The organism is Streptomyces sp. NPDC044061, from assembly GCF_056434305.1.
The window spans coordinates 66573-115195 of record NZ_JBWKFL010000029.1 but is presented as its reverse complement, the minus strand read 5'-3'; the positions used below and the strand labels follow the sequence as shown (position 1 = coordinate 115195).

Genomic DNA, 48623 nt, shown 5'->3' with positions numbered 1-48623 from the left:
AGAACTCCCGTTGATAGCAATGCATCAACGACACAGAACGCTCACGGTGACGCTCGTCGAAGACATAGAAGAGAGAGACTCAAGCCCCGTTGATAACGGGCGGCCCCAGGAAGATCACATTCTCCTTGCCGACCACGAAGTCCAGCGTCCCTAGATGAGCGATGACCTCGCGTTTCACGGACCGCTGGTGGTCGAAGTCGAAGTCCTCCAGCGACTTGCGGGAGGGGAAGCGGGCGGCCCGGATGCGTCCCTCGGCGCCGTGGGAGTCGCGGGCGGCGACCTCTCGCTGCAGGCAGGCGGCGAGATACTCCTCGTGGCTCCAGCCCTCGTCGCGGGCCCGCTCGGCGAGCCGGGCGGCCGCGTCCCGCAGGGCCGGAGCCTTCAACGCCTTGGTCAGATAGACGAGTTCGGAGCCGACGTCGCGGGCGGTCCTGGTCTGGTTCGTGCTGTTCTTCGTGCTCATCACGCTGCCCCTTCGCCCGTGCTCAGACCGCCGTCGATGACGCCGAAGATCCGGTCGTAGGTCTCCAGCGACCGCTCCTCAACCTCGGTCACCTCCGGTGCCGGCTTCTTGGCGGCGGCCGTCTTGCGGGTGGCCGCGGCAGCCGCCGCGTGGTCGGGGTCGGTGATGGTCTGGTGGCGGGCCCAGCTGCGGGCATGGCGGGCGACCTCGACGCCGTCGCAGGTCACCAGGACTTGGTCCAGGTCGGCGGCGACCTCGATGCGGCGGCCGACGGCCAGCGGATGCACCGAGTAGTCGCAGGTGTCCAGACGGACGTAGTGATCCCTGGGCAGCCGCAAAGATGCCTTCCACCAGCCCGGCGGGGCGATCGGCGGCAGGGCCAGCATCCGCGAGCGGTCCGCCTCCAGCCGGTCCGACGGGCGGGCCTGCAGAGTGCGGTGGATGCGCCGGTTGGCCCTGGTCAGCCAGTCGGCGAGCTGGATGTTGAAGTCGGCTGGCGAGGTGAACACCCGGCCGGGCAGGAACGACGTCTCCAGATAGCCGTTGGCCCGCTCGACCAGGCCCTTGGCCTCCGGGTCCCGCGGCTTGCAGAGCAGGAACTTGATGCCCAGCAGTCCGGCGAACGCGGCGAATTCATCGGTGAGTTGGGGCCCGCCGGACCGCCAGGAGCCGACGGCGCCTTCGTTGTCCCAGACCAGCACCCGGGGGACGGCGCCCAGTTCGGTCAGCAGCCGCCAGTGCCCGGCGATGAGGTCGGCGGCCGAGCGGGAGGGCAGCATCCGTGCAGTGATCCACCGTGAGTAGCCCGCGACCATGACCAGAACCGGCGGCCGCCCGACCTGGCCGAAGCCGAGCGGGATGTCCGCGGGCGGGAACCACAGGTCGCACTGGCCGATCTCGCCCGGCTCATAGACCGTCCGCGAAGCCGGATCCGCAGGCCGAAAAGCTGGCCGCAACTCACGGATCCGGTCCTTGAGCACGGTCAGTCCACGGTCCCAGCCGATCCGCTCGGCGATCACCGTCGCGGGCATCTCCGGCCACTGCTCGAGCAGTTCACGGATCTGCGGCTCGGCCGCATCCACGATCGATCCCTTCGGTGCCCGCTGGTACTTCGGCGGCGCGTCGTCCGCGATCGCCCTGCGGACGGTGTTCCTCGAGATCCCCAGCTTCCTCGCGATCGCCCGCACCGGCATCTGCTCGGCCCGGTGAAGCCGGCGGATCTCCGCCCAGTCCTCCACGCTGATCACCACTCCTCCTGGCCTGGCTCAACGAGCCAGACCCCCTGGAGGGGGTCAACTTTCAAGCGTCGCTACTGGTCCACTTTTCAGCCGTCGCCGACACAACGCACCCTCCAGGTCACCGCCGGCGGGCCGTGCCTCTGCCAGACGGCTGGACCGTACTGCCTTGTCCCGAGGTGCGGCTCTCGTCACGGAGGTCTCCAAGGAGCTGGTCGCGCGTTCCACCTGCCCCGAGCGCAAGAGGACTTTCCCCTCGGTTGACCTCAGTTGTGCCTCACCGAACCACTCCAGCCAGTCAGGCTTCTCCTCGGCCTCGTGGCGCTCCCACAGGGAGGTGGCACGGTTGAGTGCCGTGCCTGCCTCGCGGTGGTCACCGTTGCGTGAGAGGGCCTCTGCCTTGTGCAGGAACAGGAACGACTGGGTGCAGGGCGACAGAAGGCGTGGCGCGTTGTCGATGGCTGTCGAGATCAGGTCGACGCGCTCGGCTGTGCGTCCGGCCTCGGAGACGTGCACTCCCATCTCTGCAAGGATGAACGAGCCGAAGGCGTCGTCGCCGGCGGTACGGGCGCTGCGCAGGGCACCGACGTAGTAGCGCTGCCCCGCAGACCGCAGACCGGCGTCGTAGGCCATCCATCCAGTCAGGTGCGACACGCGGGCAGCCAGCGCGTACAGCCGGAGGCAGACCTTTTCGGTACAGCGGCCACCGCTGAGGAGACCGGTGACCAGGGACAGGTCGCCTCGCGCTTGCTCCAGTAGTAGAGCGCCGCCGAGTTGGTCGTCGAGCGTGCGGAGGGTACTGATGCGCTGCTCGATCGTCGAGACCATCGTGTCCGTGACCCGATCGCCATTTAGCGCCGCGGCTACGGCGGAGGGGGCGTCCACCCAGCTCGCCGCGAGACCCGTCAGCGCGGCGCCCGTAATGGTGAGGAAGCCCCTGCGATCCATGCGACCACGTCCGACCAGATCGGGCAACGCCTCGACGGTACCGGCCTCGGTCCACGGCGCGGTGAGCTCCGCCACCTCCCAGACGGGGAGCCATCGAGGCCATCCCTCCGCGCGCGCCTGCTCGTACCGGACGCCCAGAAGGATGGACGACCCCACCCTCGTCTTCCGCCTCCTGACCCCCAACCGCCTGCTCGACATCGCGATGCGCAGGAGTCTGAACCGCCCGCAGTTCAGGTGCTTTCAGAAAGGCGAAGAGGTACACCCGGCCATCTACTACACCGACATCGTCAGTCCTCGGGGGCAGAGCATCCCCATGGTCAACATCCGCAGCCTAGGGAAGCTCCTGCGAGAAGGCGCGACGCTCATCCTTGACCAGGCCAACGTCTTCGATCCGACGATGGAGGTCGCGTGCCGGGCGCTGCAGTGGTGGTCTCATGAGCGAGTGCAGGTCAACGCCTACCTGACGACGAACGATGCCGCTGGCTTCCCCCTGCACTGGGACGATCACGACGTCGTGATCGTGCAGCTCACGGGCGAGAAGGAGTGGGAGGTGCGTGCGGCTTCCCGCAACGTCCCCATGTACCGGGACTCCGACCCCAACTACACCCCGAGCGACGAGATCATCTGGTCCGGCGCTATGAAGACGGGCGACGTCATGCACATACCCCGAGGACACTGGCACCAGGCGACCCGGACCGGCAGCGGTTCGGGAAAGAGTCTTCACGTCACGTTCGGCATTACCAAACGCACCGCCGCCAGCTGGCTCGCCTGGCTTGCCGACTGGTACCGCGAGCGCGAGGTCTTCAGGCACGATCTGGACCGCTGGCACGGCCCCGACAATGCGGCCCTGATGGAGGCAGCCACGGCACTGCTCGGCGAGCGTTCCCCAGACGACTACCTGGGCGCGTACGAGCAGGAGACGGCGCTGCCTCGGCATGTGCCGTTCCTCGACATCCTCGGGCCGCTCGACGCCGTGGTGTGCACCACCCACTTCCCTCCCCGACTCCAGGACAGCGGGGCGACCGTCGACGTCTTGGCCTCGGGGAAGAAGCTCACCCTCGAGGCCAAGGCCCTGCCTGCGCTGCGTCTGCTGCTGAGCGGCAGGCCCGTCGTGCTGGAGCAGGCCGCTGCCGTCGTCGGGGCGGAAGTGGTGGAGGTCGCCGAGATCCTGGTGGAGGAGGAGCTGTGCGCGGTGCTGACCCCCGAGTTGTCCTTGGGCTACACCGGTCTCGTCACGAACGCCGTCTCCTGACTGGCGCGCTGGACCTGGGCGTCACCGCGGTCGACACCAGCGCCAACTATCTTGGCTTCCGCTCGCACCAGGTCCTGGCGCGGACAGCCAGCGATCTGCTGCCGAAGTTCATGGTCTCCACCAAGGTCGGCTACTTCCCAGGGCCCGACGGGGCAGAGCACTCCCTGGACCCTGTGCGACTGACCACGGCCCTGAGACAGGCGGCCGAGGACCTCGGACGCGAGCCGGATCTGGTGTTCCTGCACAACCCGGAGCATTCCCTCCACGAAGCCGCCCCGCACAACAAGCACCTGTTCGCAGGGGCGTGTACCGCCCTGGATGACGCCACAGCGAGGGGGCTGTGCGCCGCCTGGGGCGTCGCGTCCTGGGACCCGTCACCGCTGCTGAGCCTGGTCGACGCAACTGTGCCGCGGCCATCGGTTCTCATGGCCCGCGCCGGCTTGCTCGTCGGAGCCAGAACCCTGGACGCGACAGACGCTCTCGTCAAGGCGTGGGATCTGCGTCGAGGCGAGGTGTGGGGGATGAGCCCTTTCGGAGGCAGCACCAGTGCCCCGGTGTGGGACAGATTCGACCCACGCGTCTTCCTGCGGGCCGGTCATGGGTTCTCCCGCGCGCAGGCGGCGTTCAGAGTCGCCTATCACCTCCCAGGGGTCGACTCCATCGCTGTGAGCACCGACGAACCGGGCCATTTGGGCGAGCTTGTCGGCGCCTTGGCCGGTGAGGCCGAGGAGCGGACCGTCCAGGAGTACCGGAAGCTCCTCCGGGATCGCTCGCGTGATCAGCTCGTGTGAAGCTCCTCGATGACCTGTTCGGCCGTGCGCCGCGCGGGTTCGAGCCGAGGGTCCTTCGGGTGCGCGTGCGGGCCGAGAATCCTCGAGCAGACGAACAACGTCATCAGCTTGCCGTCCCGACTCTCGAAGTCGCGCCGACGTTCCTGCCATACGCGGTCGGCCAGAGCCGGGACGGCAAGCGAGCTTGCCCACAGCGAAGCGGAGTCCAGCCCCTGAGGGGCGTTCCCCCAGTCCTCCCAGTCGAAGAGGCTGAATACTGGAGCGGTCACGTTGGCCCAGTTCAGGTCGGCGTGAGCCGGCACCCAGCGCTGGACGATCGTATCGAAGTCGCCGGAGAAGACGCCGCGGACGGACTCGGTGACCAATTCCTGCGTGATGGTGTCGGTGTCAGGCGTGGCGACCCGCTTGGTCGTGTGAGCTGCCAGCGCGTCCAGCGAGGCGTTGAAGCCCTTCCACCACTCGTCGGGAAGTTCCGGGGCATCACTCAAGATGGCGTTTCCGACCGGAGTTCCAGGCAGAAGGTCCGTCTCATCGGCCCGCCACGTCACCGGCTCGTCCGTGTCCCGCCAGACCACGCATCCGTGCCATGCCGGCTGGGCCACGCCCTCCAGACGGGCGGCACACTCGATGCCGTTCCACCCCTGATCAGTGATCTTGACGAGCGAGCGCCGCTCGACGCGGACCCAGGTATCGCGGTTTGTCCGGGCTCCTACTGACCGGCGCTTGCGCACCACCGTTTCCTGGGGGAAACGCACCTGGAGAGACCGCGCGACGCGATCAAGAACCTCATCAACCGGCTGCACTCGTAGATCAACAGTCTGACCCATGGAGACCGAGAGCGTCATACCCGCGACCGTAGCAGCGGTGCGGCATAAAGGAGTCCGACACAAGAATCCGGCGGCAACCACCGAGCGTCCCCACCCTCGAAATCAAATGGTTCACATTCGCAGCTGCAGGCCGAGTCAGCCAAGCTCCATGGGCGCTGGTCTCGTCCCCAGTGCGAGATTGTTCAGGGGGTCCCGGCACGCTTGTAGCCAGCCCACAACCGGCCGCCGGCCTGCCCGAGCACCTCGTCCACGATGGCCACGAGGGGCTCTACTCGCCCGTCCAAAACCTCACGCAGACCATGGCGCAGGTGCATGCCGAGCCCTGGTGCGGTCGTCTCGAGGCGGCGTGCCAGCCACTTCCCGCCGCCGCTCCAAGACGCGGCAATGGCGAGCGCCAATGCACCAGTTCGCCGCACCAGTTCGGTGGCAATGAACAACCGCTCGCTCTCATCGTTGCTTCCCACCAGGTCATCGAGGAGATCGGTGATCGCGTAGCGCTGATCATCGATCTCTTCAGCCGACATCGTGGGTGGCCCTGCGGCGGTCAGCTTCCGGGCCTCTGCGGCGAGGCGCGCCCCGAGTCCGTCGGTGTCGAAGAGCAGCAGCCCGTCGGCGCACATCCACAGCAGCGGTGACCGGCGCTTGCGCAGTTCCCGTGCGACGTAGGCGTGCCACGTCGCTTCGGTATGCACGAACATCTCCACTGGCCACTCGGCGTACTGGAGGCTTGCGCGGTATGGGGCTGGGGCTCCGTGGAGCAGTACCACGATGTCGAGGTCCGACGTCGCTGTGCGGCGGCCTGTCACGGCGCTGCCTCCCAGGAACGCGGCTCTCGCGTCCGGGTGATATTCATCTACAACGGCGCGTGCGGCCTCGATCGCAACCATGCGGCAACTATCAGTGCTCTGCCACCGCGGCGCACGGGATTTCTTTGGCTACGACAGCGCTGTCTCGTGATCTTTTCCCCTGAGGTCGGCGGCTCCGCGTATGGCTTTGGCTCTGAATCGGACGGTGGCTGTCCGGACCGGTTCAGGGAGTGGCCGACGACGATGTCTTCCTCCTCGTGTGTGGGCGCAGGCCTTGCGCGGATGCTTCACAGCCGCCGGACGCGCAGCACGCCGGTCAGCATCGGGAGAGCGAACTCGCCGCGGGCGGTCTCCGGTCTGCTCGCGAGGAAAGCGCGGATCCGGCTCAGCGTGGCCTCTCGTTCCTGATCCGGCATGACCAGCACCCCCGCCCGCGTCCCGATGGTCGCGACGAGCGAGTCGGCGGTGCGGCGCTGCCCGTGCGGGAACTCGGCCTGCTCCGGCGAGCCGAACCGGGCGGCCCCGCCGGTCTTGGGAAGGTGCATGTCGGCGGTCTCGGCGCGCCAGGCGGTGGGCGTGTCACGCGGGCCGACGGCCGCGCTCCCGCTGACCCGCGCGAGCCCGGCGACCCACTCGACCTGGTCGTCCATGAGGTTCCACAGGCCGGCCAGGATGCCGCCGGGCGCGAGGACCCTGGCGATCTCGGGTCCCGCGACTTCCATGTCGAACCAGTGCATGGCATTGCCGGCCACCACGGCATCGACGGCAGCGTCCGGCAGCGGTATCGACTCGGCACTACCCGACAGGGCACGGACATCCGGCAGTGAGCGGCGCAGCTCGGTCAGCATCCCCTCGGCGGGCTCGACCGCGACGACCTCGCCGCCCAGTGCGACCAGCGTGGCGGTCAGCTTGCCGGTTCCGGCGCCCAGGTCGAGCACGCGCGGGCCCGGCGCGGGTTCGAGCGCCCAGCCCACCGCGGCCTGCGCGTAGTCCGGACGGTGTTCGGCGTATGCGACAGCCGCCACGCCGAACGACGAGGCGTGAAGGAGCCGTTCATCCTGATCCACGCGGTGACGCTACCGGTGCGGCCGGCGGTCGGCCCCCCCGCCTCACCGCTTCGGCGACGGCGACCCGACAGCGCTACCGGCCTCGGCGCCCGGCGAGGGCGCGGTGGTACGTGCCGGGGGGCGGCTCGGCGTGCGCGACGGGCTGCTCACCCGCGACGCCCGATCCCGTCGGAGGAGGTGCTCACCGGGCGCCGTGGCGCCCGCGGCGCGCCGATGACATCGTTTACCGCAACAGCGTCGGACTCGGCATCCAGGACGCGGCGGCGGCCCGGGCCGTGGTCCGTACGGCGAAGGAGGCGGTCGCGTGAATCTTCGGGCCAGGGTGGTCATCGTCGGCGGCGGGGTGATGGGCACGAGCATCGCCTACCACCTGGCGCGTGCCGGAGTGCGTGACGTCGTCCTGGTCGAACGCGACGAACTCGCCGCCGGCTCCACCTCCAAGGCCGCGGGAGGCGTGCGGGCCCAGTTCTCCGACGAGCTGAACATCCAGCTCGGCGCCCGCAGCCTGGAGGCCTTCGGCCGGTTCGAGGAGGAGATCGGCCGGGACATCGGGCTGCACCGGGTCGGCTATCTGTTCCTGCTGTCCACGCCCGAGCAGGTCGCCTCCTTCGAAGCGGGCGTACGACTGCAGAACTCCCTCGGTGTGCCCAGCCGGATGCTCACCCCCGGGGAGGCCCGCCGGCTCTCGCCGCTGATCACCACCGACGGACTGCTGGCCGCCGCCCACTCCCCGGACGACGGCCACTGCACGCCCGAGGCGGTCGTCCACGGCTACGCGGCCGCCGCCCGCGCCCACGGCGCCCGCGTCCTGCGCCACACCGAGGTGACCGGCATCGAACGGCAGGGCGCCACCATCACCGCCGTCACCACCACCCTCGGCCGTATCGACACGGACACGGTGATCTGCGCGGCCGGCGCCTGGTCGCGGGCGGTCGGGGCCATGGTCGACGTGGATCTGCCGGTACGACCGCTGCGCCGCCAGATCGCCGTCACCGAACCGGTGCCGGGCCTGCCTCACACGCTGCCCATGACCATCGACTTCACCACCAGCCTCTACTTCCACGCCGAGGGCCCCGGCCTGCTGCTCGGCATGTCCGACCCGGACGAGCGGCCCGGCTTCGCCACCGACACCCACGACCGCTGGATCCCCCGGCTGTGCGAGGCGATGCAGCGGCGCGCCCCCGCCCTGCTGGAGCTGCGCCGCACCGGCGGCTGGGCCGGGCTGTACGAGAACACGCCCGACCACAACGCCCTGATCGGTGAGGCGCCCTCGGTCTCCCGCTTCCTGTATGCGACCGGCTTCTCGGGCCACGGCTTACTGCAGGGACCCGCCGTGGGCGAGATCGTCCGCGACCTGTACTTGGGCCGCGTACCCTTCCTGGACGTCAGCCCCCTGAGCGCCGGCCGGTTCGCGGCCGACGCCCCGCGCCCGGAGGCCAACCTGGTATGAGCGAGCTCCACCTGTGGCTGCGCCACGAGGCCCGTACGACCGAGCGGCGCACGCCGGTCGTCCCCGCCGGCGCCCGCCGCCTGATCGAGAACGGCGTACGCCTGACCGTGGAGGAGTCCCCGCAGCGGGTCTTCCCCCTCGAGGAGTACGAGGCGGCCGGCTGCCGTACCGCCCCCGCGGGCTCCTGGGTGACGGCGCCGCCGGACGCCGTCATCCTCGGTCTGAAGGAACTCCCGGACAAGCCAGCGGTCTTGACACACCGGCACATCTCCTTCGGGCACGCCTACAAACAGCAGCCGGGCGCGGCGGCGCTGCTGCGCCGGTTCGCGGCCGGGGGAGGAGCGCTGCTGGACCTGGAGTACCTGGTGGACGAGCACGGCCGCAGGCTGGCCGCCTTCGGCTTCTGGGCGGGCTACCTGGGTGCCGCCCTCGCCGTGCTCCAGCACCGGGGCAGGCTGCGGGCCCCGCTGCGGCCCACCACGAAGGAGGAGCTGGACGCCACCCTCGAACCGCTCGCCGACGACCCCGAGTTCACGGCCCTGGTGATCGGCGCGCTCGGCCGCAGCGGCCGGGGCGCCTCGGCCGCCTTCGACACCGCCGGGGTGGCCCCGACCCGCTGGGACCTCGCCGAGACCCGCGACCTGGACCGCCCGGCCCTGCTCGGCCACGACGTGATGGTCAACTGCGTGCTCGCCCTCACCCCCGGCCCGCCCTTCCTGCGCGAGCCAGACCTGGACGACCCCGCCCGCCGGCTGCGCACCCTGTGCGACGTCACCTGCGACGTCGGCTCCCCGCTGAACGTCCTCCCCGTCTACGACCGCACCACCGACTGGACGGACCCGGCGCGCCGCCTGCGCAAGGAGCCGCCGCTGGACCTCATCGCCATCGACAACCTGCCCTCGCTGCTGCCCCGCGAGTCCAGCACCGACTTCTCCGCGGCCCTGCTTCTCCAGTTGCTCGACTTCGGCACCTCGGGTGCGTGGAGGCGCTGCCTCGACCGGTTCCACCAGGCCTGCCGTGAACTCGGCATCGCAGAAGGGGAGTTCCGCCATGACTGAGCGCGTACCGGCGAGCGGCACCGTCCACTGGGTGGGTGCCGGACTGTCCACCGGCAGCGGGCCGGCCGTGCTGTGCGAGCGGGCCGAGCGGGTACGGCTGTGGCACCGCACCGAGGAACGCGCGGCCGACGCCCTCGCCCACCTGGGCCTGACCGGGAGGGCCGAGCCCCGCGCGTTCACCCTGCCCGCGCTCGCCGCCGAACTGGCGCCCGGGGACGTGGTGGTGTCGATGCTGCCCGCGCCCGAACACGCCGGTGTGCTGGCCGCCTGCGTGCGGACGCGAGCGCACTTCGCCTGCTCCAGCTACGTGTCCCCCGAAGTGCTCGACCAGGTGCCGGCGGCGGAGGCGGCCGGGCTGGTGGTGCTCACCGAGGCGGGCCTCGACCCGGGCATCGACCACCTCTTCGCGCACAGCCTCGTCGGCAGGGCGCGCACGGAGATCGGCGCGGACACCCCGGCGACCTACCGCCTCACCTCGTACTGCGGTGGTGTCCCGGCGGTCCCGAACGACTTCCGCTACCGCTTCAGCTGGGCCCCCCTCGGCGTCCTCAACGCCCTGCGCTCGCCCGCCCGTTACCTGGAGAACGGCACCGAGACGACCGCCGACCGCCCCTGGGAGGCGACCCGGCCGCACGTCCTCGACGGGGAGACCTTCGAGGCCTACCCCAACCGGGACAGCGTTCCCTTCATCGAGCAGTACGGGCTTCCGGCCGCCTGGACCCCGCGCACCTTCGTGCGCGGCACCCTGCGCCTGGACGGCTGGCTGAAGGCGTGGGCACCCGTCTTCGAGGAGCTGAGGACGGGCGACGACGAGCGCATCGCCGCCCTGGCCAGGGAGCTGGCGGCCGCGTACCCGACGACGGACGCGGACCGCGACCGCGTGGTGCTGTCGGTGACCCTGGAGGTCGAGACCGGCACGGGCCGCACCTGGACGGGCGGTTACCTGATCGACCTCGTGGGCGACGCGGAGGAGTCGGCGATGGCCCGCTGCGTCTCCCGCCCCCTCGCCCTCGGCGTCCACCACATCCTCGACGGCAGCCTGCCGGCGGGCCTGAACCGGGCGGCGGAGACGACGGAACGGTCGAACCGCTGGCTTGCCGAACTCGCCGAAGAAGGACTGAGGTTCAGTTTTCGGGAGGAGGTCCCGGGCGCTGGCTGATCTCCCTGTGGTCGGGAACTTCGACACGTCTTCGACGCGGCCACCCGCGAAAACCCGGTGACAGCCGGACAGCCCCGGAGTCCGCCCTTGATCGTCAAGAGGCCGTCCGGGGCTTCGTCGCGTCGGCTGATATGGGCTCTGACCAGCAAAAAGCCCTCCCGATGGGAAGGCTGGGCGTGGGCGCCCCCGGCAGGACTCGAACCTGCGGCCAAGCGCTTAGAAGATGCGGGCACGTGATGGTGGGGCGGTCAGCCAACACGCCGCCTGTACCGTGGCGGGCTGCTGAGTGCCGCTGGCGTCCACCGTCGTTGCCGTCAGCATTGCCGTCACTGCCGTCGGTGGCGACGGCGTCTGACCATCACGTTAGGAGTTCGATTCAAGCCAGCTGCGGCTGCGGCCGCCGTCTGGCGCCACGGTCGAGCAGAGCCGCCGGTGTGCGCTTTCGTTCGGTGCCGTTGATGCACTCGTGGATGTCAGAAGCCTTCTGGTCCGTAGCTCTACGGAGATTGATAAGCGGAGGTCATACAGGCTGATCCCGAGGCCTGCTATGAGGCCTCGCTGTGGGGGCGCAGCGTTTCGCTGCTGTACAGCACCGTCCGATCTTGTCGTACGGGTCATGGAGCAGGGGTGCCGACAAGAGGACAGCATTCACTGATGTCGCTTACACCCCAATGGGCTGGGCATCTGAATCTCGCCTCTTGGTGGAGAGCCCTTTCCTCCGGGACACTCCTTCGAGGGAGGAGCTCGATATGTACAACGCCTTGTCACTCGCAATTTCGCTTGTAGCATTAGGGCTCTCGGGATTCACCGCGCTTTGGCAGCTACGCCAGGCACGTTCAACCAGCCACATGGCCATGCTCCTTGATGTGGCCCTGAATAACATTCGGGACAGAGATTTCCAACGAGACCAGCATTACGTTCTGACGCGGCTTGCACAGGAACATGAGCCTGGGGTTGGCATGGATGCTCTGCCCGAGCCGGTGCGTACGATGACACGCAACGTTGCCTTCAGCTACGAGTATATTGGGGCAATGGTTGCCCTTGGCCTGGTCGATTCAGGTCTGGCGCTTAGCGTTTTACACTTCCGCGTCAGGCAAGTTTGGACAGCACTGGAACCGTATGCCCGCGCGGAGAGGGAAATAAGGAATGCTCCCTTCCTCCCCTTCTTCGAGAATCTCTATCTGGTGTCATGTGCGAACCCCACTGCCGATTTCTTGCGCTCTCTCAATTTGCGCACTTCTGACGAGCATTCACCCTCCTAATAAGGGCGTCCGCGAAGTATCGCGTTTTGTACACCTGTACCTGCACCTGCATTGGCGGCGGGCTGGCATTAATTATCCGAGATTTACCGGTGTTAGGGGCGCTCTGGCCAACGCTCCCGGACGTGCGCAACCTTGGGGCGACGCCACAAGGCTCCGACTGGTATCTGTGGCCGGTGCCTTCGGACTGCCGGAGGCGGCTACTCCGCCCTGCGCGGGCAGTCATCGCCATAGGATACCTACCTTGAGGGGGAAGCATGCAGAATTTTAGGATCCACCGCTCGCTGCCCTGGATTCTTGTGTCTGCTGCTCTGATCGCACTTGTGATCTTGACACCATTCGTCATCAAGTGGTGGGCGCCGGGCAATTTAAATTGGGACCAACTCAGCGCGATTAGTCAGACATGCAGCGATGTCTCTATCCCGCTGTCCGGGCGGCACTACTCGTGTCGCTGGGTCGCTCGTGTTACAGGCGCGCCAGATGAAGGCGACTCTCGCCAACGAGCATCGTGCCTCACGCAGTGATCTCGCGATGCGAGTCCTGGACGACCTGCGCCTGAGGTGTGTTGGGAGCCCCCGCTTGAACCCATGAGTCGAGAGCGACGACGCCTGCACATTTACACCAACATGATCATCATGAACTGGCGGGCGGAGTATCTCAATGGCTGGCTGGACGATGAGGGCCTCTTGAGCAATGCCACGCTGGTTATGCGAGGCGAGATCATGTGGGAATTCTGGCGGATGAACTCGCAGTGGTGGCACGAGAACACGAAATATAAAAACGGGCGGCAGCAACGCTTCATCGCACTCCTCGACGACGCACTGTTGCGCGCTGAGGCGGCTGGGCCTGCCGTAAGCCCCGATGACTACTTTCTTCCGGAGCCAACCTGACCTTAAACGAGCTGGTTGCGTGCTTCCGCGCAGTACAGGGGTCTGCTGCAGGTTCGGGTGACAGGTTGACCTGCCCCACCTCTCAGGTTCCAGTTCTGCTGGCTAACTGACGGCCTTCACGAAAGGCTGCCGGACATGCCCCGCGCCTACCCCGCTGAGTTCCGCGCCCGCGCCGTCGCGTTGGTGCGGGCAGGAAAAGAACAGAAGCAGACCGCCGTTGACCTCGGCGTCCATCCGGTCACGTTGTCGAAGTGGTTGCGCCAGGACGACATCGACAACGGACGGCGCCCTGGCAGGGTCTCGGAGGAGTTCGCAGAGCTGCGTGCAGCGCGGCGACGAACGCGAGCTGGAAACCGAGCTCGAGATCGTCCGCAAGGCCGCCAAGTTCCTCGGCGAGGACAAGCCGGCCCCAAAAGGCTCTACCCGGTGATCGACCGTCTCGTCGATGCCGGGGCACCGGTCGACCGATGCTGCCGGATCCTCGGGGTCGCCCGGCAGAACTACTACAAACACAAGCGCACCCCGACCACACCGCGGCAGCTGCGACGGGAGTGGCTGACCGGGCTGATCCGGGAGGTCCACGTCGCTTCACGCGGCACCTACGGCTACCGCCGCGTCCACGCCGAGCTCACCCTGGGCATGGGCATCCCGGTGTGCTCGAGGACCGTGTCGGTGCTGATGACACAGGCCGGGATCCACGGACTGCCCGGACCGGTGCGGATCAAGCGCCTGCGGGGTGTCGTCACCGCCGATGACCTGGTCAACCGGGAGTTCCATCGGCTGCGTCCCAACGAGCTGTGGGTCACCGACATCACGCAACACCGCACCAGAGAAGGGTGGGTGTACTGCGCGGCGGTCCTGGACGCGTTCAGCCGCAAGATCGTGGGCTGGTCGATCGACTCCAGACAGGACTCCACCCTCAGGCGGGATAGTGCACGCCGATCACGGCACCCAGTTCACCTCCTGGGTCTTCGGGGAAAGGATCCGCTCCGCCGGGCTCCTGCCATCGTTCGGCACGGTCGGAGACGGCCTGGACAACGCGATGATGGAGTCGTTCTGGTCCTCGATGCAGATCGAGCTGTTGAACCGCAAACGGTGGAAGGCCCGGGTCGAGTTGGCGAACGCGATCTTCGAGTACATCGAGATCTTCCACAACCGACAGCGGCGCCACTCAGCACTGGGCTACCGCACCCCGATCGAGTACGAGCTACTCTCCGAACAAGACACCATCCCCGCCGCCAGTTAGCCACCGCAACTGGAACCCAAACCGTGGGGCAGGTCAAGATGTCACCCGATCGTGCATCAGACCCGGACGCGCTCTGCGGCTGTCACCTGACAGACGGCCTCGAAGCCGGCGGCCATAGGGGTCGGCCTTCGGTGGCTTCGGTCGTCTGGGCGGCGGCCCCGTCCAGTGCCTCATGCCCGCATCCGACTGAGACGGAAGATCGCGGAAGCCCAGGCTGCTGAGTAGCCTGGGCTTCCGTGTGCCCAGGTCGGCGATGCGGCAGATACGAGATTCGAACTGGTGAGAGGTTGTCCTCAACATGCTTTCCAAGTCTTCGCATGGGGGTCCGTAGAGAGACGGGGAAGTCCTGACCTGCGGTAGAGAAGGTGCTGGTAGGGGTCTCGGACGCTGCTGGACGCGGGTGAATGAGACCAAAACTGAGACCAGAGACGCCCCTGTTCCCCCCGTCACAGACGGCGTGGAGGGTGCATGGTCATCGGCTCCCGGGGTGTTGTCAGTGCCTCCCCATAGCATGCGCCGCCATGAGCATGAGTAGGCGCAGGAAGTGCGAGTTTGCCGGATGCGGCCGGGAGGCAAACCGCGGGGTGCTCTGCCAGAGCCACTACAACCAGAAGCGCCAGGGCAAGCAACTGACCCCCCTCCAAACTCGCAACGCCTGGAGGGGGTGCGACTTCGAGGGGTGCGAGCGTCCACACCTCGCGAAGGGCTACTGCAAGGGGCACTACGACCAGATTCGGAGAGGGCGCGACCTGCGTCCGCTGGTGAACAAGGGCATGAGTGGGACCTGCGGGTTCACCGGCTGTGACAGGCCGCACCAGGCTTGGGGGCTCTGCACCGCGCACTACCAGCAGTTCAGGAAGGGTGCAGTACTCACACCCCTGTACGACTGGGTGATCAAGCCCGAGGCCAAGTGCGTGGCGATGACGGGGTGCGAGCGCGCCGTGTACAGCGGTGGCCTGTGCAGGACACACAGTGATCAGAGGCGCCGCGGGGTGCCGTTTGCCGTTCTTCCTGCCCCTGTTCGAAGGGAATACCAGTGCCGAGGTCCGGAGTGTGCAAGGGCGCGTGAAGATGTGGAAGGACTATGCCGATCGCATGCACTGATGCAGAGACGAGGTCAGCCGCTCACCCCCCTTGCGCTCAGGACTCCGCCCGACGTGGGTCGACAGCTCATAGATCGAGGCGTCTACTGGTGTACTTCGTGTCAGCAGGAGCTCCCGCTTACTCATTTCGGAACCGATGCCGGGCGAGGTGGCCTGCCCCGGGGTAACTGCAAGCTGTGTCAGGGGATCGTGACCCGAGCCAGTAAGCACAAGCGATCGTTCTTGGATGTGCATCTCCTTTTCGAGCATCAGGGGTATAAATGCGCCATTTGCCCGGTTGTGCATGCAGACGGAGATGGCCTGCACCTTGATCACGACCATGAGTGTTGCCCCAACAAGGGTGGGTCCTGTGGCCAATGCATCAGGGGATTGCTGTGCTGGGGATGCAACGGGGGTGTACTTCCGTGGTACGAGCGCATCCGCGGTCAAGCGCCCCCGTATCCGCCGCTGGAGTCGTACCTGAGTGATCCTCCAGCAGCAGCACTTGGGCTAACGACGGCCCCGCCCGGGAGCGAGTAAGGCCGAAAACATCGGTGCGGGGGTAGGGCGAGTGGTCCGAGGCGTAGGTCCAGCGTCGGTACCCTGGAGCGCATGTCTACTGCCCCGGTTCGCGTTCGTTTCGCCCCGTCCCCGACCGGCATGTTCCATGTCGGTGGCGCGCGGTCCGCTCTCTACAACTGGGCGGTGGCACGACAGTCCGGCGGCAGGTTCGTCCTGCGGATCGAGGACACCGACGCGGCCCGGAACAAGCCGGAGTGGACCGAGGGCATCATCAGCGCGCTCGCGGCGATCGACATCCATGGCGAGGACCCGGCCTTCGAGGGGCCGTACTTCCAGTCGCACAACGCCGACCGGCACCGGGAAGCGGCTCAGCAGCTCTTCGCGGCCGACCGGGCGTACTACTGCGACTGCACGCGGGAGCAGCTGAAGGAGCGCACGGGGTCGGAGCACCTCGGGTACGACGGGTTCTGCCGGGACCGGGGGCTGGCCTTCGAGGAGGGGCGGGCGCTGCGGTTCCGGACGCCGGACGAGGGTGAGACCGTCGTGGTCGACCTGGTCCGCGGGGAGCCGGCGTTCCCGAACAGCGCGATCGAGGACTTCGTGATCGCCCGTGGCGACGGGTCCCCGGTCTTTCTGATCGCTAACGTCGTGGATGACCTGGATGAGGGAATCACGCAGGTCATCCGAGGCGAGGAGCACCTGTCGAACACGCCGAAGCAGCAGCTGCTCTGGGAGGCGCTCGGTGCGCAGCCGCCCGTGTGGGCGCATCTGCCGGTGATCGTGAACGAGAAGCGGCAGAAGCTGTCCAAGCGTCGGGACAAGGTGGCGCTGGAGGACTACCTCGCGGAGGGGTTCCTGCCCGAGGCGATGGTGAACTACCTCATGCTTCTCGGCTGGGGCCCGGGTGACGACCGGGAGATCAGGCCGTACGAGGAGCTGGAGCAGCTCTTCCGGATCGAGGACGTCAACACCGCGCCGGCCTTCTTCGACGTGAAGAAGCTGACGGCGTTCAACGGCGAGTACGTCCGCGCCCTGTTGCCGGAGCAGTTCGCCGCCGCCTGCGCTCCGTGGCTCGTCGCCCCGTACGCGCCGTGGCGGCCGGAGGCGTTCGACAAGGACGTCTTCGAGGCGGCGGCTTCGCTGGCCCAGACCCGGCTGGCGTTGCTTTCCGAGATCACCAGCTATGTGGACTTCCTGTTCCTCGACGAGCCGGTCGAGGACGAGGCGTCGTGGAACAAGGCGATGAAGGCAGGCGCCGGCGACATTCTGTCGGACGCCCGCGCCGAACTGGCCAGCGTCGCGGACTGGAAGGCGGACGACCTGAAGGCCGTCCTGCTCGCCGTCGGCGAGAAGCACGGGCTGAAGCTGGGCAAGGCTCAGGCGCCCATCCGGGTCGCGGTCACCGGCCGGACGATCGGACTCCCGCTGTTCGAGTCCATGGAGCAGCTCGGCCGGGACCGCGTGCTGGCCCGTCTGGACGCCGCCAGCAAGAAGCTGGCCGCGCAGGCTTAGCCGCTGGTCAGGCGACCTGCGCCAGGAGGTTGCTCCAGGCATCGCCGAAGTAGTTCAGGTCGAACCGGACCAGGGCTTCGTACGCCGCCTTGGCCTCGGTGTGGCGTGTCGCCGCGCGCTGCCGGACCTGTGCAGGGAGGCGGCGGAGGTCCGGGGCCGGCTGGCGAGCCAGTGCGGCGAGGTCGCCCAGGCCGGCCACCGGGCGGATGAGGCAGGGCAGGCCGAGGAGTAAAGCCTCGGCGGCGCAGCGGCTCCAGCCCTCCCGCATGCGGGGGATGAAGACGCCGACGTCGCAGGCGCGCAGCAGACGCAGGTACCGCTCGCGCTCGACGTCGTAGTGCGCGCTGTCGAGTCCGATGGTGTTGCTGCCGCTGGTGATCACCCGCAGTCCGGGAACGCTGGCGAGGGCTGCGGAGACCTCCTCGGTCCCTTTCCAGTGCACGGCCTTGCCCGCGTAGACGACGATCACGTCGGGTGGCAGGCCGAACTCGGCGCGGCACTCGGCCCGGTGGTAGCCGCGTGCTTGCTCTACTTCGGCCATGTCGAAGGCGTTGTAGATCACCCGTACGTTACGGACGCCTCGGGCGCGGAGCTGGTCGGCCCAGTACGGGGCGACGCACACGACGGCTGCGCACTGCGTCAGAACGCGGAACAGCTGCTCCCAGAGCATGGCCTCGATGGGGGCGGAGTCATGTTGGAGCGGCTCGTAGTGGTGTAGGAGGAACACCGTGCGGGCGCGCATGTCGGGTGTGAACAGCAGCAGGCTCAGGTCGTCCCACACGAAGGTGCCGGTGGTGCCGTGCAGCGCCCGTATGGAAGGGGCCAGGCGGGCGAGGTGGCGGAGCTTGCGCCAGCGGCGGACCCCGTAGGTCCGCTTGTGGTCGGGGACGGTGCGCCATTCCACGTCGTCGGCCGTCACCTCGTGGAGCATTCGTAGGTAGACCCGGCCGCCGGTCCGGCCGACCGGCTCCATCGAGTAGACGACCCGTTTCACGGATGTACCTCCTGTGTGTGGTGGACGTACTCGGCGTGCAGGCGCGCGTGCATGGTCTCCAGATGGGGGCCGAGGTCGCGGGTGGCGTCGGCGAGGGGGAGGTGGAAATCGCCCAGGGTCTGGAGGAACCGTCGGCGCCGGTCGAGGTTCGGGGACGTGGCGAGGTCGCGCAGGTTGTGCAGGCGGTCGGCGAGCCGGACGAGGAGGTCCTCAGGCGGGAGCGCGGCCTGCTTCGCGCGCCAGCGGGTCTCGTCGCTTACGGATTTCGTGCGCTGTTCGAGGCGGTGGTCGGCCGTCATGGCACGCAGGCGGGCGGTGAACGGGCCGCCGAGGTGGTGGACGAGCAGTGCTTCCGACTCGGGCGCTACCTCCAAGGTGTCATGGAGGAGGGCGAGGAGGAGGGTCTCGGGGCGTCGGACGCCGATCTCCGTTCGCAAGAGCCTGACGACGGCCAGCGGGTGCTCCAGGTATGGGGTGCCCTGGTCGCGGGTGTGGCCGTCGTAGACCGTGAGCGCGAGGCCGGCGGCCACGCGGGCGCGGGACTGCTCGTCCGGGCTCCACGCGGCGGCACCGAGCACGGTCAGGACGTGGTCGAGATCGATGGGGTTCATCCGCCTCACCTCGTATGAAGGGACGCGGCATGGGGATCGGGGATGTGATCGGCGAGCAGCAGGGTGTCCCCGACGGCGAGGGCGTCGAGGCGCAGGTCCACCGCTGCTGCCACGGCTTGCTCAGCGGTCCGCAGGATCGGGGTGCCTTTGCGGTTTAAGGATGTGTTCAGCAGCAGCGGCAGTCCGGTGAGGTCGCGGAACTGCTCAAGGAGATCGCGCAGGGCCTGGTGGTCGGCGGCGACGGACTGGACGCGGGCGGTGCCGTCGTGGTGGGTGACGGCGGCGACGCGGTCGGCTCGGCACCGGCGGACGGTGGCGACGCGGTTCATGAAGGGGTCGCCCGCCGACATGAACCATTCCGTGGCGTGCTCGGCGAGGACGGCTGGCGCGAACGGGCGGTACGCGGCTCGCTTCTTGATCGCGTTGAGTCGGTCCCTCGTGGCGGCGTGACTGGGGTGGGCGAGGATCGAGCGATGGCCGAGGGCACGCGGCCCGAATTCGAGTTGTCCTCGCACCCAGCCGACGATGCGGTGCTCGGCGAGCAGTGCCGCCACTGTGGGTGCCAGGCCGAGCCCGAGGTGCGGCAAGGCGTAGTAGCCGGTCGGCACCGTTGTCGCCGGCAGCGCGCCCGGGTCGGGGCCCCAGGCCGCGTCGGTCGGCACCGGCAGGCGCTCCTGCCCCAGTTGGTAGTGCCAGCCGTAGAGCGCGGCGCCCACAGCTGTGCCGGCGTCGTGCGGGGCCGGTGCGACGAAGAGGGTGTCGAAGCCGCTGTCGGCGGCCAGTTGGCCGTTGAGGTGGGAGTTCAGGGCGCATCCGCCCGAGAACACCAACGCTGAGGCCCGAGTGAGTCGTTGCAGGTGGCGGGCGATGTGGACGACCGATCCGGCGAAGACCTCCTGGACGGCGGCGGCCAGGTCGGCGCGCTTGTGTTCCGGCTGTTCCGCGACGTTGTCGGCGGTCCAAGCCCGGCCATCGAGCAGCAGCGGTGTGCTGCTGTCCGCAGAACCCCACGGGTGGTCGATGCGGACCTCGCCCTCGTCGCCGAGCCGGACCAGTTCGCGGATGTGTGCTCCGTAGCGCTGGGGATCGCCGTAGGCCGCGAGTGCCATCATGCTGCCTTCGGGCTCGTCGCCGGGTGGGATCACCCGCCGGGCGAGGTTCCGGTAGAAGTGCCCGAGGGAGGAGTGGACGCGCCGGGGCCCGACCGGGCCCGGCACGGCGGCGGGCATGCCCTGGTAGAGGCGGTCGATGCGATCGGGCCACAGGTCGTACCCCGTGATGCGCTCCCGGCCAGGGCCGAAGTCGGAGCCCAGTGAGGAGCCGCCAGCGTCGATGACGAGGCCCGCGGCGTGCTCGTGCCCGGAGAGCAGGTAGCCGGAGAGCACGTGGGCCGTGTGGTGGGAGAGGAGGCGGAGGTGTTCGCCGAGCGGGGCGGGCAGGAGGGCGGCGAGTTCCTCCCGCTCCTCGGCCAGCCACCAGCCGGCCGCGGGGTTGGGACGCATGGAGGCCGCCCAGACGGCGTCCACATCCTCCGTTGCAATGCCGGCGGCCTCCAGGCACCACTGGAGTGCGCGGGTCGGGGCGGTGAGCGTGCCCTTGCGGGTGGGGTGGTTGTGCTTGACGCCGCTCCAGCGCTCCTCTTCGGCGGCGTAGATACGGCCGTCGACGACTAACGCGGCGGCCGTGTCGTGGTGGAAGTTCAGTCCGAGGACTGCGGGCATGGTGGTGTACCTCCCGGTCAGACGGTTAGGGCGGGGACGAGTGCGGCGCCGGAGTCGATGTACTCGTGGCAGCGCAGGCAGAACCGGAAGTGGTGCGCGCGCGGCGCGAACACCTTGGCCGCGAAGTCCTCGTCCCAGATACTGAACTCGCTGTCGTCCTTCGCCATGGCGTTGAAGCAGCGGTAGCAGGACCCGTCCATCTCGATCATCAGGTGCTGGTCGAGGTAGCGGTCGCAGAGGCCGCGCAGCTCGTTCGCCGGCTGGCCCACGTCGACGTGGTGCACGTGGTTGGTGACATGAATGGCGCCGTACTGCTCACACAGCGCCCCGAGCTGCGTGAGCCGGGTGGAACTGATGCCTTCCAGGACACTGTTGACGACCACGGTCTTGCCGGCTTCGCGGAGGCGGGGCACGACGGCGTACACCTCGTCGTAGTTACCATGTTCGTCGTCGCAGCCGATGAGGATCTGGTCGTATGAGCGGAGGGTCGCCTCCATGATCGGCTGGTTGCGGGCCAGGGTTATGGCGTTCGTGCCCAGGACCATGACCTTGTCCGGCAACCGCGTGCGGGCGGCGTCGCTGAGCGCCGGAAAGTCCCGGTGCACGGTGGGTTCGCCGCCGTTGATGTGCAGCTGCTGGAAGGGGATGGTCTCCAGCCGGGTCACGATGGTGGAGAACAGCGACAGGGACATGTTCTCGCCCTGGGCGCCGTCGGCGAAGATGCAGAAGTCGCAGTGCCGATTGCACTTCGTGGTGATCTTGACCTTGGCCGTTTTGAGGGTGCGGGGCACCGGCGCACGCGGGGTCATTGGCGAGACTCCTTGGTTCAGAGGTGGACGTCGTCGGGCGTGAAGCTGAGGAAGTCCTGGACGGTGGTCTTCTGCTGGTGCCAGCGCGCGAGGGCTGCGCGCAGGATGTCGGCGGTGGTGGGCCCAGTGGGGATCAGCGCCGCCATCCGAGCGGCCAGCCGCTGGGCGGCAGTCGCCTCGTCTGCCGCGAGCACGGTCAGCGTTTGTGCGGCGGAGCGGAGTTCCTTCGCCTCCCGCAGGATCAGGTACTCGGTCGCCACGCCGGGCGGCGGATCGAGGTAGTACAGCCAGCGGGCGACGCGTACACGGAGCATGCCGGCCGTCATCACCCAGCCAGTACGAGCGTGCTCATGCCCCTGGCCGTCTGGGCGGCCCCCGTCAGGAACGCGGCGCATGGCCGCCTCCAGAGCTACATGGGCCGCGCGGAGCAGGTGGCGCGGACTTCGCGGTCGGACATCGGAGCGGTTCTCTGAGTGCCGGAGGAACAGCTCGGCGTATCCGTCCAGTCCCTCCGGCCGCCACTGGGTGAGGGCCGCCGTCTTTCCGGGGCAGCGGGTACGGGTCGCGAGTGCGGAGGCCGCGAACCAGCACGGGGCGAGGTAGTGCCACGCCACGCAGTGGCGTCGGTACGCGGCGATGTCCTCGACCACGTTGTCCGCGCTGTCCGCAACCAGCTGGTATCGGCCGCCCATCCGAGCCTGGAGGATCCCCCGATAGAACCGCTCATCGACCTCGCACCAGGGCGCCATCTGGGCCCGGGACTTCCAGCGTTGGAAGTCCCGCGCGCTGCCGCTGATCAGTGACCAGGTCGCGAGTTCGGGCGCGGAGACGAGTCTCCCGTCCGTCTCGGTCACGGTGAACGCGAAGCCGGGCGGGTGCTCCAGGAGACGTCGATGGAAGACTTCCCGGTCGACTGCGGCGGTGTGTGCGGCGGCCAGGCGGTGGTTCCACTCTTCCCAGTCCGCAGGTGCCTGGCGCAGGATGACGCGTACGTCGATGTCGGAGTGCGGAGCCAGCAGGTCGGCCGGCTGCCATTTGTGGGTGAGCATCACGGCTCCGACGCCGTGAGCGTCCAGTTCGTGTTCGTACAGAGCGCCGAGCTCCTGATAGAGAGGCGGCGCGTCGACCACAACCATCACCGCTCCCCGGTGGCGGCGCGGGCGCAGGAGGGGCCGGCCGCCCCCGTGGGGAGGACGGGCAGCAGGGGCAGGACCGGGGTGCCTTCCGGGCGCTCCATCCGGTCCCAGCGCAGGTCGTAGTCGACGTAGTGGAAGCCCTGCCAGGCGTCGTTGGTGTTGCGGTCGAGCATGGCCTGGAAGAGGTGAGCGAAGGCGTCGCTGAGGGTGCCGTCGGCGAGGTGGGGCTTCAGGGGGATGTCGCGGTTGTGCAGGATGCAGGGTCGCGCCACTCCGGTGGGCGTGATCTTGATCCGGTTGGCGTCGGAGCAGGTGGCGCAGCTGGAGTTGGAGATGAAGCCGATCGATCCTGCCCAGCCGTCGGGACGAAGGTACTGACCGGGGCTGCGGACGCCCAGCTGGTCCCGGGGGACTTCGCCGGCGTTCGCGAACCACTCGTGGAGACGGTCGCGGACCTCTGCCTCGGTGATGAACTCGGTGTCGAAGAGCGCCTGGGCGGGGCCGATGTTCTGGAGTTCGATCAGGCGGACGGCGACGGGCAGGTCGCGGGCGAGTTCGGCCACGGCGAAGGCGTCGTCCAGGTAGGTGCGCTGAAGAACGCAGTTGATCTTCACTCGCAGGCCGAGGGAGAGGGCGGCGTCGAGGGTGCTCCGGGTGGTGCGCGGGTCGCCGCCGCCCATGATCGCGGCGGACCGCGCCGGGTCGAGGCTGTGGAGGCTGAGGTTGAGGTAGGTCAGGCCGGCGTCGTGGAGCTGTTCGACGCTCAGCCCCCGGCGCAGGTTGCCGTGGCTGGTCATGCCGATCGCGGCATCGGGCCCGAGGCCGTCGGCGAGGCCCGCGATGACGTCGAGGATGTCGGCTCGGAGGGTCGGTTCACCGCCGGAGCAGTGCGCCTTCCTGATCTCCCAGGCTCCGGCCTCGGTGGCGATGGCCGCGTAGTTGGAGGCGGTCAGGGGCCGGTCCTTGTGCCCGTAGTCCGGCATGCACCGGGGCTTGCAGAACACGCAGTCCAGGTTGCACAGCGAGTTCAGGGTGAAGGCCAGGTAGGGGTGGTTGCGGCCTGCGGCGGCGAAGGTGGCGGCCAGGTCGTCGTGGTCTGCGGTGGGCATTGGTCAGCCTCCTACGAGCGGAGAGCGGGTGGCGGGCGCCTCGGCCAGGCCGTTGAGGGGCTGGCCCGAGAGGTAGCGGTGCAGATTGTCGGCGAAGAACGCCACCGCCTCGTCCATGTACGCGTGGCAGAACACCGAGCTTTTCGGGGTGAGTACGACCCGGGGGTGGAGCCGCAGCGGATGGCGGGCGGGCAGCGGTTTCGGATCGAACACGTCCAGGGCCGCGCCGCGCAGGTGGCCGGTGTCGAGGGAGGCCAGGAGTGCTGACTGGTCCACGGTTGCCGCGCGGCCGAGGTTGAGGAAGAGAGAGCGGGGCTTGCACGCCGAGAAGAGGTTGTGGTCGAAGTAGCGGTCCGTCGCCGGGGTCGCGGGCAGCAGATTGACCACTACGTCGGCGACGGACACCGCTTGGTGCACCGCCGTCGTGTGCACCCACGTGATCCCGCCCTCGGAAGCCGCAGGTGGTGTCCGGCGCACTCCGATGACGTTCATGCCGAAGGTCCGAGCGGCCTGGGCGAGGTGGCGTCCGACGCTGCCGCAGCCGACGATGGTCATCGTCGCCCCCGCCAGGTCGAAGAACTCCTCGGCCAGGTCGTCCTTCCACCAGGCACGGTTCCGCTGGACTCGCTGGCTGATGAACAGCCCGCGGGAGAAACCCAGGATCAGGCCCATGGCGTGCTCGGCCATGGGGCTGCCGTGGAAGCCGTACGAGCGGGTCAGGGCCACCCCGACGGAGTGCGCCTCGGCGACGGGCAGATGGTCCGTGCCGGCGGCCGGGGAAGCGATCCACTTCAGATGTGGCGCGGCGAACAGCCACGAGGGCGCGAATCGCCACCCGAAGTAGACGTGTGCGTCGGCCAGCTGGTGCGGCACGGCCTCCTCGGTCGCCCTGCGGAACTCGATGCCGGGGAAGGAGGCGGACAGCGCACGCTCGTGATCGGAGGACAGTCGCCAGAAGGAGTGCGGGGACTCCAGGCTGATCAGCGCCACCGGCTGGTTCATCGCGCGCGGCCCTCCGCGGTGGCTGACTGCGCCAGCGCCCAAGGGGCGATGCGGTCCATGACGGAACCGACGCTGGCCTCGTAGTCGTGGCGGGAGCGCACCAGGGCCGCCCCGGCGCTCCGGAGTCGATCGCGTTCTCGGGGCAGGACGGTCAGGGCCCGGTGCAGGGCTGAGGCCAGCGACCTGGGGTCCTGCGGTGCGGCCGTGAAGCCGGTCTCGCCGTCGATGACGGTCTGAGCCAGGCCGCCGGCCGTGGTCGCGACCACCGGGCCCGCACCGGCTGCGAACGCCTCCAGGGGTATCCGGCCGAAGGGCTCCTCGCGAGAGGGAACGATGACCGCGCGCAGGGCCGGGCTGTGCAGCCAGGCACGGATCGCGGGGGTGAAGCGAGTGATCAGAGTCGCGTCCAGATCGTGCGCGCGGATGTGTGCCGCCAGGTCTTGCTGGTACGAGGAGGGGTGCTTGTGTTCCTCCAAGGTCACGGCAGCCAGCAGCAGGTGAGGAACGGGCTTCAGCAGACGCAACGCCTCCAGGAGGTCTTCGAAGCCTTTCGTCGGGACTGCGCGGCCCATGGCGAGAAGGAATCCGGCGCGGGCCTTGAAAGGCAGCGGCAGAGCCGTGGCCGGCCTAACCATCTCCTCACGGATCAGTCCGTTCGGGATGCTCACGATGCTCGACCGTGGGACGGCGTAGTTGACGACGAGGTGGCCTCGCATGTGGGAGGAGATGGCCCCGACGCGCGCACCTCGGAGTGTCGCCGCTCGCAGGGCGTCCCGCTCCCAGCGGACGCGGGAGACGTCCTTGGGCCGCGTCAGCGCGGTGGTGGAGCGGGGCACGAGCAGCAGGTCCGTGGTCGGCGACGTGTAGGGCGCGAGCCCGAGGAACGGGATGTCGAGGCCGACGAGGAGGCACCGGCTCGCCCGCGCGGCGATGCGTATGGCCGCCTCGCCCGCCAGGTCGCACAGCTGAACCGAGCCGCGGATCGAGTCCGGCGGCGCGTTGACCTTCGGGATCGTGATGACCTCGGCCGCGGCCTGTCGCAGCATCTGCCGCACCTCGCCGGCCCACCGCTGATCATGCGCTCCCGCGGTCTCGGGCACGTGCGGGGTGATCACTGAGAGGCGGCCTGTCGGCAGGAGCCGGGCCAGTGCCGTGAGGAAGGCGCGGTTGCTGAAGCCGGTGCCCGACTCCGCGCCGTAGAAGCCCTCGTGGAGAGCGACGACGACCCTGGGCTGGCGAGCGGCCTCCGGCACAGCCGTGGGTGAGGGTGGGGAAGTCGCATGGTCGATGCACACTGTGTGGTGCCTCCTTGGAGGACGGGTTTGGGCCGGCGTGGACATCAGGCGCCGGCGGACGAGGAGCACGGCCTGTGGGTGAGTCGGCACCAGGCACGAGAGCCGTTGGTGCCAGTCGTCAGCGACCAGGCATCGGCCAAGGCATCGACGATGACCAGTCCCCGTCCTGATTCGGCCTGCTCGGCGGGAGCGGTAGGAGAAGCGGGTGCGGGTCGGGAACAGCCGCCGTCGGTGACGGTGATCTCGATCTCCAGGCCGCCGCTGGCCAGACTCCTGCGGTCGACGCACAGAACCAACGGCGGACTGCCCGAGACGAAGGCGTTCGTCGCGAGCTCCGACCCGATCAGGCGGGCGTCAGCAAGTACGTCCGTCTCAGTGCCACGCAGTGCCAGCGTCACGGCGCCCCGGGCGACCTCGGCCGCTTCCGGCCCGTACGGCAGATCCGTGATCAGGGTGGTCGTGCCGTCGCCGGCGACGAGCCCGCGCCCAGGGGCGGAAGTTGGTCGTCCGGCGTCACGGTCCAGCACACCGCCCGGTCGGCCTGGGGAGGTGCTCGTGTGCTGTCTCAAGGCCCACCTCTTTCTCCGTCGGCTCGGAAGACAGGCGCCTCCGCCGGGATCCAAGAACACCGGAGGGAGACGGTCAGACAGGACCCGATCAGTGGGTCAACTCGGTCAACTTCCAGGCGACGGTGGTGATTCGTCCGTCCAGGGGCATCACCATGGGGCTCGCGAAGTGATGGACGAACCACTGGAGCGAAGGGTGGTCGCACGTGGCACCGCAGACAGGCGAGCCCAACGTCGTACTGGCGGGGTGCCTCGACGAACTCGGGTGGAGCCCGAAGGCGCTCGCTCGCAAGCTCAACCGGGTCTTCGGCGCGGGGACGGTGGCCGAGTCGGCGCCGTACCACTGGCGGGACGCCGGCTCCCTGCCGCGTTCGCCATTGCCGATGATGGCCGCCTACGTGCTCTCCCAGGAGCTGGGTAGGAATGTCTCGGTAGCCGAACTGTGGCAGGGCCGTGTGGGCGACTCGTCAGCGCTGGTCCCCGCGGACACGGATCTCGCGCGGCCTTGGACCGCGCAGGGCATGGAGGCGATCGTGGAGGACTGGGTGATGGGAGGGCTTGTCGACCGTCGTCGGTTCCTCGCGATCTCGGGCGCGGGACTCCTCGCGATCGTGGCCCAGTACCTTGACGGCACCGCGGGACGCGGCCAGTACACGCCCCGAATGACGTTGTCGCTCGGCACCGATCCGCTCGTGGACCAGGTCGAGCAGCACCTCCCCATGCTCCAGTTGCTCGATGACGAGCACGGAGGGGCACGCCATCTGCCCTACGTCGGAGCACAGTTTCGGGCCGTCGGGCTGCTGATTCGCGAAGGCGGCCACCCTCCGGCTGTCGCGAGCCGTCTGATCCGCGCGCTCGCGGAGATCGGCCAGCTGGCCGGCTGGATGGCCTTCGACGCGGCCGACCACGGACTGGCGCAGCGCTACTTCGTCACGGCGCTCCGGGCCGCGCATCAGGTCAATGATCTGCCCCTGTGCGCCCACATCCTGGGCGACCTCTCCTTCCAGGCGGCGAGTCGAGGACACCCCGCGGACGCCATTGCGCTCGGTGAGGCCGCCCGCCGGGCAAGCGACGCCGCCCCGCTGGCCGTCCGGGCATCCGTCCTGTCCCGACTCGCGTACGCCTACGCCGCCGCCGGCCGTGACAACGACTTCGCCCACACTCGTGGCGCTGCCCGCGAACTGATCGCAAGCCGGGACCGCAGCCAAGAAGAGCCCCGCTGGATGTACTTCCTCACCGACAACCACCTGGACTGCCAGGCCGGTTACGGCCTCATTCAAATGGGTCGTGCCCAGCAGAAGGCGGAGAGCGGAAAGAAGAGCCGTCGCTTCCTCGCCCAGGGGACCGAGATGCTCAGCTCCGGGGCGTACGACGTCCCGCGCGGCGACCCAAGCCAGCGCCGAGCCATGTTCGAGGGAGCCTGGCTGGCCCTGGGCCACAGCGCGCACGGAGACCTGGAGGCAGCCTGCGAGATCGGCCAGATCGCCGCCGACCGCCTTGATGCCGTCCGCTCGCCTCGCAGCGCGGCGCTGCTCCACCAGCTTGCCGCCGACCTCCGCCGCCGACAGCGCAACCCTCACGCGCGCGGCCTCCTGCCAGCCCTGGAGGACGCCCTCGCCCAACACGCCCCATCGACGCAACCCGGCCGTTAGGGTCAGTCCATGACCGCAGGGGAGCGCGTTGTCATTGTCGGGGCTGGGGTGGCTGGGCTCACCACAGCCGTGGTTCTCGCCGAGGCCGGGGCTTCGGTGCACGTGATCGCGGAGCAGGTGCCGGGGGCCACGTCGCTGGCTGCCGGGGCGATGTGGGGGCCTTACCTGGTCGAGCCGAAGGACAAGGTCGACCAGTGGGGACAACGGTCCCTGCAGATCTTCCGGGAGCTGGCCCAGGACCCGGCGACGGGTGTTCGGCTCACCAGTGGCATCGAGGCATCCCGCACGGCCGAAGCCGCGCCGGACTGGGCCACCACATTGCCGGGTTTCCGACCGTGCCAGCGGGCCGAACTACCGGCCGGGTTCACGGCGGGCTACCGATTCACCGTGCCACTGATCGACATGCCCACCTACCTCGACTACCTCCTGCGCCGGCTCCGCGATGCCGGGGGTGTGGTCGAGCAGCGACGGCTGACCTCGCTCTCGGACGCCGGTCCCGCTTCGGCGATCATCAACTGCGCGGGCCTTGGCGCACGCGACCTGGTTCCGGACCCTGACCTCCGGCCCATCCGCGGCCAGCACGTCGTCGTCACCAACCCCGGGCTGACCGAGTTCTTCTCCGAGGACACCGGCCTCTCCCCGGACCTCCTGTGCTTCTACCCCCACGGCGACACCGTCGTCCTGGGCGGCACAGCGATCGACGGCGAGGGCGATCTGGCCCCCGACGACAAGGCGGCTGCCGGCATCCTCGCCCGCTGTGCCGAGGTCGAGCCCCGACTCGCCCAGGCTCGCGTCCTAGAGCACCGGACCGGCGCTCGACCGACCCGCGCCACGGTCCGCGTGGAGGAAGAGGTGCGGGACGACGGCACCGTGGTCGTGCACAACTACGGGCACGGAGGCGCCGGCGTCACGCTGTCGTGGGGGTGCGCCGAGGAGACTCGGGCGTTGCTCTCCGTAAGGTGATCTGCACGTGGAGGAACAGACGTTGCGACGTCCGCAGCGCGGGATCGTTCAGGGAGCTCCAGCACGCTTGTAGCCAGCCGCTCGCCCAGTGGTCGGCCTACTCCACCCCCGATGTCCCGGCGGAGATCCTCGCCGGCTTCCTTGCCGCGCTCGACGCCCGCGATCAGCCCACCCTGCCGTGTGGTGGCCCCGAGCTGGTTCTCGACGCTGTTAGGGCGCACGGGTGGCTGCGTGACGTCGACCAGCCCGGCACGGGAGCGGTGGATCCGACGTTCGCCTCCCACATCCGCCTCGGTGAGGTGCCGCCCCTCATCCAGGATGGCGATCCACTGGCGCTGGTGGCTGTGGCTGACGAGGCGGCCCTGGCCGGGTGGCAGGCGTGGGCCGAGCCGGTGCTCGGCGCGGGCTACCTGTGGGCGGCTTCGTTCAGCAGCAGCGTGCCGCACGACCTCGTCGCCGCCTTCGCCGACTCCCTCAGCTCCAGCGCACCGGTCCTGCGCCGGGTGCTGCCCGAAAGTACACGCGATCGGCTCCTGCGCGCTCCGGCCTACTGAGGGCCGTCCAGCGCACTGAAGCCGGGCTCCCCTCGGGGAGGCCCGGCTGCAGTACCCGTGGAGTGGGCAGCCGTTGGTGTGCGGCCAGTTAGTTCTCTTCGTACAGGTAGCGGCACCGGAAGGGGTCTCGCGCGCGGAGGGCTTCGACCAGGTGCCCGCATTCGGCACAGTCCTCGTCGGTCATGAGGGCGTAGACGTTGGTGGGCATGGTGCCGTCGGGGAGCGGGTCGACGTACTTCAGGCACAGGTTGACCAGGGCTGCCTGCATCGCCTGGTGTTCGAGCACCAAGTCGTTCGCAAGCCGCTTCTGCGCGAGCGCGGCGTCTACCTCGTTCGGGGTGCAGCTGTAGATGAGGTCGTGTTCGGCAGCGGTGAACGGGCTGCCGTTGCGGCGATACAGGAGATCGAGGTCGCGGCGGGAGGTGTCCCATTCGGTGAGAAGGACGACGACGTCGGGGCGAACGGAGGAGTGGGGCACGGGTGATTCCTTGAGCGGTGTCGTGAGAGCGGCGTGTGCTGGTGAGTGGTTCAGGGTGTGCAGGCAGGTGGTGCTTGGGGCATGACGTGCAGCTGCCTTGGTCTGTGGGCTGCGAGGGCGAGGGCTCTCGCGTGGGCAAACGCGCCGGCCGCTCCCGAGACCGCGGTCCGGAGAAGGTGGTCACCGACGCGCTCGGCATCCTGCTGACCGCCGAGCGCGCCGCCCTGCTCTCCGGCCGTGACGACGAGTTCGTCGCCGTGGTCCTCAAGGGGTACACCGGCATGCGCTGGGGCGAGATCGTCGGTCTGGAGACCGCGTTCGTCCGCTCTGGAGCCGTCCGTGTCGAGTGGCAGTTGTACGAACTCGACACGGGGGAGCTGGTGCGCTGCCCGCCCAAGGACGACAGCTACCGCACCATCGACTCGACGGACTGGCTGTCCGCGCTGGTGGCCAACCACATCGCCCGCACGAAGCCCGTGCCGTGCCCCTGCCACGGCAAGACTTACGTCTTCCGAGGGCAGGGCGCGGCGCGCACAGGCGGCCACCAGGGTGCGAAGCTCGTCGACGTCGCCCGTCGTGCCAGCGTTTCGGCCGGCACGGTGTCCAACGTCCTCAACCACCCAGAAGGCGTCACCGAGGCCACGCGAGAGAAGGTCGAGCAGGCCACGCGGACCTCCGGTTCATACGGGGCGGCGTCGTACCGGGGCATGCCGCCCACTGGCGTAGGAACGGTTTCGCGACCTGGTTGTTCACGCCAGCGGTCTCCGGCTGGTACCCGAAGAAGGCACCACAGGAGCCACGGCCGGTGCCCATACTCGGCGAGCCTTGGCCCGGCGTCCCGGCACGGGGGCGGGGTGCCAGCGAACGGGCCGACGCCTGCTGGCTCCCGATAGCCAAGGGACTCACGCCCCACGGCCTTCGCCACACCCACCGGACGATGATGGAGGACCTGGGAACCGAGAAGGTGCTCATGGACGAACGCATGGGCCACATCGACGGTTCGGTCTCGGCGCGCTACGCCCACGTCACCCCAGGCATGCGCAAGCGCCTCATGCTGGGGTGACCGAGCAGTGGGAGACGGCACTTGACGCCCGCCTCGCGATGAGCCCCACGTCACCGGTACGCGTCCTCGATGGACTTCTGCGAGCGCGCCGGGGAGCGCTTCACTAGCACAGGTCGAGCGGTCTCAAGGGGTACACCGGCATGCGCACGAGGGGTGAGGCCAGAGGTGTGAGGAGCCACCGGGCTTGACTGGGTTCAGGTGGGGTCGGAGGAGGACCGCAGCGTCGTAGTGCCGTCGTTTGTGACGGCGGCGGTCTCCCGGCGGCGCAGGCTATAGAACCAGTTGGGTACGGGTGGCCCGTCGCGGCGCAAGAGGTAGGTGGCGTCCTGGAGACGCCGACATTCCTGGACGGGAACATCTCCGGGCCTGTCCTGGTGCTCGTCCCATACGTCGTAGATATCGTCTTCGACTTGTCGGCGCTTGGGTCTGATGCAGGTTCGGGTGACAGGTTGACCTGGAACCTGAGAGGTGGGGTAGGTCAGGTGCGGTCACGCGGCTTGGAGGGCCGGCGTGGTCATGACGGTCTCGAATTCGACGGGTGTCAGCCGGCCGAGCGACGTTTGTCGGCGGCGTTGGTGGTAGGTCCGCTCGATCGCCTTGCGGTGGGACTTTGGTGGCTTCGATGTCTTCGGAGGTCGCCTTCATGGGGCCTGCCGTGTACCCCTTGCAGGATTTCAAGGCCTTGCGAAGATCGTTGATCGCCTGAGCGGCATCCGCTGAGTGGTACGACACAAGGATGAGGATCGCAGAATGGCCCTTCCTGCCCGCGATGCGCTGCACGCTACCGACGGGGGTGTAACCGCTGGCCCCATCGGTTACGGCACTGACCGGCGCGCACAGGGAGGGGGTGGTGTCGGCACGGCGTGCGGCATGAATGACGCCATTGCCGACGCCGCACGTGCCCGCCCCGATCCCTTCCCCCTGAACTCCGGTAAGGTCATGCGCGTCCACGACGGCATCTTCAAGCTGCTGCTGGAGGGCTGGGTGTGGGCGCCCCCCGGCAGGACTCGAACCTGCGGCCAAGCGCTTGGATGACGCCCGGTCAGTAGATGAGGAGCGAGACGCCGCAGAGGCCCATGCCGGCCGTCGCGGCCAGGTGCCACATGCGCAGCGGGCCGTCGAGGACCGACTCCTCCTCGTCGTGATAGTCGAGCCAGTCCCGCCGTTCGGCGGTGGCTCTCTCACAGGGGTCGAGGGTCAGTGCCTGTTCGACCCGGGGCAGGCTGTCGCGTACTTCGGTGGAGGTGAGCAGGAAGTTGCCGCACCAGCCGGGCAGCAGCGCGGCCCGCTTCGGTCCGATGGCGTGGAAGAAGGACCAGACCGCCCAGTCCTTGCTCTGCACGGAGAGGAACAGGCGGTCGCCGATGTCGTCCTGGCCCCACACGTCGTGCTGAATGCAGAAGGGGTCGTCCGCGGAGAGCCCGTCGTACATCTTCTGAACGTGCTCACCGCCGCGGGTCACCTGCAGGAAGTCCTGGGACGGTTCGGACGACATGCCCTCGGTCAACCAGCGCGCCCACCTGTCCTGGGCCAGCGGTTCGTTCCGCTCCGCCTCGATCAGCGGCAGCAGCCGCGCTGCCAGTTCCCCGATGAAGGTGTCGTCGTGGACGCTGATGCTCCAGGCGCTGGTTATTCCCATGAGACGGGACCGTAGCCGAGGGGTCAGACAGTCACGGCCTCGTGGACCAGGCGCCGTAGCTCCGGGAAGACCTTCAGGGTCTTCGGGCGTACCTGGGTCATGAACTGCACGGTGAGGTCGCGGGCCGGGTCGATCCAGAAGGCGGTGGTGGCCACGCCGGTCCAGCCGTAGGTGCCGGGGCTCGACGGGGCCAGGGTGCGGGTGGGGTCGGTCACCACGGAGACGTTGAAGCCGAAGCCGAGGCCGTCGTTGCCGCGTTCCTGGTGGACGGGGGCGCCGAAGGCGCTCAGCTCGGCGTCGCCGGGCAGCTGGTTGCGGGTCATCAGGGCGACCGTGTCGGACGACAGCAGGCGGGTGCCGTCCAGCTCGCCGCCCCGGCGCAGCATCTCCATGAACCGGTGGAAGTCATGGGCGCCGGCGACCAGGCCGCCGCTGCCGGACAGGAAGCGCGGCCGGCCCCGCACCGGGAGTCCCGGGGTCGGCGCGATGCCGCCCTCGTCCGTCTCGCCGTACAACTCGGCCAGCTGCTCGGCCTGTTCGGGGTTGATGTGGAAGCCGGTGTCGGTCATGCCGAGCGGGCGGAAGATCCGCTCGGCGAAGTACTCGTCCAGGGACTGCCCGGAGACCACCTCGACGACCCGGCCCAGCACGTTGGACGCCACCGAGTAGTTCCACTGCGTGCCCGGCTCGAACTGCAGCGGCATCCGCGCGTACACCTCGATGGTCTCCGCGAGGTCCTTGCCCGGTGGCACCGAGTACTCCAGGCCCGCCTCCCGGTAGAGCGCGTCGACGGGGTGCTTGTAGTAGAAGCCGAAGGTCAGGCCGGACGTGTGGGTGAGCAGGTGCCGGATCAGGATCGGGCCGGCTGCCGGACGGGTGTGGACGTCGGTGCCTGAACCACTCTCGTACACAAGCGGGTCGGCGAAGGCGGGCAGGTACCTCTCGAGCGGGTCGTCCAGGGAGAGGCGGCCGTCCTCGACCAGCCGCAGCACGGCGACCGCGGTGACGGGCTTGGTCATGGAGTAGATCCGCCACAGGGTGTCCGCCTCGACCGGCAGCCCCGCGGCGAGGTCCCGGTGGCCGTGCGTGGTGAGGTGGGCGACACGGCCGCCGCGGGACACGGCCACCAGGTAGCCGGGCAGGCGGCCTTCGTCGACATAGCGGGCGAAGTGCTGGTCGAGCCGGTCGAGGGCCTTCACGTCCAGCCCGGCCTCGCCGGGGTCGACTTCCTGTCGCAGCTGTGCCATCGCTCTCCTCCGGTCGCGTCGTACAGGTGCGTCCCCGCGTGCCCGCCGGGACGCACACCCTCATCGTCCCGCAGGAACACCGTGACGGACCCGCTCGTCAGCGGTGTGTGTGATCGATGCGACGCCCGGTCCCGGCAGCGCGCGGGCCGCCGGCACGGCGATCGCGGCCACGGCGGCGAGCACGAGGAGCGCCGTGTGCGGCCCGGCGCCCATCAGCGCGGTGCCCGCGGCCACGCCGATCACGGGCCCCACGTTGAGGGCGGTCTGCTGCAGGCCGCCCGCCACTCCGGCCACCGCCACCTCCGCATGCCGTACGACGACATGGGTGGCCGCCACCATCACCGTGCCGAACCCGGCACCCAGCAGTGCGAACGCGCCGCCGAGGGCGAGCGCGCCGGTGGCCCCGGACAGGACCAGGACGCCGAGCGCGAGCACCGTTGTCGCCGCTGCCGCCGTCCGTCGCGCGCCCACCCGGCGCAGCAGCACCGGACAGAGGGGAGCGGAGAGCACCATCAGCACCGCCAGCGGCAGGCTGCGCAGAGCGCTCTGGAACGGGTCGAGGCCGAGCCGGCGCTGCAGCACGTACGTCTCGACGAACAGGGTGCCGAACAGCGAGGCCGACGCGGCGACGAGCATGCCGAGCGCCGCTGCGACCGCCGGCGAGCCGATCACCTCGGACGGCAGCAGCGGACGCGAGGTCCGCCGCTCGTGCCGCACGAAGGCGGCACCGGCGAGCACGGCAGCCCCGAGTCCGGCCGCCACGGCCGCTCCCGAGGCGGGCAGCCCGACCAGCGTGTGCACCAGACAGGCCAGGGCGAGAGCGAGGAGCAGGGCCCCGGGGAAGTCCAGCGGCGCGCGGTCCACCGGCGGACGGTCCGCTCCGGGGAGCACCAGTGCCGCGAGCCCGAGGCACACGGCGGGCAGTACACCCAGGAAGAACACCGCACGCCAGCCCAGCCCGCTCACCAGCGCCCCGCCCAGCAGCGGTCCCGCTGCCGCCGCCAGCCCGATCGCACTGGTGCGTATCGCGAGCGGCATCGCCAGCCGCTCCGGCGGGAACGCGGCCCGCAGCATCCCGAGCGTGGCCGGTTGCAGCAGGGCCCCGAACAGGCCCTGCGCCACGCGCAGCCCGATCACCCAGCCGATCCCGGGCGCCAGGCCCACGCCCGCCGACGCCAGGCCGGACCCCAGCATGCCGAGCCCGAACATCCGCCGCTGCCCGTACCGGTCGCCGAGCCGCCCCGCGAACACCAACAGGCCCGCCACCGCCACGAGATACGCGGTACTGGTCCACTGCACCTGCGCGAACGACGCGTGCAGCGACCGCTGCAGGGAGGGCTGGGCGACCGTGAGGACCGTACCGTCCAGGGCGACGAGCACCGCGCCCGCCACACTGCTCACCAGCGTCAGCCTGCGGTTCACCGTCCGCTCTCCGGGCCCAGGTGGGCGAGCAGGGCGGCGTCCAGCAGGGGACCGAAGTCCTCGTCTCCGGTGACGAGTTGGAGGCTGTGCCAGCGCCACAGCTGGGCGATGCCGTGCAGGTTCGCCCACAGGGCTCCGGTCACGCGCCGGGCGTCCGCCTCGGGGCGGACCTCCCCGACGAGGTCCGTCAGCAGCGCGAAGAGCGGAAGACTCGTCTTCCTGAGCCCCAAATGGCCGCTTTCCAGGAGATCATGACGGAACATCAGCTCGTACATGCCGGGGTTGTCCAGCGCGAACTCCAGGTAGACGCGGGCAAGCTCCCTCACTCGCGTGCGCGGATCGGAGCCGGCGGCGAGCGCGGGCCGGACCCGCTCGCCCAGTTCGGCGAACCCGCGCCGGGCGATGGCGGACAACAGTTCCCGGTGGGTGGGGAAGTAGCGGCGCGGCGCCCCGTGCGAGACCCCGGCGCGGCGGGCGATCTCCCGCAGCGTCAGCGCCTGCACGCCCTCCGCGGCGACCAGCTCCACGCCGACATCGACCAGGCGGGCCCGCAGGCCCGTGTCGGACTCAGTCATAGACACTGTCTACCAGTCGGTCGTAGGCAGTGTCTACTCGGCTGCTCGTGTGGGCTCGTGCCGGGAATGTGCGACGCCGCGGGCCAGTTGACCCTCGTATGACTCAGGACTCGACGCAGGACGCACTGCTCAAGCTGCTCTCCGACACGCGAGGCGGGGTGCTGGTCACCCTGAAGAGCGACGGCCGCCCCCAGCTGTCCAACGTCAGCCACGCCTACTACCCGGACGAGCGGGTCATCCGGATCTCGGTCACCGACGACCGGGCCAAGACCCGCAACCTCCGCCGCGACCCCCGCGCCTCCTACCACGTCACCAGCGAGGACCGCTGGGCGTACACGGTCGCCGAAGGCACGTCCGAGCTGTCACCGGTCGCCGCGGACCCGCACGACGACACCGTCGAGGAGCTGATCCGGCTCTACCGGGACGTCCTCGGCGAGCACCCGGACTGGGACGACTACCGGGCCGCCATGGTGCGCGACCGCCGACTGGTGGTGCGGCTGCCCGTCGAGCGCGCCTACGGCATCCCGAAGGGCTGAGCCGGGGCGCCCGGAAGAGCCGAGCTGCGGTGCCTCGAAGGGCTGGGGTGCGGTGCCTCGAAGAGTCGAGCTGCAGTCTGCGGTGCTCGAAGGGCTGAGGTGCGGTGCCTCGAAGAGCCGAGCTGCGGTCTGCGGTGCTCGAAGGGCTGAGCTGCGGTGCCTCGAAGGGCTGAGGTACCGCGCCACGAAGGGCTTGGCTACGGCGCCTCGGCGGTGCGCGCCTCGATCGCCCGCAGCACCGCCACCATGTCCTCACCGCCGTGACCCTGCGCCACCGTCTCCTCGAACAGGGCGTGGCAGGCGTCCAGCAGCGGTGAGGCCAGCCGCGCCTTGCGGGCCGCCTCGGCGATGAGCCGGTTGTTCTTGAGCACGTCCAGGGCGGCGGCCTGCACGGCGAAGTCCCGCTCGCGCAGCTTGGGCGCCTTCATCCGGGAGACCCCGCTGGCCATGGGGCCCGCGTCCAGCACGTCCAGGAACAGCCGCCGGTCCAGGCCCTGCCGTTCGGCGAAGTGGAAGGCCTCCGTCAGCCCGGTCACCAGGGTGATCAGGAAGAGGTTCACGGACAGCTTCATCAGCAGCGCGCCCGGCGCCGCCCCGCACACGAACGTCTCCCGGCACAGCGGCGCGAGCAGTGGCCGTACGACGTCCACGGCGGACCGCTCACCGGCGAGCATGGCCACCAGCTGTCCCTGCTCCGCCGGGACCCGGGACCCGGAGACGGGCGCCTCGACATACCGGCCGCCGGCCGCGCGGACGTCGGTCTCCAGGGCGAGGGAGTACTCGGGGGAGGTCGTGCCCATGTGGACGACGACGCGCCCCGCGACCCGGCCGGCCAGGGCGGGCGTGCCGCGGCCGAGGACGGTGTCGACCGCTGCCTCGTCGGCGAGCATCAGCAGCACCACCTCAGCCCGCGCGAACACCTCGTCTGCGTTCTCCGCGACCTCGGCGCCGGCCGCGCGCAGCGGCTCGGCCCGCCCCGGAGTCCGGTTCCACACCAGCAGGGGTGTGCCGGAGGTCGCCAGGCGCAGAGCCATGGGCTGACCCATCACTCCGAGACCGATGAAACCGACGACGTTCACGAGGCCGCCCTCCGCTCGACGGGCCGACTATGACCGTGGTCATAGTAGCGGACGTTATGACGCCGGTCATAGAGTGGGGAGAGTGATCGGAGGTCGGCCATGACGGAGTCGCGGCACGGACCGCGCGAGCGGATGGTGTTCAGCGCGGCCCAGCTGATCCGGCGCGACGGGGTCGGCGCGACCGGCATGCGGGACGTGGCCGCCCACGCCGGGGCGCCGCGCGGCTCGCTCCAGCACTACTTCCCGGGCGGCAAGGAACAGCTGGTCAACGAGGCCGTGGGCTGGGCGGGGCGGTACGCGGGCAAGCGCGTCGCCCGCTTCCAGGCGAGCCTGGACGCGCCGACGCCGAGCGGTCTGTTCGCGGCGATGGCCGCGCAGTGGACGGACGAGTACACGAGGGACGGCTTCGCCGCCGGCTGCCCGGTCGCCGCCGCGACGGTGGAGTGCGCCGCGTCCGGCACCTCCACCCGCGAGGCGGTGGCCGCCGCGTTCGCGACCTGGCGCGGTCCGGTCGCCGAGGCGCTGACCGGCATGGGCGTGCCCGCCGGCCGCGCCGACTCCCTCGCCACCCTGATGATCAGCGCCCTGGAGGGCGCGATCCTGATGGCCCGCGCCGAACGGGACGTACGGCCGCTGACGGCCGTGGTCCGCGAACTCGGGCCGCTGCTGGACGCCGCGGTGGAGTCCTCCGGGTGACGCCCGGCGTCGAGGTGCTTGTTCCGCCCGGCCCGCCGGACTAGCCTCCGCGCGTGATCAATGGAGCACACGTGGTGATCCACAGCCGGGACGCCGAGGCCGACCGGGTCTTCCTGAGGGACGTCCTCGGGTGGCCGCACGTCGACGCCGGGCACGGATGGCTCATCTTCAAGGCACCGCCCACCGAGGTCGCCTGCCACCCCACGGACGGCGAGCCCTCGCACGAACTGATGCTGATGTGCGACGACCTGGAGGCGACCCGGCGGCAACTGGCCGAGAAGGGCGTCGACTTCGCACAGCCGGTCGAGGAGGCCCGCTGGGGCCGGGTCACCGGCCTACGGCTACCTGGTGGCGGCCGACTGGGACTGTACGAGCCGCGCCATCCACGTCCGTGAGCTGGGCCGATCACGGGAGCAGGGCGGGGCCGCTCGGGCGGTAGGGCCGCGTCACTCTCGGCTGGAGAGCCGGGTGTCGGCGCCGGGGCCGCCTGATGGGCCGCGCCACTTGCTGGACGCGATGCCGTGCAATGCCCGTAGTCGGTGAGGACCAGCGCCTGGAGCTTCTCCAGGGCGACCGGCGTCCAGGTTCGGTTCCGCCATATGCGCCGGCTTGGCACCCGGGGGTCCGATCACGCCGCGCGCGGGTCCCTCGTACAACCTTTGCGCGAGGTCACGGGTCTCCTTGATCGCTCAACCGCCGCGTACCGCCGGAACGGAACGAGGTCAGTTCCGGTCGGCCGGGACGGCTCCCCCCTCGACGCATGCACCAAGCAGGAAGACTCAGCGTGTCCCAGCACCTCCGCAGAACCCTGTCCCTCGCCGCCGCCGCGGTCCTGACGGGCGGGCTGCTCACCGTCACGGCAGGCTCCGCCACCGCCGCCGGATCCAACGTGCCCGGCGACTTCAACGGCGACGGCTACCGCGACATCGCGGTATCGGCCCCCGGCGCGTATGTGGCCGGCAAGTCCGGCGCCGGGCAGGTCGTCATCCTGTGGGGCGGCACCACCGACCCCAACAACAGCCGGCGCACCGTCATCAGCCAGGACAGCCCCGGCGTGCCGGGCGGGGCCGAGGCGGGTGACCGCTTCGGGGACGCCGTCGTGGCGCAGGACTTCAACGGCGACGGCTACGCCGACCTCGCCGTCGGCACCCCCGGCGAGGACGTCGGCTCCGACGTCGACGGCGGCACGGTCGCCATCCTGTGGGGCTCCGACGCGGGCCTGACCAGCGGGGTGACGGTCGCCGACCCCGCGCCCGCCTCCCACGACAAGTTCGGCCGGGTCCTCGCCGCCCTGGTCGACAGCGACCAGAAGCCGGACCTGGCCATCGGCTCGGACATTCCGACGATCGACGTCTACCGCGGCGGCTTCACGAAGTCGGGCGGCAACGGCGGCGGCTACCGCTTCGTACCGCCGGCCTCGGTCACGGGCGCCCCGGCGGCCATCGCCTCGGGCAACTTCGGCGGCGAGGACCTGATCGCCGACATCGTCGTCACCGGCGCCAGCACGTACTACGCGCTCGGCTCCGCCACCGGCCTGAGCCCCGCCGGCACCGTCAAGCTGCCCACCAGCACCTCCGTCGCGATCGGCGACTTCGACAACAACTACTACGAGGACATCGCGCTCGGCGCCCCGAACGAGGGCGGCGGCGCCGTCCGCGTCTTCCAGAGCGATGCGAAGGGCCCCTCCGCCACCGTCTCGTACACCGTCACGCAGGACTCTCCCAATATTCCGGGCACGAGTGAACCCGGCGACCGCTTCGGCGCCTCCCTGGAGGTCGCCGCGTCCCACGGGTACGGCTCCCAGATGCTCGCGATCGGCGCTCCCGGCGAGAGCCTGGGCAGCGCCACCGGCACCGGCGCGGTCACGCTCGTTTCCGGCGGCGAGAAGGGCTTCGACGCCATCGGGGCCGACAGCAGCACGTCCGCCCGGTTCTTCGCGCAGAGCACCCCCAACGTTCCTGGGAACGACGAGACCGGCGACCACTTCGGCAGCTCCCTCCACCTGGCCGACACCCACAACGACCTGGAATGGGACCTGCTCGTCGGCGTTCCCGACGAGAACGCGGGCGACGGGGCGGCCGTCTACTTCCGTGGCAACAACGATCCCAGCGCCACCGGCACGCCCGGTATCAGCGCCTCCGGCACCGGCGTATCCACCTCCGGCGCCCCGCAGTTCGGCGCACGCCTCGCCGGCTGAGGCCGAGCGCCGAGGCTACGGCAGAGCCCGAGAACAACTCTGCCCGCCGCGCCCCTCCGACGAGGGGGGCGCGGCGCGTTGGTGGCCGGTGTCAGGCCGACACCGTTTCCGGGTGTGACGCCTTGCGTCCCGTGCGTTCGCCGAGGCGTTCCGTCGGGATCGTGTGGGTCTCGCGGGCGGAGAGGGCCGCGATGACCGGCGGCACGCACAGGATCGCCGTGAACAGGGCGACCGCTCCCCAGTCGTCGCCTCCGGGACCGGCGATCTCGGCGGCGAAGGTGACCGCGAAACCGGCCACCGCGAAGCCGATCTGGGTGCCGATCGCCATGCCGGACAGCCGGACCCGGGTCGTGAACATCTCGCGGTAGAAGGCGGGCCACACACCGTTCGCGGCGCTGTAGACGATGCCGAAGGCGGCGATCCCGAAGACCAGGGTCAGCGGGTAGGAGCCGGTGGAGATCGCCCACAGGTAGCCCGCCATCGCCGCCGCGCTGCCCACCGCGCCGATCAGGTACACCGGACGGCGCCCGATCCGGTCGGACAGCGTCGCCCGCAGCGGGATCGCGGCCAGCGCGACCAGGTTGGCCAGCGCGCCCACCCACAGCATCGACGTACGGGACATCCCGACCGCGTCGCTGGTGGCGTACGCCAGCGCCCACACCGTGAAGATCGTGCTGACCGAGGCGATCAGCGCGCCCGCGATCACCCGCAGCACGTCCGCCCAGTGCTCCCGCAGCAGCACCGCGAGGGGCAGCCGGGCCACGCCCTCCGTCGCCGCCTGCCGGGCGAAGGCCGGGGTCTCCTGGAGCCTGCGCCGGATGACGTACCCGACGACGGCCACCCCCACGCTCAGCCAGAACGGCACCCGCCAGCCCCAGGACAGCAGTTGGTCCTCGGGGAGCTGGGCCACGGGTATGAAGACGAGCGTGGCGACGAGCTGGCCGCCCTGGGTGCCGCTGAGCGTGAAGCTCGTGAAGAAGCCCCGGCGGTCCGGTGGCGCGTGCTCCAGGCTCATCGAGCCGGCGCTCGCCTGCTCGCCGGCGGCCGATATGCCCTGCAGGACCCGGCACAGCACCAGCAGCACCGGAGCGAGGCCGCCCACCTGGGCGCGGGTCGGCAGACAGCCGATCAGGAACGTCGACAGACCCATCAGGACCAGCGTGAACACCATGATCTTCTTGCGGCCGAGCCGGTCGCCGAAGTGCCCGAGGAACAGCGCGCCCAGCGGCCGGGCCGTGTAGGCCACCCCGAACGTCGCCAGCGACAGCAGGGTCGCCGTGGCCGGGTCGGAGGCGTCGAAGAACACCTTCGGGAAGATCAGCGCGGCCGCGCTGCCGTAGAGGAAGAAGTCGTAGTACTCGAGGGCGCTGCCGATCCAGGCGGCCGTGGCGGCCTTCCTGGGCTGGCCGGGCGGCGGGGCATGTGCGGCGGGAGCAGGGGAGGGGACGGACACGGCGGTGCTCCTTCGGGGGAACTCCACCCCAGGGGTGAAGTGAGCGGCGGGGCGAAGGGCCGGATCTCGGCTGCTAATTAACCCACTGGATAGTTAGTCGTGGTTTTGGGTGGGGTGTTGCGCCCGCGTTTTCGTCATGTCAAGAGGCGCCGCGTGACGTGCTCAGTCCGCGGCCCGCTCCGCCGTGAGGTAAGCGATCACCATGTCGCCGAGCATGGTCCGGTAGTGCTCGCGCTGCGCCGGAGCCACCAGGTCGCGGCCGAACAGGGCGCCGAAGGTGTGCCGGTTGGCCACCCGGAAGAAGCAGAACGAGCTGATCATGGCGTGCAGGTCGACGGCGTCGACGTCGGCCGTGAACAGCCCGGACTCCTGCCCGGCGGCCAGGATCCGGCGGATCACGTCCAGCGCCGGCGAACCGATCCGGCCGAGCTTGTCGGACGCCGCGATGTGCTCGGCGCCGTGGATGTTCTCGATGCTGACCAGGCGAATGAAGTCCGGGTGCTGCTCGTGGTGGTCGAAGGTCAGCTCGGCCAGCCGCCGGATCGCCGCGACGGGGTCCAGGTGCTCCACGTCCAGCTGCTGCTCGGCCTCGCGGATCACGCCGTACGCCCGCTCCAGCACGGCCGTGAACAGCTGCTCCTTGCCGCCGAAGTAGTAGTAGATCATCCGCTTGGTGGTGCGGGTGCGGGCCGCGATCTCGTCCACCCGGGCGCCGTCGTAGCCGGCCCGGGCGAACTCCTGGGTCGCCACGTCGAGGATCTCGGCCTGGGTGCGGGCGGCGTCACGCACCCGCCCGCCGGGGCGTACCGGTTCTTCGACGCTGGTCATCGGATTCCTTCGGGCCGTGGGGCGGGCGATTCGCTCACTCGCGTGCCGGTGATTGTAGAAGCAGGGGCCCGTGCCGTGGCCGGGGTCTTTCGCCGGCCTCGGTCGGCTGATATAGCTAACGGACTGGTTCGTACATTAGCGTCGCCTCTGGAGGTCCGCGTGACCAAGGACTCGTATCTCGTCGGGCTGATCGGGTCGGGGATCGGCCCCTCGTTCAGCCCCGCTCTGCACCAGCGCGAGGCGGACCGCCAGGGACTGCGGCACCTCTACCGGCTCATCGACATCGACACCCTCGGGGTGCCGCCCGAGGCGGTCGGCGACCTCGTACGGGCCGCCCGCGACCTCGGCTTCGACGGGCTCAACATCACGCACCCGTGCAAGCAGCTGGTCATCGAGCACCTGGACGCGCTCGGCCCGCAGGCCGAGGCGCTGGGCGCGGTCAACACCGTGGTCTTCGACGGCGGCCGGGCCGTCGGCCACAACACCGATGTCACCGGCTTCGCCGCCTCCTTCGCGCGCGACCTGCCGGACGCCCCGCTGGAGCGGGTCGTCCAGCTCGGCGCGGGCGGCGCCGGCGCGGCCGTCGCCCACGCCACGCTCACCCTCGGGGCGGGCCGGGTCACCGTCGTCGACGCCCTGCCCGACCGGGCCGCCGCCCTCGCCGCCTCGCTCGACCGGCACTTCGGCCCCGGCCGCGCGGCCGCCGCGACCCCGGACCGGCTGCCTCGGCTGCTCGCCGAGGCCGACGGCACCGGCGGACTCGTCCACGCCACCCCCACGGGCATGGCCGCCCACCCCGGCCTGCCCCTGCCGGCGGAGCTCCTGCGCCCCGGGCTGTGGGTCGCCGAGGTGGTCTACCGCCCGCTGGAGACCGAACTGCTGCGCGCCGCCCGCGCGGCCGGCTGCGCCACCCTGGACGGTGGCGGCATGGCGGTCTTCCAGGCCGCGGACGCCTTCCGCCTCTTCACGGGCCGCGAGCCCGACACCGCCCACATGCTGAGGGACATCGCGGAACTGTCCGGAGCGGAGCACTCCGTGGGTCCGGGGGTGTGATGCCTGCCGTGTGCCGTGTGCCGTGTGCCGTGTGCCGTGTGCCGTGTGCCGTGTGCCGTGTGCCGTGTGCCTTGTGCCTTGTGCCTTGTGCCTTGTGCCTTGTGCGTAGGTGTGGGTGTGGCGGTGCTGCGGCCGGACGGGTGGGTGCGGTGTGCGGTGCCGGCTGAGGGTGTGCGTGGGCCGTGAGATGTGACTCGCCCCCGTCCGAGGTGAGTTGGGCCGTGTGACAGCTGTTTTCGGCATGCGTACCCGGTGAGAGCCGGCCAAGCCTCTGGTGAGACCTCGGTGAGATGCGGTCCTGTCGGCGGGGTGGTCAGGGGGGCCCGTTCGATACTCCCCAGGGGTCCGGGGCGTGCTCAGCGTCCCGGACCTTCGGATCCCCGGGATGCCTGGAAGGCCGTTCATGCCGAGCCCCGCCAGCAAGCCTCTCGTCCTGCGACACGCCCCGCCGTCCGCACCCGCCACTGCCGTGCGCGTCCGCTACGAGCGGCCGGTGCTCGCCTCCCTCGCCGCGCTCGCCGCCGTCCTGTGCCTGTGGGGCCTCGGCCACAGCGCCTACCACGCCTTCTACGCGGCCGCCGTCCGCAGCATGACCGACAGCCCGGTCGCCTTCTTCTACGGCTCCTTCGACCCGGCGAACTCCGTCACCCTGGACAAGCTGCCCGGATTCCTTTGGCCGCAGGCCCTGTCCGCGCTGGTCCTCGGCTACCACCCCTGGGCACTGGTGCTGCCGCAGGCGCTGGAGATGGTGGCCTGTGTACTGCTGCTCCACGTCCTCGTGCGCCGCTGGGCCGGAGTGCCGGCCGGACTGCTCGCCGCGGCGTTCCTCACCCTGACCCCGGTCACCGTGGGCCTGGGCCGTTCGGTGACCGAGGACGCGCCCTTCGTTCTGCTCCTGTTGCTGGCGGCCGAGGCCACCTGGCGGGCCACGGTCCGCGCCCGCCCGCGCACCTTGCTGCTCGCGGGGTTCTGGGTGGGCCTCGCCTTCCAGTGCAAGATGCTGGAGGCCTGGGCGGTCCTGCCCGCGCTGGCAGTGACGTACCTCGTCGCCGCTCCTTGCGCGCTTCGCCGCCGCGTCGGCCATCTCGCCCTGGCCGCTGCGGTCACCGTCGCGGTGTCGCTGTCCTGGATGCTGGTGGCCGCGTTCACCCCGACCGGGACCCGCCCGTACCTCGACGGCACCACCGACGACTCGCCCTTCGGGATGGTCGTCGGCTACAACTTCCTGAACCGCTTCCACGCCGTCGGCGTCGACGCGGCCGGCACCGGCAGCATCGTCGCGAGCCGCGCGGCCCACGGAGGGCACCGGACGATGCCCGGTATGGGCGACGGCCTCTGGAAGATGTTCGGCCCCGGCCTGGCCACCCAGACGGGCTGGCTGTACCCGCTCGCCGCGTTCGCTCTCGCCGGCGGGCTGCTGGCGCTGCGTCGGCGACGCCTGCCGCGCACGGACCCGCAGTTCGCCGGGTACCTGCTGTGGGGGGTGTGGCTGACCACCTTCTTCCTGGTGTTCAGCTTCGGCAGCGTGGGTGGCCACACCTACTACATGGGCGTCGTCGCCGTGGCCCTGTGCGCGCTGGCCGCGGCCGGGGTCGTCCACGGACGGCGGTCCCGGACGCTGCCGCTGGTCCTGGCGTTCGACGTCGTCTGGTGCGTGGCCCTGACGCTGTGGTACCCACGCTTCCTGCCCTGGTCGGCGCCCTGCGCCGCGGCCCTCGGCCTGCTCGCGCTGCTCATTGCCCGCGCCCGCCCGGCCGCCGCACTCGCGACCGGACTCTGCGCCGTCGTGCTCATTCCCACCGTCTGGTCGGCCTCGGCGATGTCCCCGCGCTACAACCAGCCCGGCGGCTTCGGCCGGATCGGCCCCACCAGCACCCGCACCGGTCCCGCGCTCTCCACGCTCGGCCCCGACCGGAGCCGGCTCCTCGCCTACCTGACCGCGCACCGCGGCGGCGCCCGCTATCTGGCGGCCGTCCCGGGCTGGCAGGCGGCCGCGCCCTACGTCATCGCCGCGAACGCGCCCGTGCTGCCGATGGGCGGCTTCACCGGCCGGGTCCCGTTCCCGGCTCCGGCGGCCTTCCGGCGCCTGATCGACTCCGGGCGACTGCGCTACGTCGTCCTCCCGCGCGCCGACCTGCGCCCGGGCGCCCGTACGGCCCGTGTCCCGGTCGGAGCCCTGGTCCGTTGGACGACCGCCCACTGTGTGCTCGTCCCGGCGGCCGTCTACGACCCGGGTGAGCGGGCCCGGTTGCTGTACCGGTGCGGGCCGGGCCACGCGGGGTGATCCCGGCCGTGGGCAGGACTTGTCAGGGCGTGTCTGTATTACTCGCCGCACTGACCTGTGCCCCGGCGCGCGCACGCAGGTCAGGGTGGCTGGTGCGCTGGACCACGGTCCACTGGGCACCCGTTCCGGCGGCGGCAGGCAGCGGGCCCGGCTGCTGTACGGCTGCGGCCCGGGTCGCGTGAGGTGATTGGGGCGGTCGGCAGGACTGTCACGCGTGTCTGTGTTACTCGCCGCACCGACCTGTGCCCCGGCGCGCGCACGCAGGTCAGGGTAGCTGGTGCGCCGGTCCACGGTCCACTGCGTACCCGTTCTGGCGGCGGCAGCGGCAGGCAGCGGGCCCGGCTGCTGTACGACTGCGGCCCGGGTCGCGTGAGGTGATTGGGGCGGTCGGCAGGACCGTCACGCGTGTCTGTGTTACTCGCCGCACTGACCTGCGCCCTGGCGCGCGCACGCAGGTCAGGGTGGCTGGTGCGCCGGTCCACGGTCCACTGGGCACCCGTTCCGGCGGCGGCAGGCAGCGGGCCCGGCTGCCGTACGACTGCGGCCCGGGTCACGTGAGGTGACCCGGGCCTTCGGCGGGGCGGTCAGGCGTGGCTGTTCCACTCGGCGATCACGGGGCGTCCGTGCTCCGTGGAGAGGCGGCTGACCGTACCGGTCGCCAGCTGGAACAGCCGGCCCTCGGCGGGCGGCAGACCCAGCCGGCGGGCGGTGAGCACCCGCAGGAAGTGGGCGTGCGCGACCAGGACCACGTCACCGGTGTCCGCGGCGAGCGCCTCCTCCACCCGGGCCAGCACCCGGTCGGCCCTGGCCCCGATCTCCTCCGGCGACTCGCCGGGGTGACCCTCGGGTCCCGGTGGTACGCCGTCCGTCCACAGGTCCCAGTCGGGGCGGGCGCGGTGGATGTCGACCGTGGTGACACCCTCGTAGCCGCCGTAGTCCCACTCGTGCAGATCGGGGTCGGCCACGGCCCCGGTCAGGCCCGCCAGTTCGGCGGTGCGTATCGCGCGGTCCAGCGGGCTGGTCAGCGCGAGGGTGTAGGTCCGTCCGGTGAGGAGCGCGGCGAGGGACTTGGCCTGTTCCTCACCGTGCGTGGTCAGGGGCAGGTCGGTGAAGCTGGTGTGCTGTCCCGACAGGCTCCACTCCGTCTCGCCGTGGCGGACCAGCAGAAGGTCCCCCACGTCCGGTCAGTCCTTCTTCTCGACGGCGTGCCCGCCGAACTGGTTGCGCAGCGCCGCGACCATCTTCATCTGCGGGGAGTCGTCCTGCCGGGAGGCGAACCGGGCGAAGAGCGAGGCGGTGATCGCGGGCAGCGGGACGGCGTTGTCGATGGCGGCCTCGACGGTCCAGCGGCCCTCGCCGGAGTCCTCGGCGTACCCGCGCAGCTTCTCCAGGTGCTCGTCGTCGTCCAGGGCGTTGACCGCGAGGTCGAGCAGCCAGGAGCGGATGACGGTGCCCTCCTGCCAGGAGCGGAAGACCTCGCGGACGTTGTCCACCGACTTGACCTTCTCCAGCAGTTCCCAGCCCTCGGCGTAGGCCTGCATCATGGCGTACTCGATGCCGTTGTGGACCATCTTCGAGAAGTGCCCGGCGCCGACCCGGCCCGCGTGCACATAGCCGTACGGGCCCTCCGGCTTGAGCGCCTCGAAGATCGGCCGCAGCCGCTCCACGTGCTCCTTGTCGCCGCCCACCATCAGCGCGTAGCCGTTCTGCAGGCCCCACACACCGCCGGAGACGCCCGCGTCGACGAAGCCGATGCCCTTGACGCCGAGTTCGGCGGCGTGCTTCTCGTCGTCCGTCCAGCGGGAGTTGCCGCCGTCGACCACCGTGTCGCCCTCGGACAGCAGGTCCTTGAGCTCGTCGATGACGCCCTGGGTGGCGGTGCCGGCCGGGACCATCACCCAGACCGTGCGGGGCGCGTCCAGCTTCCCGACCATTTCTTCGAGGCTCTTGACGTCGGAGACCTCGGGGTTGCGGTCGTAGCCGATGACGGTGTGGCCGGCGCGGCGGACCCGCTCGCGCATGTTGCCGCCCATCTTGCCGAGACCGATCAGACCGAGCTGCATGTCAGTTCACTTCCTAAGCGTGCGGTATGCG

At 70.0% G+C, this 48623-nt stretch carries 46 protein-coding genes and 5 pseudogenes (1 of these 51 only partly in view); 22 read left to right on the top strand and 29 right to left on the bottom strand.

The features are described 5' to 3' along the window. Positions 1-79: 79 nt before the first annotated feature. The 3 genes and pseudogenes from AC07CM_RS35990 to AC07CM_RS35980 all read right to left on the bottom strand — a co-directional run. Positions 80-463: an ATP-binding protein gene (locus AC07CM_RS35990; protein WP_478880686.1), complete on the bottom strand. Its 384-nt coding sequence runs from the start codon at positions 461-463 to the stop codon at positions 80-82. Further along, positions 463-1710 carry an IS21 family transposase gene (istA, locus tag AC07CM_RS35985; protein ID WP_478880685.1) on the bottom strand — a complete coding sequence of 416 codons (1248 nt, stop codon included), beginning with the start codon at positions 1708-1710 and terminating at the stop codon, positions 463-465. The genes AC07CM_RS35990 and istA overlap by 1 nt, the downstream gene beginning before the upstream one ends. A gap of 93 nt (positions 1711-1803) precedes the next feature. Next, positions 1804-2787 (bottom strand): annotated as a pseudogene (locus tag AC07CM_RS35980) (transcriptional regulator); the annotation flags it as partial. 1 nt (position 2788) lies between these two features. Here AC07CM_RS35980 and AC07CM_RS35975 point away from each other — a divergent pair. After that, a pseudogene (locus AC07CM_RS35975) lies at positions 2789-3898 on the top strand (JmjC domain-containing protein); the annotation flags it as partial. After that, the gene (locus tag AC07CM_RS35970; protein ID WP_478880684.1) at positions 3832-4689 is read left to right on the top strand and encodes an aldo/keto reductase; all 858 of its coding nucleotides are present in this window, start codon (positions 3832-3834) and stop codon (positions 4687-4689) included. The pseudogene AC07CM_RS35975 and the gene AC07CM_RS35970, both read left to right, overlap by 67 nt. Here AC07CM_RS35970 and AC07CM_RS35965 read toward each other — a convergent pair. The 3 genes from AC07CM_RS35965 to AC07CM_RS35955 form a co-directional block, all read right to left on the bottom strand. After that, a complete protein-coding gene (locus AC07CM_RS35965) occupies positions 4677-5534 on the bottom strand; it encodes a hypothetical protein (RefSeq protein WP_478880683.1) in 858 nt (285 codons plus the stop codon). The two genes, AC07CM_RS35970 and AC07CM_RS35965, sit on opposite strands and share 13 nt — an antisense overlap. Before the next feature lie 164 nt (positions 5535-5698). Then, positions 5699-6403, bottom strand: a complete 705-nt coding sequence (locus AC07CM_RS35960) for a nucleotidyltransferase domain-containing protein (protein WP_478880682.1) — start codon at positions 6401-6403, stop codon at positions 5699-5701. 206 nt (positions 6404-6609) lie between these two features. Further along, positions 6610-7389: a class I SAM-dependent methyltransferase gene (locus AC07CM_RS35955; protein ID WP_478880681.1), complete on the bottom strand. Its 780-nt coding sequence runs from the start codon at positions 7387-7389 to the stop codon at positions 6610-6612. Positions 7390-7693: 304 nt separating this feature from the next. Here AC07CM_RS35955 and AC07CM_RS35950 point away from each other — a divergent pair, with 304 nt between their 5' ends. The 5 genes from AC07CM_RS35950 to AC07CM_RS35930 all read left to right on the top strand — a co-directional run bounded on the left by AC07CM_RS35950 (position 7694) and on the right by AC07CM_RS35930 (position 13205). Further along, entirely contained in the window at positions 7694-8839 is a 1146-nt protein-coding gene (locus AC07CM_RS35950; protein ID WP_478880680.1) for an NAD(P)/FAD-dependent oxidoreductase, read from the top strand. Then, on the top strand, positions 8836-9897 hold the full coding sequence (locus AC07CM_RS35945) for a saccharopine dehydrogenase (RefSeq protein ID WP_478880679.1): 1062 nt from the start codon (positions 8836-8838) through the stop codon (positions 9895-9897). Before AC07CM_RS35950 ends, AC07CM_RS35945 begins: the two co-directional genes overlap by 4 nt. Beyond that, positions 9890-11056: a saccharopine dehydrogenase family protein gene (locus AC07CM_RS35940; protein ID WP_478880678.1), complete on the top strand. Its 1167-nt coding sequence runs from the start codon at positions 9890-9892 to the stop codon at positions 11054-11056. Before AC07CM_RS35945 ends, AC07CM_RS35940 begins: the two co-directional genes overlap by 8 nt. A 749-nt stretch (positions 11057-11805) precedes the next feature. Further along, positions 11806-12318: a DUF4760 domain-containing protein gene (locus tag AC07CM_RS35935; protein WP_478880677.1), complete on the top strand. Its 513-nt coding sequence runs from the start codon at positions 11806-11808 to the stop codon at positions 12316-12318. A 557-nt stretch (positions 12319-12875) separates the two neighbouring features. Beyond that, positions 12876-13205, top strand: coding sequence for a DUF6082 family protein (locus tag AC07CM_RS35930; protein ID WP_478880676.1), 330 nt, complete (start codon positions 12876-12878; stop codon positions 13203-13205). Positions 13206-13307: 102 nt separating this feature from the next. Here the strand turns inward: AC07CM_RS35930 and AC07CM_RS35925 are convergent, their stop codons facing one another. Next, entirely contained in the window at positions 13308-13439 is a 132-nt protein-coding gene (locus AC07CM_RS35925; protein ID WP_384273714.1) for a hypothetical protein, read from the bottom strand. Here AC07CM_RS35925 and AC07CM_RS35920 point away from each other — a divergent pair. Both AC07CM_RS35920 and AC07CM_RS35915 read left to right on the top strand, forming a co-directional pair. Continuing rightward, a pseudogene (locus tag AC07CM_RS35920) lies at positions 13389-14072 on the top strand (IS3 family transposase); the annotation flags it as partial. The gene AC07CM_RS35925 and the pseudogene AC07CM_RS35920 sit on opposite strands and share 51 nt — an antisense overlap. Before the next feature lie 64 nt (positions 14073-14136). After that, positions 14137-14451 carry a transposase gene (locus tag AC07CM_RS35915; RefSeq protein ID WP_478880675.1) on the top strand — a complete coding sequence of 105 codons (315 nt, stop codon included), beginning with the start codon at positions 14137-14139 and terminating at the stop codon, positions 14449-14451. Positions 14452-15533: 1082 nt separating this feature from the next. Here the strand turns inward: AC07CM_RS35915 and AC07CM_RS35910 are convergent. After that, on the bottom strand, positions 15534-15869 hold the full coding sequence (locus tag AC07CM_RS35910) for a hypothetical protein (RefSeq protein WP_478880691.1): 336 nt from the start codon (positions 15867-15869) through the stop codon (positions 15534-15536). Here AC07CM_RS35910 and AC07CM_RS35905 point away from each other — a divergent pair. Further along, a complete protein-coding gene (locus AC07CM_RS35905; RefSeq protein WP_478880690.1) occupies positions 15783-16073 on the top strand; it encodes an endonuclease domain-containing protein in 291 nt (96 codons plus the stop codon). The genes AC07CM_RS35910 and AC07CM_RS35905 overlap by 87 nt on opposite strands. Positions 16074-16193: 120 nt before the next feature. Continuing rightward, positions 16194-17567, top strand: a complete 1374-nt coding sequence (gltX, locus tag AC07CM_RS35900; RefSeq protein WP_478880689.1) for a glutamate--tRNA ligase — start codon at positions 16194-16196, stop codon at positions 17565-17567. A gap of 7 nt (positions 17568-17574) precedes the next feature. Here gltX and AC07CM_RS35895 read toward each other — a convergent pair whose 3' ends face one another. From AC07CM_RS35895 to AC07CM_RS35855, 9 genes are read right to left on the bottom strand one after another with little or no spacing between them, the layout of a single operon-like run. Next, complete coding sequence (locus tag AC07CM_RS35895) at positions 17575-18561, bottom strand: glycosyltransferase (protein WP_478880674.1); 987 nt, start codon at positions 18559-18561, stop codon at positions 17575-17577. After that, complete coding sequence (locus AC07CM_RS35890) at positions 18558-19172, bottom strand: HD domain-containing protein (protein ID WP_478880673.1); 615 nt, start codon at positions 19170-19172, stop codon at positions 18558-18560. Before AC07CM_RS35890 ends, AC07CM_RS35895 begins: the two co-directional genes overlap by 4 nt. 5 nt (positions 19173-19177) lie before the next feature. Continuing rightward, positions 19178-20893 (bottom strand): carbamoyltransferase C-terminal domain-containing protein, encoded by a 1716-nt coding sequence (locus AC07CM_RS35885; RefSeq protein ID WP_478880672.1) that lies wholly within the window; start codon positions 20891-20893, stop codon positions 19178-19180. Positions 20894-20910: 17 nt separating this feature from the next. Next, positions 20911-21702, bottom strand: a complete 792-nt coding sequence (locus tag AC07CM_RS35880; protein ID WP_478880671.1) for a radical SAM protein — start codon at positions 21700-21702, stop codon at positions 20911-20913. A gap of 17 nt (positions 21703-21719) precedes the next feature. Then, the gene (locus AC07CM_RS35875; RefSeq protein WP_478880670.1) at positions 21720-22838 is read right to left on the bottom strand and encodes a hypothetical protein; all 1119 of its coding nucleotides are present in this window, start codon (positions 22836-22838) and stop codon (positions 21720-21722) included. Beyond that, positions 22838-23947: a radical SAM protein gene (locus AC07CM_RS35870; RefSeq protein WP_478880669.1), complete on the bottom strand. Its 1110-nt coding sequence runs from the start codon at positions 23945-23947 to the stop codon at positions 22838-22840. Before AC07CM_RS35870 ends, AC07CM_RS35875 begins: the two co-directional genes overlap by 1 nt. Before the next feature lie 3 nt (positions 23948-23950). Beyond that, the gene (locus AC07CM_RS35865; RefSeq protein ID WP_478880668.1) at positions 23951-24949 is read right to left on the bottom strand and encodes a D-2-hydroxyacid dehydrogenase; all 999 of its coding nucleotides are present in this window, start codon (positions 24947-24949) and stop codon (positions 23951-23953) included. Further along, on the bottom strand, positions 24946-26244 hold the full coding sequence (locus tag AC07CM_RS35860) for a glycosyltransferase family 4 protein (RefSeq protein ID WP_478880667.1): 1299 nt from the start codon (positions 26242-26244) through the stop codon (positions 24946-24948). Before AC07CM_RS35860 ends, AC07CM_RS35865 begins: the two co-directional genes overlap by 4 nt. Positions 26245-26288: 44 nt before the next feature. Continuing rightward, positions 26289-26813, bottom strand: coding sequence for an ATP-binding protein (locus AC07CM_RS35855; RefSeq protein ID WP_478880666.1), 525 nt, complete (start codon positions 26811-26813; stop codon positions 26289-26291). Positions 26814-27016: 203 nt separating this feature from the next. Between AC07CM_RS35855 and AC07CM_RS35850 the strand changes: the two genes are divergently transcribed. The 3 genes and pseudogenes from AC07CM_RS35850 to AC07CM_RS35840 all read left to right on the top strand — a co-directional run. After that, positions 27017-28462 (top strand): carph-isopro domain-containing protein, encoded by a 1446-nt coding sequence (locus AC07CM_RS35850; RefSeq protein WP_478880665.1) that lies wholly within the window; start codon positions 27017-27019, stop codon positions 28460-28462. A 9-nt stretch (positions 28463-28471) separates the two neighbouring features. Continuing rightward, complete coding sequence (locus AC07CM_RS35845; protein WP_478880664.1) at positions 28472-29425, top strand: FAD-dependent oxidoreductase; 954 nt, start codon at positions 28472-28474, stop codon at positions 29423-29425. Positions 29426-29496: 71 nt separating this feature from the next. Then, positions 29497-29979 (top strand): annotated as a pseudogene (locus AC07CM_RS35840) (SPDY domain-containing protein); the annotation flags it as partial. Positions 29980-30067: 88 nt separating this feature from the next. Here the strand turns inward: AC07CM_RS35840 and AC07CM_RS35835 are convergent. Next, positions 30068-30457 carry a hypothetical protein gene (locus tag AC07CM_RS35835; protein ID WP_478880663.1) on the bottom strand — a complete coding sequence of 130 codons (390 nt, stop codon included), beginning with the start codon at positions 30455-30457 and terminating at the stop codon, positions 30068-30070. 134 nt (positions 30458-30591) lie between these two features. Between AC07CM_RS35835 and AC07CM_RS35830 the strand changes: the two are divergent. Beyond that, positions 30592-31627: pseudogene (locus AC07CM_RS35830) on the top strand (LacI family DNA-binding transcriptional regulator); the annotation flags it as partial. 87 nt (positions 31628-31714) lie between these two features. Here AC07CM_RS35830 and AC07CM_RS35825 read toward each other — a convergent pair. Continuing rightward, entirely contained in the window at positions 31715-31951 is a 237-nt protein-coding gene (locus AC07CM_RS35825) for an S-4TM family putative pore-forming effector (protein WP_478880688.1), read from the bottom strand. A 439-nt stretch (positions 31952-32390) separates the two neighbouring features. Here AC07CM_RS35825 and AC07CM_RS35820 point away from each other — a divergent pair, with 439 nt between their 5' ends. Continuing rightward, entirely contained in the window at positions 32391-32555 is a 165-nt protein-coding gene (locus AC07CM_RS35820; protein WP_478880662.1) for a hypothetical protein, read from the top strand. A 7-nt stretch (positions 32556-32562) separates the two neighbouring features. Here AC07CM_RS35820 and AC07CM_RS35815 read toward each other — a convergent pair whose 3' ends face one another. From AC07CM_RS35815 to AC07CM_RS35800, 4 genes are read right to left on the bottom strand one after another with little or no spacing between them, the layout of a single operon-like run. Next, positions 32563-33159: a hypothetical protein gene (locus AC07CM_RS35815; RefSeq protein WP_478880661.1), complete on the bottom strand. Its 597-nt coding sequence runs from the start codon at positions 33157-33159 to the stop codon at positions 32563-32565. A gap of 23 nt (positions 33160-33182) precedes the next feature. Further along, positions 33183-34406, bottom strand: coding sequence for a serine hydrolase domain-containing protein (locus AC07CM_RS35810; protein WP_478880660.1), 1224 nt, complete (start codon positions 34404-34406; stop codon positions 33183-33185). A 60-nt stretch (positions 34407-34466) separates the two neighbouring features. Further along, entirely contained in the window at positions 34467-35828 is a 1362-nt protein-coding gene (locus AC07CM_RS35805; protein WP_478880659.1) for an MFS transporter, read from the bottom strand. Beyond that, on the bottom strand, positions 35825-36403 hold the full coding sequence (locus AC07CM_RS35800; protein WP_478880658.1) for a TetR/AcrR family transcriptional regulator: 579 nt from the start codon (positions 36401-36403) through the stop codon (positions 35825-35827). Before AC07CM_RS35800 ends, AC07CM_RS35805 begins: the two co-directional genes overlap by 4 nt. 98 nt (positions 36404-36501) lie before the next feature. Here AC07CM_RS35800 and AC07CM_RS35795 point away from each other — a divergent pair, with 98 nt between their 5' ends. Next, on the top strand, positions 36502-36939 hold the full coding sequence (locus AC07CM_RS35795) for a PPOX class F420-dependent oxidoreductase (protein WP_478880657.1): 438 nt from the start codon (positions 36502-36504) through the stop codon (positions 36937-36939). Between the two features lie 197 nt (positions 36940-37136). Here AC07CM_RS35795 and AC07CM_RS35790 read toward each other — a convergent pair whose 3' ends face one another. After that, the gene (locus tag AC07CM_RS35790; protein ID WP_478880656.1) at positions 37137-38018 is read right to left on the bottom strand and encodes an NAD(P)-dependent oxidoreductase; all 882 of its coding nucleotides are present in this window, start codon (positions 38016-38018) and stop codon (positions 37137-37139) included. 99 nt (positions 38019-38117) lie between these two features. Between AC07CM_RS35790 and AC07CM_RS35785 the strand changes: the two genes are divergently transcribed. The 3 genes from AC07CM_RS35785 to AC07CM_RS35775 all read left to right on the top strand — a co-directional run bounded on the left by AC07CM_RS35785 (position 38118) and on the right by AC07CM_RS35775 (position 40911). Continuing rightward, positions 38118-38714 (top strand): TetR/AcrR family transcriptional regulator, encoded by a 597-nt coding sequence (locus AC07CM_RS35785; RefSeq protein WP_478880655.1) that lies wholly within the window; start codon positions 38118-38120, stop codon positions 38712-38714. 53 nt (positions 38715-38767) lie between these two features. Further along, complete coding sequence (locus AC07CM_RS35780) at positions 38768-39109, top strand: VOC family protein (RefSeq protein ID WP_478880654.1); 342 nt, start codon at positions 38768-38770, stop codon at positions 39107-39109. Between the two features lie 389 nt (positions 39110-39498). Continuing rightward, on the top strand, positions 39499-40911 hold the full coding sequence (locus tag AC07CM_RS35775) for an FG-GAP repeat protein (protein WP_478880653.1): 1413 nt from the start codon (positions 39499-39501) through the stop codon (positions 40909-40911). A gap of 91 nt (positions 40912-41002) precedes the next feature. On the opposite strand, the gene AC07CM_RS35770 is transcribed toward AC07CM_RS35775, so the two are convergent. Both AC07CM_RS35770 and AC07CM_RS35765 read right to left on the bottom strand, forming a co-directional pair. After that, positions 41003-42364, bottom strand: a complete 1362-nt coding sequence (locus tag AC07CM_RS35770) for an MFS transporter (protein WP_478880652.1) — start codon at positions 42362-42364, stop codon at positions 41003-41005. A 162-nt stretch (positions 42365-42526) separates the two neighbouring features. Further along, complete coding sequence (locus tag AC07CM_RS35765) at positions 42527-43192, bottom strand: TetR/AcrR family transcriptional regulator (protein WP_478880651.1); 666 nt, start codon at positions 43190-43192, stop codon at positions 42527-42529. A 159-nt stretch (positions 43193-43351) separates the two neighbouring features. On the opposite strand from AC07CM_RS35765, the gene AC07CM_RS35760 reads away from it, so the two are divergent. Both AC07CM_RS35760 and AC07CM_RS35755 read left to right on the top strand, forming a co-directional pair. Then, positions 43352-44245: a shikimate dehydrogenase gene (locus tag AC07CM_RS35760; protein ID WP_478880650.1), complete on the top strand. Its 894-nt coding sequence runs from the start codon at positions 43352-43354 to the stop codon at positions 44243-44245. Positions 44246-44648: 403 nt separating this feature from the next. Then, positions 44649-46529, top strand: coding sequence for an ArnT family glycosyltransferase (locus tag AC07CM_RS35755; RefSeq protein WP_478880649.1), 1881 nt, complete (start codon positions 44649-44651; stop codon positions 46527-46529). Positions 46530-47113: 584 nt separating this feature from the next. On the opposite strand, the gene AC07CM_RS35750 is transcribed toward AC07CM_RS35755, so the two are convergent. The 3 genes in view from AC07CM_RS35750 to pgi are tightly spaced (at most 6 nt apart) and all read right to left on the bottom strand, a layout consistent with a single transcriptional unit that may run on beyond the window. Beyond that, complete coding sequence (locus AC07CM_RS35750) at positions 47114-47707, bottom strand: histidine phosphatase family protein (protein ID WP_478880648.1); 594 nt, start codon at positions 47705-47707, stop codon at positions 47114-47116. Positions 47708-47713: 6 nt separating this feature from the next. Further along, positions 47714-48592 carry a phosphogluconate dehydrogenase (NAD(+)-dependent, decarboxylating) gene (gene gnd, locus AC07CM_RS35745; protein ID WP_478880647.1) on the bottom strand — a complete coding sequence of 293 codons (879 nt, stop codon included), beginning with the start codon at positions 48590-48592 and terminating at the stop codon, positions 47714-47716. 6 nt (positions 48593-48598) lie between these two features. Further along, positions 48599-48623, bottom strand: the end of a protein-coding gene (gene pgi / locus AC07CM_RS35740) for a glucose-6-phosphate isomerase (protein ID WP_478880646.1). Its footprint extends 1628 nt past the window's final position; the window shows 25 of its 1653 coding nt (coding positions 1629-1653); the start codon falls outside the window, past its right edge; it ends in the stop codon at positions 48599-48601.

Coding starts and splice junctions, on each gene's coding strand:
- AC07CM_RS35990 (WP_478880686.1), bottom strand. CDS start 463: ATGAGCACGAAGAACAGCACGAACCAGACCAGGACCGCCCGCGACGTC.
- AC07CM_RS35965 (WP_478880683.1), bottom strand. CDS start 5,534: ATGACGCTCTCGGTCTCCATGGGTCAGACTGTTGATCTACGAGTGCAG.
- AC07CM_RS35960 (WP_478880682.1), bottom strand. CDS start 6,403: ATGGTTGCGATCGAGGCCGCACGCGCCGTTGTAGATGAATATCACCCG.
- AC07CM_RS35945 (WP_478880679.1), top strand. CDS start 8,836: ATGAGCGAGCTCCACCTGTGGCTGCGCCACGAGGCCCGTACGACCGAG.
- AC07CM_RS35940 (WP_478880678.1), top strand. CDS start 9,890: ATGACTGAGCGCGTACCGGCGAGCGGCACCGTCCACTGGGTGGGTGCC.
- AC07CM_RS35935 (WP_478880677.1), top strand. CDS start 11,806: ATGTACAACGCCTTGTCACTCGCAATTTCGCTTGTAGCATTAGGGCTC.
- AC07CM_RS35925 (WP_384273714.1), bottom strand. CDS start 13,439: ATGGACGCCGAGGTCAACGGCGGTCTGCTTCTGTTCTTTTCCTGCCCG.
- gltX (WP_478880689.1), top strand. CDS start 16,194: ATGTTCCATGTCGGTGGCGCGCGGTCCGCTCTCTACAACTGGGCGGTG.
- AC07CM_RS35890 (WP_478880673.1), bottom strand. CDS start 19,172: ATGAACCCCATCGATCTCGACCACGTCCTGACCGTGCTCGGTGCCGCC.
- AC07CM_RS35885 (WP_478880672.1), bottom strand. CDS start 20,893: ATGCCCGCAGTCCTCGGACTGAACTTCCACCACGACACGGCCGCCGCG.
- AC07CM_RS35880 (WP_478880671.1), bottom strand. CDS start 21,702: ATGACCCCGCGTGCGCCGGTGCCCCGCACCCTCAAAACGGCCAAGGTC.
- AC07CM_RS35875 (WP_478880670.1), bottom strand. CDS start 22,838: ATGGTTGTGGTCGACGCGCCGCCTCTCTATCAGGAGCTCGGCGCTCTG.
- AC07CM_RS35870 (WP_478880669.1), bottom strand. CDS start 23,947: ATGCCCACCGCAGACCACGACGACCTGGCCGCCACCTTCGCCGCCGCA.
- AC07CM_RS35865 (WP_478880668.1), bottom strand. CDS start 24,949: ATGAACCAGCCGGTGGCGCTGATCAGCCTGGAGTCCCCGCACTCCTTC.
- AC07CM_RS35845 (WP_478880664.1), top strand. CDS start 28,472: ATGACCGCAGGGGAGCGCGTTGTCATTGTCGGGGCTGGGGTGGCTGGG.
- AC07CM_RS35820 (WP_478880662.1), top strand. CDS start 32,391: ATGAATGACGCCATTGCCGACGCCGCACGTGCCCGCCCCGATCCCTTC.
- AC07CM_RS35815 (WP_478880661.1), bottom strand. CDS start 33,159: ATGGGAATAACCAGCGCCTGGAGCATCAGCGTCCACGACGACACCTTC.
- AC07CM_RS35810 (WP_478880660.1), bottom strand. CDS start 34,406: ATGGCACAGCTGCGACAGGAAGTCGACCCCGGCGAGGCCGGGCTGGAC.
- AC07CM_RS35800 (WP_478880658.1), bottom strand. CDS start 36,403: ATGACTGAGTCCGACACGGGCCTGCGGGCCCGCCTGGTCGATGTCGGC.
- AC07CM_RS35795 (WP_478880657.1), top strand. CDS start 36,502: ATGACTCAGGACTCGACGCAGGACGCACTGCTCAAGCTGCTCTCCGAC.
- AC07CM_RS35785 (WP_478880655.1), top strand. CDS start 38,118: ATGACGGAGTCGCGGCACGGACCGCGCGAGCGGATGGTGTTCAGCGCG.
- AC07CM_RS35765 (WP_478880651.1), bottom strand. CDS start 43,192: ATGACCAGCGTCGAAGAACCGGTACGCCCCGGCGGGCGGGTGCGTGAC.
- AC07CM_RS35755 (WP_478880649.1), top strand. CDS start 44,649: ATGCCGAGCCCCGCCAGCAAGCCTCTCGTCCTGCGACACGCCCCGCCG.
- gnd (WP_478880647.1), bottom strand. CDS start 48,592: ATGCAGCTCGGTCTGATCGGTCTCGGCAAGATGGGCGGCAACATGCGC.